The sequence below is a fragment of the Pseudoclavibacter terrae genome, from assembly GCF_008831075.1.
Lineage (GTDB): Bacteria > Actinomycetota > Actinomycetes > Actinomycetales > Microbacteriaceae > Pseudoclavibacter > Pseudoclavibacter terrae.
Map to the genome: position 1 here is coordinate 337,840 of NZ_WBJX01000003.1, position 55,689 is coordinate 393,528.

The 55,689-nt window shown below is 68.7% G+C and carries 55 protein-coding genes (2 of these 55 cut by a window edge); 33 read left to right on the forward strand and 22 right to left on the reverse strand.

Features of this window, described 5'->3' with window-relative positions:
- The 4 genes from F8O03_RS11045 to F8O03_RS11060 form a co-directional block, all read left to right on the forward strand.
- Nucleotides 1-131 carry the end of a hypothetical protein gene (locus F8O03_RS11045; protein ID WP_151423902.1) on the forward strand. 514 nt of this gene lie to the left of the window's left edge, so the window shows 131 of its 645 coding nt (coding positions 515-645); its start codon lies beyond the left edge, outside the window; its stop codon occupies nt 129-131.
- Between the two features lie 70 nt (nt 132-201).
- Nucleotides 202-1,140 carry an HpcH/HpaI aldolase/citrate lyase family protein gene (locus F8O03_RS11050; RefSeq protein ID WP_244296191.1) on the forward strand — a complete coding sequence of 313 codons (939 nt, stop codon included), beginning with the start codon at nt 202-204 and terminating at the stop codon, nt 1,138-1,140.
- Between the two features lie 148 nt (nt 1,141-1,288).
- Nucleotides 1,289-1,753 (forward strand): peroxiredoxin, encoded by a 465-nt coding sequence (locus F8O03_RS11055; RefSeq protein ID WP_208851849.1) that lies wholly within the window; start codon nt 1,289-1,291, stop codon nt 1,751-1,753.
- 101 nt (nt 1,754-1,854) lie between these two features.
- Nucleotides 1,855-2,553 (forward strand): GNAT family N-acetyltransferase, encoded by a 699-nt coding sequence (locus tag F8O03_RS11060; protein ID WP_151423903.1) that lies wholly within the window; start codon nt 1,855-1,857, stop codon nt 2,551-2,553.
- Nucleotides 2,554-2,582: 29 nt separating this feature from the next.
- Here F8O03_RS11060 and F8O03_RS11065 read toward each other — a convergent pair whose 3' ends face one another.
- The 4 genes from F8O03_RS11065 to nucS all read right to left on the reverse strand — a co-directional run bounded on the left by F8O03_RS11065 (nt 2,583) and on the right by nucS (nt 5,861).
- Nucleotides 2,583-3,779 (reverse strand): ATP-binding protein, encoded by a 1,197-nt coding sequence (locus F8O03_RS11065; protein ID WP_208851850.1) that lies wholly within the window; start codon nt 3,777-3,779, stop codon nt 2,583-2,585.
- A 17-nt stretch (nt 3,780-3,796) separates the two neighbouring features.
- Complete coding sequence (locus F8O03_RS11070; protein ID WP_151423904.1) at nt 3,797-4,279, reverse strand: DUF3224 domain-containing protein; 483 nt, start codon at nt 4,277-4,279, stop codon at nt 3,797-3,799.
- Nucleotides 4,280-4,328: 49 nt separating this feature from the next.
- The gene (locus tag F8O03_RS11075; protein WP_244296193.1) at nt 4,329-5,096 is read right to left on the reverse strand and encodes an HAD hydrolase-like protein; all 768 of its coding nucleotides are present in this window, start codon (nt 5,094-5,096) and stop codon (nt 4,329-4,331) included.
- A 69-nt stretch (nt 5,097-5,165) separates the two neighbouring features.
- Nucleotides 5,166-5,861, reverse strand: a complete 696-nt coding sequence (gene nucS, locus F8O03_RS11080; protein ID WP_104254462.1) for an endonuclease NucS — start codon at nt 5,859-5,861, stop codon at nt 5,166-5,168.
- Nucleotides 5,862-6,051: 190 nt separating this feature from the next.
- On the opposite strand from nucS, the gene F8O03_RS11085 reads away from it, so the two are divergent.
- A complete protein-coding gene (locus tag F8O03_RS11085) occupies nt 6,052-7,110 on the forward strand; it encodes an ECF transporter S component (protein WP_151423905.1) in 1,059 nt (352 codons plus the stop codon).
- Here F8O03_RS11085 and F8O03_RS11090 read toward each other — a convergent pair.
- From F8O03_RS11090 to F8O03_RS11100, 3 genes are all read right to left on the reverse strand, one after another.
- Complete coding sequence (locus F8O03_RS11090; protein ID WP_151423906.1) at nt 7,107-7,739, reverse strand: LysE family translocator; 633 nt, start codon at nt 7,737-7,739, stop codon at nt 7,107-7,109. The two genes, F8O03_RS11085 and F8O03_RS11090, sit on opposite strands and share 4 nt — an antisense overlap.
- Before the next feature lie 110 nt (nt 7,740-7,849).
- Nucleotides 7,850-8,968 carry a hypothetical protein gene (locus tag F8O03_RS11095; protein WP_151423907.1) on the reverse strand — a complete coding sequence of 373 codons (1,119 nt, stop codon included), beginning with the start codon at nt 8,966-8,968 and terminating at the stop codon, nt 7,850-7,852.
- Between the two features lie 172 nt (nt 8,969-9,140).
- A complete protein-coding gene (locus tag F8O03_RS11100; RefSeq protein WP_244296198.1) occupies nt 9,141-10,502 on the reverse strand; it encodes an MATE family efflux transporter in 1,362 nt (453 codons plus the stop codon).
- A 100-nt stretch (nt 10,503-10,602) separates the two neighbouring features.
- Between F8O03_RS11100 and F8O03_RS11105 the strand changes: the two genes are divergently transcribed.
- Nucleotides 10,603-12,615 (forward strand): M13 family metallopeptidase, encoded by a 2,013-nt coding sequence (locus tag F8O03_RS11105; protein ID WP_151423909.1) that lies wholly within the window; start codon nt 10,603-10,605, stop codon nt 12,613-12,615.
- Nucleotides 12,616-12,794: 179 nt separating this feature from the next.
- Here the strand turns inward: F8O03_RS11105 and F8O03_RS11110 are convergent, their stop codons facing one another.
- Nucleotides 12,795-13,295, reverse strand: a complete 501-nt coding sequence (locus F8O03_RS11110; RefSeq protein ID WP_151423910.1) for a hypothetical protein — start codon at nt 13,293-13,295, stop codon at nt 12,795-12,797.
- A gap of 326 nt (nt 13,296-13,621) precedes the next feature.
- Nucleotides 13,622-14,959, reverse strand: coding sequence for a glutamyl-tRNA reductase (locus F8O03_RS11115; protein WP_151423911.1), 1,338 nt, complete (start codon nt 14,957-14,959; stop codon nt 13,622-13,624).
- A 164-nt stretch (nt 14,960-15,123) separates the two neighbouring features.
- On the opposite strand from F8O03_RS11115, the gene hemE reads away from it, so the two are divergent.
- The 12 genes from hemE to F8O03_RS11175 all read left to right on the forward strand — a co-directional run bounded on the left by hemE (nt 15,124) and on the right by F8O03_RS11175 (nt 25,973).
- Nucleotides 15,124-16,233, forward strand: coding sequence for a uroporphyrinogen decarboxylase (gene hemE / locus F8O03_RS11120; protein ID WP_151424040.1), 1,110 nt, complete (start codon nt 15,124-15,126; stop codon nt 16,231-16,233).
- Entirely contained in the window at nt 16,230-17,660 is a 1,431-nt protein-coding gene (locus tag F8O03_RS11125) for a protoporphyrinogen/coproporphyrinogen oxidase (RefSeq protein WP_151423912.1), read from the forward strand. Before hemE ends, F8O03_RS11125 begins: the two co-directional genes overlap by 4 nt.
- Before the next feature lie 97 nt (nt 17,661-17,757).
- Nucleotides 17,758-18,081, forward strand: coding sequence for a hypothetical protein (locus F8O03_RS11130; protein WP_104254471.1), 324 nt, complete (start codon nt 17,758-17,760; stop codon nt 18,079-18,081).
- 30 nt (nt 18,082-18,111) lie between these two features.
- Complete coding sequence (locus F8O03_RS11135; RefSeq protein WP_104310828.1) at nt 18,112-18,573, forward strand: phage holin family protein; 462 nt, start codon at nt 18,112-18,114, stop codon at nt 18,571-18,573.
- Nucleotides 18,566-18,862, forward strand: a complete 297-nt coding sequence (locus F8O03_RS11140; RefSeq protein ID WP_104254473.1) for a DUF3618 domain-containing protein — start codon at nt 18,566-18,568, stop codon at nt 18,860-18,862. Before F8O03_RS11135 ends, F8O03_RS11140 begins: the two co-directional genes overlap by 8 nt.
- A 61-nt stretch (nt 18,863-18,923) precedes the next feature.
- Nucleotides 18,924-19,727 carry a hydrogen peroxide-dependent heme synthase gene (gene hemQ, locus F8O03_RS11145; protein WP_151423913.1) on the forward strand — a complete coding sequence of 268 codons (804 nt, stop codon included), beginning with the start codon at nt 18,924-18,926 and terminating at the stop codon, nt 19,725-19,727.
- A complete protein-coding gene (locus F8O03_RS11150) occupies nt 19,724-21,010 on the forward strand; it encodes a ferrochelatase (RefSeq protein ID WP_151423914.1) in 1,287 nt (428 codons plus the stop codon). Before hemQ ends, F8O03_RS11150 begins: the two co-directional genes overlap by 4 nt.
- Nucleotides 21,007-21,930, forward strand: a complete 924-nt coding sequence (gene hemC / locus F8O03_RS11155; RefSeq protein WP_244296202.1) for a hydroxymethylbilane synthase — start codon at nt 21,007-21,009, stop codon at nt 21,928-21,930. Before F8O03_RS11150 ends, hemC begins: the two co-directional genes overlap by 4 nt.
- A 14-nt stretch (nt 21,931-21,944) precedes the next feature.
- The gene (locus tag F8O03_RS11160) at nt 21,945-22,856 is read left to right on the forward strand and encodes a uroporphyrinogen-III synthase (protein WP_104254475.1); all 912 of its coding nucleotides are present in this window, start codon (nt 21,945-21,947) and stop codon (nt 22,854-22,856) included.
- A gap of 97 nt (nt 22,857-22,953) precedes the next feature.
- The gene (hemB, locus tag F8O03_RS11165) at nt 22,954-23,979 is read left to right on the forward strand and encodes a porphobilinogen synthase (protein WP_151423915.1); all 1,026 of its coding nucleotides are present in this window, start codon (nt 22,954-22,956) and stop codon (nt 23,977-23,979) included.
- Nucleotides 23,976-25,328, forward strand: coding sequence for a glutamate-1-semialdehyde 2,1-aminomutase (gene hemL, locus F8O03_RS11170; RefSeq protein WP_151423916.1), 1,353 nt, complete (start codon nt 23,976-23,978; stop codon nt 25,326-25,328). Before hemB ends, hemL begins: the two co-directional genes overlap by 4 nt.
- Nucleotides 25,329-25,334: 6 nt before the next feature.
- The gene (locus F8O03_RS11175; RefSeq protein WP_151423917.1) at nt 25,335-25,973 is read left to right on the forward strand and encodes a DedA family protein; all 639 of its coding nucleotides are present in this window, start codon (nt 25,335-25,337) and stop codon (nt 25,971-25,973) included.
- Nucleotides 25,974-26,161: 188 nt separating this feature from the next.
- Here F8O03_RS11175 and F8O03_RS11180 read toward each other — a convergent pair whose 3' ends face one another.
- Nucleotides 26,162-26,821, reverse strand: a complete 660-nt coding sequence (locus tag F8O03_RS11180; RefSeq protein ID WP_151423918.1) for an FMN-dependent NADH-azoreductase — start codon at nt 26,819-26,821, stop codon at nt 26,162-26,164.
- Nucleotides 26,822-26,899: 78 nt separating this feature from the next.
- On the opposite strand from F8O03_RS11180, the gene F8O03_RS11185 reads away from it, so the two are divergent.
- Entirely contained in the window at nt 26,900-27,247 is a 348-nt protein-coding gene (locus F8O03_RS11185) for a winged helix-turn-helix transcriptional regulator (RefSeq protein ID WP_151423919.1), read from the forward strand.
- A 43-nt stretch (nt 27,248-27,290) separates the two neighbouring features.
- Here F8O03_RS11185 and F8O03_RS11190 read toward each other — a convergent pair whose 3' ends face one another.
- Complete coding sequence (locus F8O03_RS11190; RefSeq protein WP_151423920.1) at nt 27,291-28,310, reverse strand: MDR family oxidoreductase; 1,020 nt, start codon at nt 28,308-28,310, stop codon at nt 27,291-27,293.
- 54 nt (nt 28,311-28,364) lie between these two features.
- On the opposite strand from F8O03_RS11190, the gene F8O03_RS11195 reads away from it, so the two are divergent.
- Both F8O03_RS11195 and F8O03_RS11200 read left to right on the forward strand, forming a co-directional pair.
- On the forward strand, nt 28,365-28,841 hold the full coding sequence (locus F8O03_RS11195) for a GNAT family N-acetyltransferase (RefSeq protein WP_104254482.1): 477 nt from the start codon (nt 28,365-28,367) through the stop codon (nt 28,839-28,841).
- Between the two features lie 110 nt (nt 28,842-28,951).
- Nucleotides 28,952-30,304: an ABC transporter substrate-binding protein gene (locus tag F8O03_RS11200; RefSeq protein WP_151423921.1), complete on the forward strand. Its 1,353-nt coding sequence runs from the start codon at nt 28,952-28,954 to the stop codon at nt 30,302-30,304.
- 512 nt (nt 30,305-30,816) lie between these two features.
- Here the strand turns inward: F8O03_RS11200 and F8O03_RS11205 are convergent.
- From F8O03_RS11205 to trhO, 5 genes are all read right to left on the reverse strand, one after another.
- Nucleotides 30,817-31,623, reverse strand: a complete 807-nt coding sequence (locus F8O03_RS11205) for an ABC transporter ATP-binding protein (RefSeq protein ID WP_104254484.1) — start codon at nt 31,621-31,623, stop codon at nt 30,817-30,819.
- A complete protein-coding gene (locus tag F8O03_RS11210) occupies nt 31,620-32,645 on the reverse strand; it encodes an ABC transporter ATP-binding protein (RefSeq protein ID WP_151423922.1) in 1,026 nt (341 codons plus the stop codon). The genes F8O03_RS11205 and F8O03_RS11210 overlap by 4 nt, the downstream gene beginning before the upstream one ends.
- Nucleotides 32,638-33,618 (reverse strand): branched-chain amino acid ABC transporter permease, encoded by a 981-nt coding sequence (locus F8O03_RS11215; RefSeq protein ID WP_104254485.1) that lies wholly within the window; start codon nt 33,616-33,618, stop codon nt 32,638-32,640. Before F8O03_RS11215 ends, F8O03_RS11210 begins: the two co-directional genes overlap by 8 nt.
- A 9-nt stretch (nt 33,619-33,627) precedes the next feature.
- Nucleotides 33,628-34,902, reverse strand: a complete 1,275-nt coding sequence (locus F8O03_RS11220; RefSeq protein ID WP_151423923.1) for a branched-chain amino acid ABC transporter permease — start codon at nt 34,900-34,902, stop codon at nt 33,628-33,630.
- A gap of 374 nt (nt 34,903-35,276) precedes the next feature.
- Complete coding sequence (gene trhO, locus F8O03_RS11225) at nt 35,277-36,209, reverse strand: oxygen-dependent tRNA uridine(34) hydroxylase TrhO (RefSeq protein ID WP_151423924.1); 933 nt, start codon at nt 36,207-36,209, stop codon at nt 35,277-35,279.
- Nucleotides 36,210-36,288: 79 nt separating this feature from the next.
- On the opposite strand from trhO, the gene F8O03_RS11230 reads away from it, so the two are divergent.
- Nucleotides 36,289-37,221 (forward strand): DNA-3-methyladenine glycosylase family protein, encoded by a 933-nt coding sequence (locus tag F8O03_RS11230; protein ID WP_151423925.1) that lies wholly within the window; start codon nt 36,289-36,291, stop codon nt 37,219-37,221.
- A 160-nt stretch (nt 37,222-37,381) separates the two neighbouring features.
- Nucleotides 37,382-37,795, forward strand: coding sequence for an Hsp20/alpha crystallin family protein (locus F8O03_RS11235; protein WP_104254489.1), 414 nt, complete (start codon nt 37,382-37,384; stop codon nt 37,793-37,795).
- A gap of 60 nt (nt 37,796-37,855) precedes the next feature.
- Here F8O03_RS11235 and F8O03_RS11240 read toward each other — a convergent pair whose 3' ends face one another.
- Both F8O03_RS11240 and xylA read right to left on the reverse strand, forming a co-directional pair.
- Nucleotides 37,856-39,295, reverse strand: a complete 1,440-nt coding sequence (locus F8O03_RS11240) for a xylulokinase (protein ID WP_151423926.1) — start codon at nt 39,293-39,295, stop codon at nt 37,856-37,858.
- A gap of 136 nt (nt 39,296-39,431) precedes the next feature.
- Nucleotides 39,432-40,625 carry a xylose isomerase gene (gene xylA, locus F8O03_RS11245; protein ID WP_151423927.1) on the reverse strand — a complete coding sequence of 398 codons (1,194 nt, stop codon included), beginning with the start codon at nt 40,623-40,625 and terminating at the stop codon, nt 39,432-39,434.
- Nucleotides 40,626-40,846: 221 nt separating this feature from the next.
- On the opposite strand from xylA, the gene chvE reads away from it, so the two are divergent.
- The 4 genes from chvE (at nt 40,847) to F8O03_RS11265 (ending at nt 46,134) form a co-directional block, all read left to right on the forward strand.
- Entirely contained in the window at nt 40,847-41,968 is a 1,122-nt protein-coding gene (gene chvE, locus F8O03_RS11250; protein ID WP_151423928.1) for a multiple monosaccharide ABC transporter substrate-binding protein, read from the forward strand.
- A 139-nt stretch (nt 41,969-42,107) separates the two neighbouring features.
- A complete protein-coding gene (gene mmsA, locus F8O03_RS11255; protein ID WP_104254499.1) occupies nt 42,108-43,649 on the forward strand; it encodes a multiple monosaccharide ABC transporter ATP-binding protein in 1,542 nt (513 codons plus the stop codon).
- Between the two features lie 50 nt (nt 43,650-43,699).
- A complete protein-coding gene (mmsB, locus tag F8O03_RS11260; protein ID WP_104254631.1) occupies nt 43,700-44,854 on the forward strand; it encodes a multiple monosaccharide ABC transporter permease in 1,155 nt (384 codons plus the stop codon).
- 128 nt (nt 44,855-44,982) lie between these two features.
- Complete coding sequence (locus F8O03_RS11265) at nt 44,983-46,134, forward strand: ROK family protein (RefSeq protein WP_104254500.1); 1,152 nt, start codon at nt 44,983-44,985, stop codon at nt 46,132-46,134.
- 442 nt (nt 46,135-46,576) lie between these two features.
- Here the strand turns inward: F8O03_RS11265 and F8O03_RS11270 are convergent, their stop codons facing one another.
- Nucleotides 46,577-47,530: a beta-ketoacyl-ACP synthase III gene (locus F8O03_RS11270; RefSeq protein WP_244296204.1), complete on the reverse strand. Its 954-nt coding sequence runs from the start codon at nt 47,528-47,530 to the stop codon at nt 46,577-46,579.
- Between the two features lie 145 nt (nt 47,531-47,675).
- Nucleotides 47,676-48,071, reverse strand: a complete 396-nt coding sequence (locus F8O03_RS11275; RefSeq protein WP_244296206.1) for an META domain-containing protein — start codon at nt 48,069-48,071, stop codon at nt 47,676-47,678.
- A gap of 149 nt (nt 48,072-48,220) precedes the next feature.
- Between F8O03_RS11275 and F8O03_RS11280 the strand changes: the two genes are divergently transcribed.
- Together F8O03_RS11280 and F8O03_RS18255 are read left to right on the forward strand one after the other, a co-directional pair.
- On the forward strand, nt 48,221-48,598 hold the full coding sequence (locus F8O03_RS11280) for an ankyrin repeat domain-containing protein (RefSeq protein WP_104254501.1): 378 nt from the start codon (nt 48,221-48,223) through the stop codon (nt 48,596-48,598).
- Nucleotides 48,599-48,687: 89 nt separating this feature from the next.
- Entirely contained in the window at nt 48,688-49,611 is a 924-nt protein-coding gene (locus F8O03_RS18255) for an AraC family transcriptional regulator (RefSeq protein ID WP_208851852.1), read from the forward strand.
- 114 nt (nt 49,612-49,725) lie between these two features.
- On the opposite strand, the gene F8O03_RS11290 is transcribed toward F8O03_RS18255, so the two are convergent.
- Complete coding sequence (locus tag F8O03_RS11290) at nt 49,726-50,940, reverse strand: MFS transporter (protein ID WP_151423930.1); 1,215 nt, start codon at nt 50,938-50,940, stop codon at nt 49,726-49,728.
- A gap of 105 nt (nt 50,941-51,045) precedes the next feature.
- Entirely contained in the window at nt 51,046-52,131 is a 1,086-nt protein-coding gene (locus tag F8O03_RS11295) for an AI-2E family transporter (RefSeq protein ID WP_151423931.1), read from the reverse strand.
- 173 nt (nt 52,132-52,304) lie between these two features.
- Here F8O03_RS11295 and F8O03_RS11300 point away from each other — a divergent pair, with 173 nt between their 5' ends.
- The 4 genes in view from F8O03_RS11300 to F8O03_RS11315 are tightly spaced (each overlapping or abutting the next) and all read left to right on the forward strand, a layout consistent with a single transcriptional unit that may run on beyond the window.
- Nucleotides 52,305-53,015, forward strand: a complete 711-nt coding sequence (locus tag F8O03_RS11300; protein ID WP_151423932.1) for a GntR family transcriptional regulator — start codon at nt 52,305-52,307, stop codon at nt 53,013-53,015.
- Nucleotides 53,012-54,547, forward strand: coding sequence for an MmgE/PrpD family protein (locus tag F8O03_RS11305; protein WP_151423933.1), 1,536 nt, complete (start codon nt 53,012-53,014; stop codon nt 54,545-54,547). Before F8O03_RS11300 ends, F8O03_RS11305 begins: the two co-directional genes overlap by 4 nt.
- Nucleotides 54,547-55,461, forward strand: coding sequence for a methylisocitrate lyase (gene prpB / locus F8O03_RS11310; RefSeq protein WP_151423934.1), 915 nt, complete (start codon nt 54,547-54,549; stop codon nt 55,459-55,461). The genes F8O03_RS11305 and prpB overlap by 1 nt, the downstream gene beginning before the upstream one ends.
- Nucleotides 55,458-55,689, forward strand: the 5' portion of a protein-coding gene (locus tag F8O03_RS11315) for a bifunctional 2-methylcitrate synthase/citrate synthase (protein ID WP_151423935.1). It continues 884 nt past the right edge of the window; 232 of the gene's 1,116 nt are visible here — the first part of the coding sequence; its start codon is at nt 55,458-55,460; its stop codon lies beyond the right edge, outside the window. The genes prpB and F8O03_RS11315 overlap by 4 nt, the downstream gene beginning before the upstream one ends.

Below are 55,689 nucleotides of genomic sequence, written 5' to 3' on the forward strand. Positions count from 1 at the left end.
TCGGAGTGCTCGCACTGCGCGCCAGCGGATGGCGCAACATGCCAGCCTCAGTGGGCTCCGTCCTGGGTGTCGTCATGATCGTCCCTGCGCTCTTCTACTTGCTCCTCGAACTCATCCCCTACTCCTACTGATCAGCATCCGGGCCGGTTCTTGTAGGGGTCCGCAGAAGGACAGGGCGTTTCGTCGTACTAAGCTCACACCTTGGCTGCGGAAAACGCGGCCGTGCGTGGTCGAGCCGGCCCGTGCATCCAGTCGATGAATGAGGCGAGAGTTCTGAACGTTCCAGCGAGCCCCCACCCCAAGTCAACAGCCGGTCACGTCGTGCCGCCGGCGGATGCCAGGTCCTGGCTGCTCGTCCCGGCGTCCAGGCCGGAAGCGTTCGACGCCGCAGCGGAGTCCCGCGCCGACGTCGTCATCCTCGACATCGAAGACGCCGTCGACCCGAAGCACAAGGCCGCCGCACGCGCCGACGTGATCTCCTGGCTCAAAGCCGGCAACTCCGCCTGGGTTCGCATCAACGACACCCTCTCCGACTTCTGGGCCGACGACGTCGACGAGCTCGCGGGCGTCCCCGGACTCCTCGGCGTCGTGCTCGCCAAGACCGAGCAGGCCGAGCAGGTCGTCAACACCTACCAGCGCCTGGGCGCGCGCATCCCCGTCGTGCCGCTCATCGAATCGGCGCTCGGACTCGAGGAAGCCACGAACATCGCCCGCGCCGACGGTGCGTTCCGTCTCGCCTTCGGCAGCGGTGACTTCCGTCGCGACACCGGCATGTGGGCGACCCGCGAGGCCATGGCCTACGCCCGCTCGCGCCTCACCGTCTCCTCCAAGGCGGCCGGCCTGCCCGGCCCCGTCGACGGACCGACCACCGACGAGAGCCTCCGCGTCCTGCGCAACGAATCCGAATGGACGCTCGAGCACGGCATGACCGGCAAGCTCTGCCTCCGCCTCGAGCAGACCGCCGTCGTCAACGAGGTCATCTGCCCGCAGACGAGCGACATCCTCTGGGCCCGCGAGTTCCTCGCAGACTTCGACGCTGCCGGCGGCGTCGTCCGCGACGGCAGCGACCTGCCCCGCCTCGGCCGTGCGCGCAAGATCCTGCGCCTCGCCGAGGCCTTCGGCATCACCGTCGAGGTCTAGCCGTACCCGACCGACAGCTCGACTGAAGGCCCGCGGGCCGCCCGCCCCTGGTTCACCGGTGGGGAGGCGGCCCGTTCGCTGTTCCCAGGAGAGCGTGGATCCGCGCTCGCTAGAGTCGGCACGTCAGATCCCCGAGCGAGGAGCAATCTTGGTCACCACTCTCAGCGTCGGCGACAGCGCCCCCGACTTTGCCCTCACCGACCAGCACGGCGAAATCATCCGGCTCAGTGACCTCACCGGGTCGCCCGTCGTCGTCTACTTCTACCCCAAGGCGGGCACGACCAAGTGCACGCAGCAGGCGTGCGACTTCCGCGACAACTTCGACGCCCTGAGCGGCGCGGGTGTCACCGTGCTCGGCATCTCGCTGGACCAGCCGCGAGAACTCGCGATCTTCGGCGAAGAGCAGCAGGTCCCGTACTCGCTGCTCAGCGACTCCGGCGCGACCGCCATGGAATGGGGTGCGTGGGGCGAGCGTCCCGTCGCCGGAATCGCGGGCACCGGCGTGATCCGCTCGAGCTTCATCGTCGACGCGGCGGGCAAGCTGTCGTACGTCGCGTACGACGTCGACCCCGACGGTCACGTGCAGGAGCTTCGCTCGCACCTCGGCGTGTGACGACGCAGCGAGGCAACAGGCCGTAACGGTCGGTCACGCCGCGCGGGAGTGGCGCCGACGTGCGTGACAATCGGAGACACATCCACCGTCTCGAGGACCACATGACCGACACCGCCATCGCCTCCACCTCTGTGCTCGACAACCCCGCCTGGCACTCGCTGACCGGTGCGCACGCGCACCTCGCGATCGGCGGCGACCTCGTCAAGCGATATCCGGCGGACGTGTCGCCGTTCCTCGGCGTGCGCTCCTGGGAGGAGCCGGGCGTGTGGGACGCGATCGCCGAGCTCCTGGGCTCGGGGGCCGAGCTCGCGATCTCGCACGCAGACCCCGAGGTTCCGGCCGGATGGGCGCAGACCTGGCGCGGTGAAGGCGTGCAGCTCGTGCAGACGCCGCGCCTGCAGACCAGGCCGGATGACGAGGTCGTGGAACTCGGCGCCGACGACGCCGACGACATGCTTGCGCTCGTCGAGCGGAATCAGCCAGGGCCGTTCCTGCCACGCACCTATGCGATGGGCCGCTACATCGGCATCCGCCGCGACGGGAAGCTCGTCGCCATGGCGGGGGAGCGGCTCCACCCCGTGGGGTGGACGGAGATCAGCGCCGTCGCGACCGACGCCGACTACCGGCGCCAGGGCCTCGCCTCCCGCCTCGTGCTCGACGTGGCCTTCCACATCCAGGAACGCGGCGACCAGGCCCTCATGCACGCCGCAGCCAGCAACACGGGCGCCATCGCCGCGTACGAGAAGCTCGGCTTCGAGCTGCGCCGCGCCACCCCGTTCACGGGCGTGCGCGTCCCCTGAGCCGCTCTGGGCTGAGCTCTCCGGCCTCGCTACTCGTCGTCGCCGGGCGGGGGAGGGAACGCGCGGCCGTGGGGGAGCGCGATCGCCTCGCTCACCACGTGCTCGCGCAAGTACTCGCGCAGGTAGGGCGTCGTGAACTGCACACGGCCGTACCCCGCCGGTTCGATGATGCCGGCGTTGATGAGCCGCTGCCGGTAGACGCCCACGTAGCCAGCCTTCGCGCGCATCCGCTGGCGGATCTCGCTCGAGAGCGAGGGCCCGTCGTCGCTGGCCATCGCGGCGAGGTAGGTGCGGTCGCCGACGGACAGCGCCGCGAGCGTCGGCTCGTAGATGTACTGGCCCATCGCCTGCCTCGCGAGGCGGACAGCACGCCGCGTGTGCTGAAGGTCGATGCGCTCGGCACCGCCGGCTTCCTGCCAGGACTTGGAGCCGATGAACTGCACGAGGAAGGGGTACCCCTGCGTGCCCCGAACGGCGTAGTCGAGCGCCTCGTCGTCGATGCTCCGACCGCCGCCGAAGATGGGTTCCGAGAGCGCTCGCGCTGAGGCCTCGTAGCTGAGCTGACCGAGTTCCTGAACGTGCGCGCGGCGGAGGAAGGTGAGCATCCGGTCGCTGCGCAGCTCGTTGATGTTCGGCTTGAGGCCAGCCCCGACGAACGCCACGTCGAGGCCCTCACGGAAGGCATGCTGCACCACCGTCGTGATTTCGCGAAGGTCGTCGATGGCGCCGCGGTGGATCTCGTCGACCGTGATGAGCACGCCGGTGCCGTTCGGCGCGAGGAGGCCCGTCAGCGCGGTCAGCTGTGATCGCAGGTTGGCGACTGGTCTGTGCCGGTCTTCGACGGTCGAGATGAACCCGCCGGAGCTCATCGGCAGCGTGACTCCCGTGATGCGCCGCTTGCTGGCCCGGGGGTCGTGCTCGGCGAGCAGTTTCGGGAGAGCCTCGGTGGTGATGCGCTCCGCGAGTCCCTTGGTGGCCGTCTCGGAGATGACGAGCCAGCCGCGCGACACCGCGATGTCTTCGAGCGCGTTGAGCATGACCGTCTTGCCGACCCCTCGCAGACCGGTGACGAGGGTCGCCCGCCCCACCTCTCCGGGAGTGCCGTCGATGGCCGCTTCGAAGGAGGCCAGCATCGCCGACCGTCCGACGAGCAGCGGTGGCGTGACCCCGAAGGACGGCGTGAACGGGTTGGGGGGCGCGGATGCTCCTCCTGCTTGCTTCGGCACCGGACCGCGCCTTCCGGTCAGGCCGAGGGCTCGGACGTGCCCGCCTCGACTTCGCCCGCGAACACCTCGCCGTCGATCTCGACCTCGTCGGTGTCGTCGAACTGGATCTCGAGCACGAGCGTGTGGTCGTCGCCGCGGGCGATGATCTCGCCCGTGCCGCTCACGCCCGCCAGCTCGCCGGTACCCGAGTCGGGCACGACGTGCAGCAGCCCGCCGCCGGCGGCCGGCCGGCCCCTCGCGACCGTGTTCGCGTGCCAGAACGCGAGCGTGCCCGACTTGCCGGCGATCGTGCCCTCGAAGGCGTCGATCGCGACGTAGGTGCCGGACCCGTGCTTCTCGTTGAAGGCACCCGCGAAGAGCACTTCGCTGCGCCCCTCGATGTCACCCCCCGAGATGGCACGGATGATGAACGCACCCCCGAGCGGGGCTGCGGTCTCGATGCCGACGGCACGGCCGTTCGCATCCCAGGCTTCGATCGTGAAAGAGCTCTCTACGCGCATGCCACGAGGATACGACGGTGCACCGACAAAGGGGCGGGAGCCGCGGGGATCAGTCGAGAGCGAGGAAGGCGCGGAGTCGCTCGGCGGAATCCGCGACCGCCACCGAGCCTGCTTCCTCACCCAGGCGTCCGTAGCCCCACGACACGTAGACGGCGGGCACGCCGTGCGCCGCTGAACCCTGGACGTCGTAGAAGCGGTCGCCGATCATGAGCACGTTGCTGAGGTCGACGCCGGCGACGTCGAGGCGCCTGAGCGCTTCTTCGATGACGTCGGCCTTCGCCGAGCGCACCTCGTCGTCGGAGGCTCCTGTGATCGTCAGGAACTGGTCGGCCACGCCGTAGCTCTCCAGGATGACCGCCGCGGAGCTCTCGGGCTTGCTCGTCGCCGTCGACTGCGGGATGCCGGCCGCGTGCACATCGCGGATGACCTGCAGGACACCCGGGTACGGGTCGCCGATGAACGAATCCGACTCGCGGTAGATGGTGCGGTAGCGCTCGGTGGCCTCGATCGGGTCGAGCCCGTAGGCGGCGAAGGTCTCGTGGATGGGAGGGCCGACGTGCTTCAGCAGCTCGGCGTCTCCGGGAATCGGGAGGCCGTAGCTGGAGAGCACGGCGCGGAGGCTGTTCAGGATGCCGGGCGCCGAGTCGCTGATGGTGCCGTCGAGGTCCCAGAGGATAGCCGTGTACGGGGCGATGCCGGTTCCGCGCTCGAGGTCGACTCGTCGCGTTGTCGGCGTCGCTGCCGGCTGGACGACCTCGATCGGCTGGGGTTCGCCGGGGACCGGACCGGTCATTTCAGTGGAGCTTGTGTGCGTCATGTCCGAGCCAGTGTAGTGAGGAGCAACCGAGCGGAGGGCGACAGGCAGCTGAACGGTCGGGGCGGGCCGTCAGAACAGGCGCATGTGGCGTGGGTCGACGCCCCGCATCTCGTCGTAGTCGAGGATGACGCAGCGGATGCCGCGGTCCTCAGCCAGCGTGCGGGCCTGCGGGGCGATCTCCTGCGCCGCGAAGACGCCGGAGACGGGGGCGAGCAGCGGGTCGCGATTCATGAGCTCGAGGTAGCGCGTGAGCTGCTCGACGCCGTCGATGCCGCCGCGTCGCTTGATCTCCACGGCGACGGATGCGCCGGTCGCGTCACGCGCGAGGATGTCGACGGGACCGATGGCCGTCATGTACTCGCGGCGCACGAGCGCGTGGCCCTCACCGAGCAGGTCGATCTGGTCGGCGAGCAGCTTCTGCAGGTGCGCCTCGACCCCGTCCTTCTCGAGGCCCGGGTCCTTGCCGAGGTCGTGCGAATGGTCGCTGAAGACCTCGCCGATCGTCACGAGCAGCTGGTCGCCGGTCTTCGTCTGCGTGACCCGCCAGAGCGCCGTGACGCCGGCGTCCGCCTGGGTCGCATCCGGTGCCTCTTCGACGATCGAACAGGGGGCGCTCATCCAGTTCAGCGGCTTGTAGCTGCCCCCGTCGGAGTGCACGAGGAGGCTGCCGTCGGCTTTGCGCATGAGCACGCGAGGGGCCATGGGCAGGTGGGCGGTGAGGCGGCCGATGTAATCGACGCTGCAGTTCGCAATGACAAGACGCACCTGTCGAGGGTAATCGGTCGAGACGCGACGGACCGTCGCGCGCGCCGGTGTCTGGCGTGGACCCGAGCGACCGGTTTCCAGTGCTGGCGGAGCGAGAAGTCGGTCGGCGCCTGGCCACGATATCCGGCTTTCCGGCGCTGATACGGTGATGATCGGCAGGCAGCCCTCAGCCTGGGCGGGGAGGTTCATCGTGGCGGATGCAGATCGGGAAACCTGCGATGTCGTCGTCGCGGACCTCCGCCGACTGCGAGCCGAGTCGGGCGGCATGCCCTTCGCGGAGATCGCCTCCCGCATCCAGGCCAACCGTCGCAGCGTCGGCTCCGATGCGACGGGTCCCGCCCGGACGACCGTGTTCGAGGCCTTCCGCCCCGGCCGATCCCGGCTCGACGCGCGACTCATCGGCGAGATCGTGGAGGTGCTGGGAGCCCCGCCGGCGACGGTCCCAGAGTGGGTCGCCAGAGCTGGCTACGCCATCCCGTCGGCACACGCCAAAGCGGCGACGAAGGGCACCAGAACGGACGGGGCGGATGCGACCCCGGCCGAGCCCGCGGAGTCGCAGCCGGCGAGCGAGCAGCTGAGCGGACCGACTCCGGTGGTGAGCACCGCGCCCGCCATGCAGGCCTCCGGCGACGCTCGCCCGCGCCGACAGCTCGGCCCGCGGCAGATCATCCTCATCATGACGGCGAGCATCCTCCTGAACCTCGCCGGGCACCTCGCCGTCAGCTACCTGCGCCTGCCCTTGTTCTTCGACATGATCGGGACAGCTGTCACGGCCATCGTCGTCGGCCCGTGGGCTGGTGTGCTCGTCGCGATCGTCACCAACACCGGCGGTGTGTGGCTCAGCGGACCGCACTCGATCTGGTTCTCGCTCGTCAACGTGGCAGGCGCCCTCGTCTGGGGGTACGGGGCGCGCCGCTTCGGCATGGCGTCGACGCTCCCTCGGTACTTCCTCCTCACGATCCTCGTCGCGTTGTCGTGCTCTGCGGTCGCGGTTCCGATCCTGCTCGGCCTCTTCCACGGCGGAGTGGGCCACGCAGGGGAGAGCATCGTCTGGACGCTGCAGATGCTGGGGCAACCCCAGGGCCTCGCCGTGCTGGGGTCGAACCTCGTCAACTCGCTCGCCGACAAGCTCATCACGGGGTTCGTCGCACTCGTCGCCGTCGCGTCGATCGCTGCACGGTGGGTCGTGCCCGGGATCGGTGACCGATTGCGTCGACCGCTCTCAGACGCCCCGGAGGGGTCGGCCTAGCTCTTCGCGCCCGACAGGGCGAGCACCCCGCCGAGCCCGATCATCATGGCCCCGCCTGTGGCGGACATGCCGGAGATCCGTTTCGGTGACTTCGCGAACCACTCGCGGGCCGTTCCGGCGGTGAGCGCCCACGTGCCGTCGAAGATGAGGGCGAGCAGCAGGAAGCAGAGGCCGAGCTCGAGGAGCTGCGACCAGGCTGGCCCGGCGCCCGGTGACACGAACTGCGGCAGCACGGCCACGAAGAACGCGATCGTCTTGGGGTTCGTGCTGCCGACGACGAAACCCTGCGCGAGGAGCCTGGCGGCGCTCGCGGGTCGTGGGGTCTCCGCGGCCAGGTGCGCGTTGCGGTTGCGGATCGCCTGCACGCCGAGCCACACGAGGTAGACGGCGCCGACGATCTTGAGGATCGTGAATGCGAGCACCGACGACGCGACGAGCGCTCCCACGCCGAGGGCGACCGCGAGGACCGCCGGGATCATGCCGATCGCGTTGCCGACCACGCTCAGCACTCCAGCACGCCGGCCGAGCGCGATCGACCTCCCGATGACGAAGAGCACGCTCGGTCCCGGGATGAGGATGAGCAGCACCGACGCGACGGCGAAGGCGAGCAGGCTTTCGAAGGGGACCATGACGCGAACCTAGCGCCCGTTGCGGCGGTGCGCGAGCACGTCTCGCGCTGTGGGCAGGTCCTTCTTCCAGCGGCAGGAGGTCGCGGGCCGCACCTGCGCGCGTGCCGCGGTTACGCCGGGACGACCCCGTACACGTACGCGAACTCGGTGGTGCGCTGGTCGGGGTCGTTGTTGTCGGCGGGGGAGAAGCCGGCGTGCCCGGCCGTCGACTCGACGTCGTAGCCGGCGACCGCAGGAGCGTCGTAGACCACGTCGAACTCGAGGACGTCGCCGGCATCCAGCGGAGCACCGAGCTCCGCTGTCAGCTCCTGCAGGGTCACCCACGGCTGGCGCTCTGGCGCGGTGACGCTCTGCAGGAAGGCATCCGTCTGGGCCCCGTTCAGGCGCACGTTCGCGATCGAGAAGGTCGTCGTCGAGCGGGAGTCGAACCTGACGATCGCGGATCCCGTCGCGGGGAGCGGCCTGGGGCCGATCGACGTGATCTTCACCGAGGTCGGACGGCTCGTCCTCGCGGGCCCCGTGCCGAGCGGTGCCGTCTCGAAGGTGGCCTCGGTCTGCGCCGCGTACGGCGATGCCGGTTCCAGGTCCGTCGTGCCCACACCCTGCAGCACGTTGTTGCCGGTCTTCGCCTCGGCCGCGACGGATGTCGCGCTCACGCGAGCGCCGACCAGCTTCTCGGGGTCGTAGGCGTCGTTCGGGTAGCGCAGGAGCACCGTCGACTCGACGACGAGCGCGACTGCCCCCGTCGGGAACAGCGGGTCCTCGGACTCGTTGACGGGGACCGAGACGGGCACGAGCCAGCGGTACTCGGTGCGCGTGCCGGTGACGATCGTCTCGACCTCGTCGACGTAGGTCGGCTCCGTCGAACCGGCGACGCGATATCCGACGCGGTCGAGCACGGCGAGCTCATTGTCGACCGTGTAGCTGGCACGGAACCCCGCTGCGGGGGATGGCTCGTCGCCGTAGTTCGCGACGGCGAAGTTGCTCAGTGGCGTGAACGAGGAGTAGCGCTGCGTGTAGTCGGGTGTGAAGAGCGGGAGGGTCTCGCCGAACTGGAGGCCGACGATCGCGAGATCGAATCCGGCGGTCGTGGTGCTCGCCGACGCCATCGGCGCCCCGACCGCAAGGGAGACGAGGGGGATGCTCCAAGCGCCGGCCGTGACGATGGAGCGGCGTGACGGCAGACGGCTCTCGTTCGAACCGGTGTCGGTGGGAAGGGATGCGCGCATGGTGGAACTCCAGGGGGGATCTGTTGGCGCCGGCGTCAGAGGTGCACAGCGACATCGAGCCTGAGACGGCCCGCATTTCCCCTACGATGACAGGAAAATCCCCGGGGAGCGATGGGGAGAACTCCCCTGTTTCCGGCCGGTGATCCCGGAGATCGCCCGTAGCGTGTGCGTGCTATCTGGCCGCTCCCGGCACCAGCCACTTCGTTCCGCGCTCGCGGGCACCCAGCACAAGGGCGCGTGCGCCCATCGTGCCGACGGCGTAGGAAGCCCAGAGCAGCCCGAGTCCCGCGGCGCCCTGCATCCCGAGCGGCAGGACGATCGCGACCCCCGCGACGAGCACCAGCAGGGGCGGGATGCCCGCGAGGGCGAGGTAGCGCACGTCGCCGGCCCCGATGAGGATGCCGTCGAGCACATAGACGAACCCGGCGATCGGCGTGCCGGCGGCGAGGATGAGGAGACCGACGGGCAGGAGCGCCAAGACGGCCGGGTCGCTCGTGAACACGTACCCGAGCACCCACGCGAGGGCCGCGAACACGACCGCGAGGATCAGGCCGAACCAGAAGCCCCACTGCTTGAGGCGGCGAGAGATGGCCGTCACCCTCTTGGTCTCGCCCGCGCCCAGCGCGTGGCCGACCATGGCCTGACCGGCGATCGCCAGCGCGTCGAGAGTGAACGCGATGAGGCTGTTGATCGAGAGCAGGATCTGCAGTGCCGCCAGCTCCGCCACCCCCTGCTGCCCCGCGGCCCACACCAGCACCACGAGGGAGGCGCGCAGCGTGAGCGTGCGCAGCACCATGAACGCATTCGCCGAGAACACGATGCGGGGGTCTCCGATACCCGGCCGCAGGGAGACTCCGAGTTCGCGGCCAGCGCGGATCGCGATGACGATGTAGACGACGGCCATGCCCCACTGCGCGATGACCGTGCCGATCGCCGAGCCTGCGATGCCCCAGCCGAACCCGTAGATGAAGACCGCGTTCAGCCCCGCGTTGACGGCGAAGCCCGCGATGGCGACGACAAGCGGCACCTTCGTGTTCTGCAGACCGCGCAGGAGGCCCATGGCGGCGATCACGAGCAGCATCGCCGGGAGGCCCCAGAGACTGAGCGACAGGTAGGTGTTCGCCGCCTCGATGGCCCCGGGGTCGCTCGTGAAGACGCCGACGAGCGGCGCGCTCAGCGGCAGGCCCACCAGCAGCAGCACGAGGCCGCAGAAGGCTGCAAGCCACATCCCCTCGATGCCCGCGCGGACCGCCCCCGGCCGGTCGCCCGAGCCGAGGAGGCGAGCCACGACGGGAGTCGTCGTATACGCGAGGAAGACCATGATGCCGACGACCGTGTGCAGGATCGTCGCGGCGACCCCGAGGCCGGCGAGCGCAGTGTCACCCAGGTGGCCGACGAGGGCCGTGTCGGTGAGGAGGAACAGCGGCTCCGCGACGAGCGCTCCGAACGCGGGCACCGCGAGCGTCAGGATGCTGCGGTCGAGGGTGCGGTCGTCGGTGCGGTCACGCGGGGAGGGGCCGTCGGATGCGCGCACCAGGTCATTGTCGCAGAGCGTCGGCAAGCCAACCGCGCTCCTTGTTCGCCCTGAGATGATCCCAGCGTCAGTGTCGGTGGTGTGTCCTAGCCTGAGAGGCATGTCACAGACGGACGACCTCGCCTCCACCGCTCCCGCAACCGAGCAGCTCCCCTCGGGCATCGACCTGGAGGCGCTCGACGCCTCGGTCCGCCCCGCCGACGACCTGTTCCGGCACACCAACGGCAAGTGGATCGCCGCCACGGAAGTGCCCGCGTACCTGCCGGCCTACGGCAGCTTCATCCAGCTGCGCGAAGACGCCGAGAAGGCGGTCCTCGACATCCTCGAGAGCGGCAAGGACGCCGAACCCGGCTCAGAGCTGCGCAAGGCTGCCGACGCCTACGCGGCGTTCATGGATGAGGAGAAGCTCGAGGCCCTCGGCTTCGACCCCGTCCGCCCCGACATCGACCGCGCCCTCGCCGCCTCTTCGATCAACGAGTTCCTCGCCGTGCTCGGCGACCTCGAGCGCACGGGCCTCGGCTCCTTCGTGTCGGCGTACGTCTACCCCGACCTGAAGTCGCCAGCCGAGTACGCCCTCTACTTCGAGCAGTCCGGCCTTGGCCTGCCAGATGAGAGCTACTACCGCGAGGAGCAGTACGCGGAGATCCGCGAGCAGTACCAGGCGCACATCGCCCGCATGCTCGGCCTCGCAGGCCTCCCCGATGCGGAGGAGCGCGCCGCGCGGGTCTTCGCCCTCGAGACCGAGATCGCGGGGCTCCACTGGGACGTCGTGAAGTCGCGCGAAGCGGAACTCGCCTACAACCCGCGCACCTACGACGAGCTCAGCGCCGCCTACTCCAACGTCGACTTCGCCGACTGGACGAGCCGCTGGGGCGCACCCGCCGGGGCCCTCGACCGCGTCATCGTGCGCCAGCCCGACTTCTTCGAGGGCGTTGCAGGCCTCCTCACCGAAGATCGCCTCGACGCCTGGCGCGACTGGCTCGTCTGGGGCATCGCATCCCAGTACTCGGGCATCCTCGCCCCCTCGACCTCCGCAGCCAACTTCGAGTTCTACGGCAAGACCCTCCAGGGCACACCCGAGCAGCGCGAGCGCTGGAAGCGCGGCACGGGCCACGCCGAGGGCAAGCTGCCTGAAGCCATCGGCAAGGCATACGTCGAGCGGCACTTCTCGCCGACCGCCAAGGCCAAGATGCTCGAACTCGTCGGCTACCTCACCGGCGCGTACCGCGCATCCATCACCGAACTCGAATGGATGAGCCCAGAGACCCGTGAGCGCGCCCTCGACAAGCTCGAGAAGTTCGTCACCAAGATCGGCTACCCCGACCGTTGGCGCGACTACTCCGACCTCGAGATCAGAGACGACGACGTCGTCGGCAACTCGCGCCGCGCATCCGTCTACGAGGCCGCCTACGAGTTCGCGAAGCTCGGCACCCCCGTGCGGCGCGACGAATGGATGATGCCACCGCAGACCGTCAACGCCTACTACTCGCCGGGCGAGAACGAGATCGTCTTCCCAGCCGCCATCCTGCAGCTGCCGTTCTTCGACGAGCACCGCGACCCCGCCGCGAACTTCGGCGCGATCGGTGCCGTCATCGGCCACGAGATCGGGCACGGCTTCGACGACCAGGGCTCCAAGTACGACGGCGACGGCCGCCTCGAGGACTGGTGGACCGCCGACGACCGCGTCGCGTTCGAGCAGCGCACGCGCGCCCTCATCGACCAGTACAACGAGCTCTCCCCGGAGGGCACCGACGGCCAGAAGGTCAACGGCGAGCTCACGATCGGCGAGAACATCGGCGACCTCGGCGGGCTCGGCATCGCCTGGAAGGCGTACCGCGCCTACCGCGCCCACGCCGGCTTCAGCCCAGACGACGAAGACACCATCGACGGCCTCACCGCCGCGCAGCGCTTCTTCCTCAGCTGGGCGCAGGCCTGGCAGCAGAAGGCTCGCCCCGAATACGCCAAACTGCTGCTCGCTGTCGACCCGCACTCGCCAGCCGAGTTCCGCTGCAACCAGATCGTGCGCAACGTGGACGCCTTCTACGACGCGTTCGACGTCACCGAGAACGACGCCCTCTGGCTTGCCCCAGAGGCGCGCGTCACCATCTGGTAGCAGGCCAGGCCGACCACGCCTCGACAAGAACACCCCTCGCGACGGAATCAACCATCGCGAGGGGTGTCCTCGTACCCACAGTGCGCACCTCGCCGACCGCGAATGGCTCCACGCACGAAAGCCTGACGCGATGCCGTCCGAAGCGTGGTCGTCCGCTCAGGACGTGGCCGCGCCGGCTACTACTCGACGCCGTTCGGCGTCCAGATGTCACCGACCTTCGACAGCATGACCAGCGCCCCGGAGCCGAGATAGGTGGAGGCGACGGCATCACCCGCGCACAGGTCCACGGAGTCCGCCGCGTACACCGCCGACGAGGAGATGCGGTCCTCCGCATCACCGAAGAGCAGCGCGAACGATCCGTCGGCGACGGGAAGCGTGCCATCGGCCAGCTCGAAATTGCCGGCGTCGATGCCTGTGCTCTCGGCGAGCGTGTCGACCGTGTCAGCAGGGCAGGCGATGACGGCGCCAGTCGCACCGCTCGGCAGGAGCGCCCCGAAGTCGAGCGTGCCACCCATCTCGTTCTCGGTCAGCGCGTCCGCGATCGGCGTCCCCGGCGCCTGCATGCCCTCATCTGGCGAAGCATCGTCGGACTGACCGTCGCCCGCGCATCCGCTCAATGCGAGGAGTGCGCTCCCGGCGGCGAGGCCGGCAAGCAGCTTGAGGCGGTGTTCGCGGAGCATTCGCAGAGTTTCCCATCGACGGATCGTGCACCCCGGCGGTCACTCGGGATGCCCGCCGACGTTCAAGCGAGACGCTGTCCTCGAGATTGCCGGCGCGCATCGATTGTGCCCCGTCGACGTCTGGATACGCGTGAGCCGTACCGCGCTGCGCTGCATTCGCCGTCGATCCACCGTCTCCGCCCCACACCGTCTCCGGCCCACGTCTCGGGCTGGCGAAGTCGCTTCGTTCGGGGAAGATTCCCGCAAGAGAGGGAAGTTCCCATCCCGAGACGGGCGGGGTCGCGGAACGGGTCACCCGAGCCAGGGCGCGGGCAGAGGCTTCGGCGCTAGGACGTGTGGACGGGGCACTCGAGGGCCCCATCGTCTTCCGCTTCGGCGACGCGGGGCAGCGGCGTCGGGAGAGCGGATGCTGCAGGCGTCTTCGGGGCTGCGCGCTCGACGGTGATGCCGAACAGCAGCTCGATGGCGTCGAGGTACTCGTCGCCGCGGCCTGCGCGGGCGAGCTCCTTGGCTCGCACGGACGGGCTGTGCAGGAGCGTGTTCGCGAGGCGACGGAGCGCGGCTTCGGCGACCCCAGAGTCGTCCTTGTTGGCGACCCGCTCGGTCTCTGCGCGTGCGATGTCGGTGATGTGCGAGCGGAGCGCGGCGATACCCTCGGCGACGCTCGTCTCGGCCTGCTGCTCGACGAACTCGCTGGCGGCGCGCGAGACGATGCAGCGGGCTTCGTCTGCCGCTCCGAGCTCCTCGAGGGGAGCGTGGATGCGGATGGTCTCGAGGTCGAGCACCGAGACGCCGTCGAGGCGACCGACGGCCGGGTCGACGTTGCGGGGCATGCCGAGGTCGATGATGAGCGTCGACTCCGCGCAGCCGGGCGCGAGGCGGGCTCCGAGCATGAGGTCGTAGTCGATGACCACCGTGTCGGCGGTTGAGCAGGTGACGACGAGGTCGGCGTTCGACAGGTACTCGGGGAGGTTCTCGCGTTCGATGACGAAGACCCCGTCGCGCTCCGCGAACTTGTGGGCGCGGTTCGAGGGGGAGTAGACGCCGACGCGAGTGACGCCGCGGTCCTGGAGCGCTTTCAAGGAGGCGGCGGCGTACGAGCCGGTGCCGACGAGCACAACCTGCGCGGTGCTCCAGTCAGCGATCTGGGACGCAGCGAGCTCGAGGGAGAGGCGAACCAGCGAGCGGCCGGCGCTCTGCAGCTTCGTGCCCGACTTGATGCCGCGTGACGTCGTGGACGCCGACTGGAAGAGGCGCTCGAGCTGGGAGGTCGACATTCCGGCGGCGCGCGACTCCTCGAGAGCTCGGCGAACCTGGCCGGAGATCTCGCCTTCGCCGACGACGACCGATTCGAGGCCGCTCGAGACGGCGAAGAGGTACTCGGGCACCTGGGTGTCGTGGATGACGGCCATGTTGGCGCGGAGCGTCTCGACCGAGACGTCGAGGGCCGAGGCGATGGTCGGCATGAGCTCCGGGGCGACAGGCTGGGCCGTGTCGATATCGAGGTAGATCTCGAAGCGGTTGCAGGTGGCCAGCACAATGGCTCCGTCGACGCCTGGGGCGCCGCGGAGCGCAGACTCTAGTTCGCCGTCCTCGCGGGCCGCGAGCTTTTCAAGGACTGGGAAGCTCGCGGTGCGGTGATTGGCACTCAGACACAGCAACACGATTACTTATTGTAGAAGTTCTTGGCGCATCCGCTTCTGAGCCATACCTTCCCTTAATCTCCTTGCGTCCGGGAATGAGTCGAGGTGCGCGCGGTGGCGGGCTGTGCGCCCCGCACGAGTGCCGGGTAGAGAATGGTGTGGTGACCGAGACAGCTCCCGCACCCCTGCCACTCAGCGATTCGCACCCCCTCTCTTCCGGCCTCACGGCCGATGCTCCGCTCATCCGGGCTGCACGCGGTGAGCGCCCCGAGACGCTGCCGGTTTGGTTCATGCGGCAGGCGGGGCGTTCGCTGCCGGAGTACCGCGAGCTGCGCAAGGGGATCGAGATGCTCGATTCCTGCCTCCGCCCGGAGCTCGCCGCGGAGATCACACTGCAGCCCGTGCGCCGGCACGGTGTCGACGCGGCCGTGTTCTTCAGCGACATCGTGGTGCCGCTCAAGCTCATCGGCGAGGCCGTCGACATCGTGCCGGGCACGGGCCCGGTCTTCGAGAATCCGGTGCGGACCTCGCAGGAGGCGCACGACTTCGCGGCCCGCGTTCGGGAGCGCATCAGTCCCGAGCTGTTCGCACCCATCTCGGAGGCGGTGTCGCTGACGGTCGCGGAACTCGGGGCGACCCCGCTCATCGGCTTCGCGGGCGCTCCCTTCACGGTCGCCGCGTACGTCGTCGAGGGTGGCCCGTCGAAGGACCATCTCCGCACGCGCACCCTCATGCAGGCTGACCCCGAGGCGTGGGCTGACCTCTCCGGCGCAATCGCCGAGCTCTCCGCGGCCTTCCTGGAGGCGCAGGTACGGGCCGGCGCGAGCATCGTGCAGCTGTTCGACTCGTGGGCGGGGTCGCTGAGCCGCGACCGGTACCAGAAGTCGATCGCCGCCTCGAGCGGGCTGGCGCTCGAGCGAGTGAGAGCCCTGCGCACCCCCGCCGGTGAGCGGGTCCGCACCATCCACTTCGGCGTCGGCACGGCCGAGCTCCTGCCGGACATGCACGCGATCGGCGCCGATGTCATGGGTGTCGACGACCGCATCACTCTGGATGAGGCCTCGCGTCGCCTCGGCGGCAACGTGCCGCTGCAGGGAAATGTCGACCCAGCCGTGCTCGGCGCCGGTGACGCGGTGCTCCAGGCGCACGTGCGGGATGTGGTCCGACGGGGCAACTCCGCGCCAGCCCACATCCTCAACCTCGGCCACGGGGTGCCACCTTCCGCAGACCCCGCCGTCCTGACCGGGCTCGTGGAGTTCGCGCACTCGCTGCCGAATGGCGGTCGGGTCGAGTGAACCAGCCACACCCGGAGCAGCCCGAGCTCCTCGTCATCGGCGGGGGCATCGCGGGGATGCTCGCTGCGAGGCGTGCCGCGAGCCGTGGCGTCCGGGTGCTTCTGGTCGAGGCCGGAGACCAGCTCGGCGGCATGATCCGCCGTGCCCAGCTCGGCGACCTGCCGATCGACATCGGTGCTGAGGCGTTTGCGACGAAGGGCGGTGCCTTCGCAGCGCTCCTCCAGGAGCTCGGGATGCTCGACGACGTCGCCGAGCCGCGTGCGCTCGGATCCTGGGTGGTGACGGACGGAACGGCCGCGCCCATGCCGGCGGGGGGACTTCTGGGGATCCCAGGTGACGCGTCACTGCTCGACGCCGAGGCTCGATCGGCCGTGCACGCGGCGGTCGGCGACGCAGGCATCGCCGAGCTCGAGCGCGATCGGCTGCTCCCCCCGGAGATCGGTGCCGACGCGCGCGACCTCGAGGCGCTGGTCCTCGCCCGCATGGGGCCGATCGTGCTCGGAAGGCTCGTCGCGCCGGTCACCCGCGGCGTCTACTCGCTCGACCCTTCTGACCTCGACCACCGAGTGCTGGTCCCCGGCCTGGCCGATCGACTCCTCGAGCACGGCTCGCTCGCGGGCGCCGTCGCCGCGCTGCGCAAGAGCGCACCCCCAGGTGCTGCCGTCCGCACCGTCGCAGGCGGGATGCACCGGGTCGTGGCGCTGCTCGAGCGTGAGCTCGCCGAACTCGGCGTCGAAGTGCGTCTCGGCACGCGCGTCGTCGCCGTGCGCGAGTCCGCGGGGCCGTCTTCCGGTGACGAGTCCTGGAGCGTGGAGCTCGACGACGGCGCGAGCATGCTGGCGCAGCGCATCCTGTCGACGGTCGCCGTCCCGACATCGGAGCCGGCCTCAGAGGGCGAACGCGCAGTGCCGGCCGAGGTCGTCGCCCTGCTCGTCCGCGCCCCGCAGCTCGATGCCCGACCCCGCGGAACCGGAGTGCTCGTCGGCGACCCGAGCGCGAGCATCCGCGCCAAGGCGCTCACCCACGTCACCGCGAAGTGGGCCTGGCAGGAAACGGCGGCAGGCGCAGGGATGCACGTGCTCCGCCTCTCGTACGGCCCCGAGGTGAGCGGGGGAGCCGAGCCGCTCACCGACGGACTCGATGACGACGAGCTTCTCGACCTCGCCTGCGCCGACGCCGCTCGCCTGCTCGGAACCGCGATCGCCGCCGACGATGTCGTGGCCATGGCGAGGCAGGTCTGGCGTCTTCCAGCGCCCGCGGCACGGCTCGGCCGCGCTGAGACGCTGCGCGGCGCACGCTCGGCGGCGGAGGCGTCGGTCGGTCTCGCGCTCGCGGGCACCTGGATCGACGGGACGGGGCTTGCGAGCGTCGTGCCTGGTGTGCTCCGTGCGGTCGACGGACTGTTCCCCGCGGACGCACAGGCTTAGCGCGAGTTGAGATGCCGAGCGGGGCTAGGCTTGATTCGTGGCTTCACAGCGCCCGATCGACCGGTCGCGGGCGCACCGGCGAACGATAGGAGTTTTCATGAAGAAGTTCGTGTTTGTGCTTGGCCTCGGTGCCGGGTACGTCCTCGGGGCTCGCGCGGGACGCAAGCGCTATGAGCAGATCTCCTCGGTCGCGCACACGGTCTGGGACACCAAGCTCGTCCGCGCCAAGCGCGCCGAGGTCGACGAGATCTCCCGCAAGCTCGCCCCGAAGGTCGCAGACGCGGCCGTCAGCGGCGCGAAGCTCGTGACCGCGCAGGTCACGAAGGCGGTCAAGGACAACGGCAAGAAGGGCTCCTCCTCGAAGTCGACCCCGCCGGCCCCCACCGGCACGGTCGGCAACCCGAGCAGCGACGCATCCTAACCAGCACTCCCAGGAGAGAGCGACACACTCATGTCTGAGTCGTCAGAAAAGACGCCGATCCGCGGGCCCTTCCCCGGCATCGGCCGCACGAGGGCCAACCCGAAGTCGAGGGCGAGCCTCGGCACGCTCGTGACCGATGTCCCGAAGCTCCTCACGAAGCTCGTGCGCGACGAGGTCGAGCAGGGCAAGCGGGAGCTCATCTCGACGGGCACGAAGTACGGCATCGCGGTCGGCCTGTTCGCCGCCGCAGCGTTCTTCGCGCTCACGCTGTGGGCCGTGCTCGTGACCGCTGCCGTCCTCGGGCTCAACACGGTCTTCGCACCGTGGCTCTCCGCGCTCATCGTGGCAGGCGCGTTCCTGCTGCTCGTCATCGTGCTCGGCCTCGCCGGCTACGTCGCGCTCAAGCGCGCGGGCAAGCTCGCGCCGGAGCGGACGATCGCCAGCGTCAAGCAGGATGTCAACGCAGTGAAGGGGCTCGGACAGTATGAGTGAGCAGAACGGCGAGGCGACCCTCGCGAAGAAGGAAGACAAGCGCAATGACGGCCAGCTGAAGGCCGACATCGAGAAGACCCGGCGAGAGCTGGCGGCGACGCTCGACGCGATCGAGGTGAAGGTCGACCCGCGCATCCGCGGTCGCGAGCTCCTCAACTCCACGCGACACAGCATCCAGCGCCTGAAGGAAGACAATCCGCTGCTGCTCGCGGGTCTCGCGACCGGCGCAGCGGTTGTTGTGGCCGGAGGCATCACGGCCGCCGTCACGCTGTACCGCCGCTCGCGCTGAGCTCTCCGGCGCTCGTCTCTCGCACCCCAAATCATTCCTCGACATTTCGTAGAATAGGACCATGACCCACTCGAACGAGGTCCCGGCTTACGCGGCCGAGCCCAACGCAACGTCAGCAGTCCCCGCACAGCAAACAGAGCAGGCCGCTCCGGAAGCCCATGCGGGCAACGAAGAGCAGGGTGGGGGCACGACGCTCACGGAGTACACGATGATCTCCGTGTTCCGTCGCGAGACCCTCAACGAGCTCGTGCTCTCAGGGCGAGACGCCATCAAGGCCGTCGACGAGCTCGACGGCATCGTGGCCGAGCTCGCCGAGAACGGCGTCAAGGTTCGTGGCTTCTACGATGTCTCCGGGTTCCGCCACGATGGCGAGCTCATGGTGTGGCTCCACGGTGAAGTGCCGGAGAGCCTGCAGTGGGGCCTGCGACAGATCCGCCGCAGCGAGCTCATCGCACCGCTCACCCCGTCGTGGCAGATCGTGGGCGTGCACCGCGCGGCTGAGTTCAGCGCGCGCCACATGCCCGCGTACATGCTCGGCAAGGAGCCACGCCAGTGGGTCACCGTGTACCCCTTCGTGCGCTCCTACGAGTGGTACCTGCTTCCAGAGGATGAGCGTCGCCAGATGCTCGCCGAGCACGGACGCGCGGGCTCGTCCTACACGTCGACGCTCACCAACACGGTCGCCTCGTTCGGCATCAGCGACTACGAGTGGCTGCTCGCGCTCGAAGACGACAACCTGCTCAACCTCGTCGACATGATGCGCGATCTGCGCCAGACGGATGCCCGGCGCCACGTGCGCGAGGAGGTGCCGTTCTACACGGGTCGCTTCGTGCAGACCTCCGAGATCGTCGAGGTGCTGCAGTGACCGACGTCGCCCCGCGGCAGACCGGCGAGCGCACTCCCGGACGCAAGCCCAACCCGGCGACGTTCACGCGCGTCGAGGTCAACGCGGCCGTCAGCGCAGCATCCGACGCCGCCAGGTTCGGGCCGGAGCACACGACCGAGCCCGTCGCGTACGACGGCATCCTGCTCGCCTCGTTCGGCGGGCCGGAGGGGCAGGACGAGGTCATCCCGTTCCTGCGCAACGTCACGGCAGGCCGCGGCATCCCAGACGAGCGGCTCGAGGAGGTGGCCCACCACTACCGGCACTACGGCGGCGTGAGCCCCATCAACGAGCAGAACCGCCAGCTGAAGGCATCCATCGAGCGAGAGCTCGAGCGACGTGGCATCGACCTGCCCGTCTTCTGGGGCAACCGCAACTCCGAGCCGTACTTCAACGACGTGCTGCTCGACGCTCGAGAGGCGGGCTGCTCGACGCTCATCGCGATCGCCACGAGCGCCTACTCCTCGTTCTCGAGCTGCCGCCAGTACCGCGAGGACTTCGCGGATGCACTCGAGGACTCCGGCCTCGGCGGTCAGCTGACCATCGACAAGGTGCGCGCCTTCTTCGACCACCCCGGCTTCGTAGCGCCGTTCATCGAGGGTGTGCGCGACGCGGTGCTCAGCCTCGCGCAGGAGGACGCCGAGCTCGACCTCGCCACCGAGGTCGAGGTGCTCTTCACGACGCACTCGGTGCCGATGGCGGACGCCGAGAACTCAGGCCCTCCTGGTGCCGGTTTCGGCGAGAGCGGCGCCTACGCTGCTCAGCACCTCGCAGTTGCCGAGGTCGTCGCTCTCGCGGCGCAGCAGGAGCTCATCGAGGACACGACCCTCGCCGGCCGAGTGCCGGAGCAGCTCTCCTGGCAGCTCGTCTACCAGTCGCGCTCGGGACCGCCCTCGCAGCCCTGGCTCGAACCCGACATCAACGACGTCATCGAGGAGCTCCCCTCGAAGGGCGTCAAGGCGGTCGTTGTCGTGCCGATCGGCTTCGTCTCCGACCACATGGAGGTGCTCTGGGACCTCGACAACGAGGCGAAGGACTCCGCGGCCGATGCGGGCCTCGCGTTTCGCCGGACCCCCACGCCCGGCATCCACGCCAAGTACGTCGAGGGCCTCGTCGACCTCGTCCTCGAGCGCCGCGACGCGATCCCCGTCGGGGAGCGTCCGGCGATGACCACCATCGGCCCTTGGTTCGACGTGTGCCGGCCCGGCTGCTGCGCGAACAAGCGCCTCGGCTTCAAGCCGGCGGTGTCCGGACTCCTGCCGTGACACTCCGGATCGGCACGAGGGGCAGCGCCCTGGCGGTCGCGCAGACGTCGACCATGGCGCGGGAGCTCGAGCGCATCACGGGCGAGTCGACCGAGCTCGTGCGCGTGACGACACACGGCGACGTGACCCGCGCGGCGCTCTCGTCACTCGGCGGCACGGGCGTGTTCGCGAGTGAACTCCGCGACGCACTCCTCGCAGGCGAATGCGACCTCGTCGTCCACTCCCTGAAGGACCTCCCGACGGCCAAGGCCCCGGGCCTCACCGTCGCCGCCTACCCGGTGCGCGAGGATCAGCGCGACGCGCTCTGCTCGCTCGGCGGCGCATCCGGTCTGACCCTCGAGCAGCTGCCGCACGGCGCGAAGGTCGGCACCGGCTCGCCGCGCCGCGTGGCGCAGCTGCTCACGCTGCGACCCGACCTCGAGATCCGCGACATCAGAGGCAACGTCGAGCGACGACTCCGCTTCGTGACCGACGGTGAGCTCGACGCCGTGGTGCTCGCCGCGGCAGGCCTGGAGCGCCTCGGGTTCGCCGAGGCGATCACCGAGCGCTTCGACCTCGAGAGGTTCCCCAACGCCCCCGGCCAGGGATGCCTCGCCATCGAGGTTCGCGACGGCGACACCCCTGCTGGCGTCTCCCGACTCGACGACCCGGCGGCGCGCGCTGCGGTGCTCGTCGAACGTGGCATTCTCGCGACCCTCGAGGCCGGGTGCGCCGCACCAGTCGGCGCCTCCGCACGATACGCCGACGGAAAACTCGAGGCGTGGGCTACCGTGTATGCAGTAGACGGATCTTCGCGGGTCTCCAGCAGGCGTGCCGTGGAGGTCTCCGACCCCCGCGCACTCGATGCCGCCCAGGCAGAACTGGTCACGCTCATCTCGACGGACCTCTTCGATCAGGGTGCGCTCGCGCTGATGGCCTGAACGGAGGAGCCACGATGGATGCACCGCTGAAGGGGTGGAAGATCCTCGTGCCCCGTGGAGGCGTCTGGGGTGGCGACGTGGCCGAAGCTGTTCGGGCTCGTTCCGCCTTCCCGATCACCGCCCCTCTCATCAACTTCGCGAGCCCCAACGAGAGCGATTCGAGGGTGCTGGCCGAGAAGATCCGACTGCTCGAGAGCGGTCACTACAACTGGGTGGCCGTCACGAGCGCCACCGCGGCGGACGTCATGCACTCCCTCGGCGTGAAGGTGCCGGACCACACGCTCATCGCGGCGGTGGGGGAGACGACGGCCGCTTCGCTCACGACGGCTGGCTACCGAGTCGACTTCGTCCCCACGCACGACAACTCTGCGAAGGGCCTGCTTCTCGAGTGGGCCGAGGCGGCGCGCAACCAGCCCCCCATCTCCGTGCTCTGGCTGCGTTCCGAGGTCGCACGTCCCACGCTGGCCGACGGGCTCGCGAGGCGCGGGCACCTCGTCGACTCGGTCGTCGCGTACCGCACGGTGGGCGTGCCAGCCGCGGAGAGCATCCAGTACGACATCCGGAACAGTCGGATCCGAGCGATCCTCGTGACGAGCGGTTCCGTGGCCGAGCAGGTCGACAAGCAGTTCTCGCCCATCCCCGATGAGATCTACCTCGCCGCCATCGGCCCGCGCACCGCGAAGGACGCCAGGCAGCTCGGCCTCCGCGTCGACGTCGTGGCGAAGCAGCGGTCGGTCGCGTCGCTGCTCGACGGACTCGAATGGCTTGCCAGCGGCAGCGACATGCCCGTGACCGAGGCGATCGATCTCAAAGCGGTCCGGGCACTGGAGGCGGAATTGCACGCCGAGCACGACAATCAGCCGGTGCCCAAGGAAGACATCCCCGCGCTCGACGAGGGCCGCGGTCAGACTCCAGGTGACCGCTGAGCTGCAGGATCGCAGCACGGCGCCGGAATCGGAATGAAGGCAGGGTCGGATCGCGGTCGCGAAGCCGACGCTGAACGTTGAGGAAGGACACGATCGCATGATCTCCCCGAGCCGCAGGCCCCGCCGTCTGCGCCAGAGCGACGCCGTGCGCCGCCAGGTCCGCGAGGTGCGAGTGCACCCGAACGACCTCATCCTGCCCCTGTTCGTGCGCGAGGGGGTCAGCGAGCCCATCGACATCTCGTCGATGCCCGGCGTGCAGCAGCATTCGCTCGACTCGCTCCGTCGCGCCGTCGACGAGGCGGCGGGGCTCGGCGTGGGCGGGGTCATGCTCTTCGGTGTTCCGGAGACGCGTGACGCGGTGGGCTCTGGGGCCACCGACCCGAACGGCATCCTCAATGTCGCGGCTGGAGTGCTCGCGGACGAGTTCGGGGATGCCATCGTCGTGCAGACGGACCTCTGCCTCGACGAGTTCACCGACCACGGGCACTGCGGGGTGCTGGATGCAGCCGGCCGCGTCGACAACGACGCGACCCTCGAGCGCTACGACGCGATGGCGATCGCGCAGGCAGACGCGGGCGCCGCGATGCTCGGCATGTCCGGGATGATGGACGGCCAGGTCGCCAGCGCGCGTGCCGCGCTGGACGCCGCCGGACACACCGATGTTGCGATCGTCGCCTACTCGGCGAAGTACGCATCGGCCTTCTACGGTCCATTCCGCGAGGCCGTCGACTCGCAGCTGCAGGGCGATCGCCGCACCTACCAGCTCGACCCGGCGAACCGTCGTGAGGGCATGCGCGAGGCCCTCATCGACATCGACGAGGGCGCCGATGTCGTCATGGTGAAGCCTGCGGGCTCGTACCTCGACGTGCTCGCCGACGTCGCCGCCGAGTCGATCGTTCCCGTCTGGGCCTACCAGGTCAGCGGTGAGTACGCGATGATCGAGGCGGCCGCCGCGAACGGCTGGATCGACCGCGACCGCGCGATCGCCGAATCCATCACCTCCATCCGCCGCGCTGGGGCCGATGCCGTGCTCACCTACTACGCGAGCGAGCTCGCGCGCACCCTGAACCTGCAGGCGGGCACTGGAGTGTCGGCGGCCCATGGCAGAGTGGACGCACGATGAACCACGAAGCCTCAGCAGCCCTGTTCGCTCGCTCCCTCGACGTCACTCCGGGCGGCGTGAACTCCCCGGTCCGTGCATACGGCTCGGTCGGTGGCACACCTCCCTTCGCAGCTTCGGCCAAGGGCCCGTACCTCACCGACGTCGACGGCAACGAGTACGTCGACCTCGTCAGCGGATGGGGGCCCATGCTGCTCGGGCACGCCCACCCGGCCGTCGTTGCCGCAGTTCAGGACGCCGCGGCCCGCGGGCTTTCGTTCGGCGCGCCGACCCCGGCTGAGACGCAGCTCGCAGAGCTGGTCGTCGAGCGCATCGCCCCCATCGAGCAGGTCCGTCTGGTCTCGACGGGCACCGAAGCGACCATGACGGCGCTCCGACTCGCGCGCGGGTACACGGGCCGCGACCTCATCGTGAAGTTCGCCGGCTGCTACCACGGCCATTCCGACGGCCTCCTCGCGGCCGCCGGCTCGGGACTCGCGACGCTCGCGCTCCCCGGTTCTGCCGGCGTCCCAGAGGCCATCACCTCGCAGACCATCGTCGTGCCCTTCAACGACCTCGAGGCCGTGCGTGCCGCGTTCGTCGAGCATCCCGGCGAGATCGCCGCCGTCATCACCGAGGCCTCGCCCGCCAACATGGGCGTCGTGCCTCCGGAACCCGGTTTCAACCGTGCGCTCGCCGAGCTCTGCTCGGCGGAGGGTGCGCTGCTCGTCTGCGACGAGGTGCTCACGGGCTTCCGAACGGGACCAGCGGGCTGGTGGGGCGAGGAGCAGAAGAGCGAGACCTCGGGCGGCTGGCAGGCCGATCTCTACACGTACGGCAAGGTCATCGGCGGCGGCATGCCCGTCGCGGCGCTCGGCGGGTCTCGCGAGATCATGAGCCACCTCGCGCCTCAGGGCCCCGTGTACCAGGCGGGAACCCTCTCGGGGAACCCGGTTGCCGTTGCGGCGGGTATCGCGACGCTTGCTCTTGCCGACGCCGACGTCTACGCACGGGTCGACGCGGCCGCCGAGCGCATCCGCACGGCCACATCGGAGGCGCTCACGGCAGCCGGAGTCGCCCACTCGGTGCAGAACGTCGGCAACCTCTTCAGCTTCACCTTCGGTGACGGCGCGGCGCTCGGCTGGACCGGCACCGGGGGAGGGCCGCGCGACGAGGACGAGGTCAAGCGACAGGAAGCCTGGCGCTACCCGCCGTTCTTCGCCGCCATGCTCGACGCGGGTGTCAACCTGCCGCCGAGCGTCTTCGAGGCGTGGTTCGTGTCGGCCGCCCACGACGACGCGGCCATCGAGCGAGTCCTGGCGGCGTTGCCCGCCGCAACGAGGGCCGCGGCCGACGCCGTGGCACCCGAGTAGGGGCACGTGGAAGAGCTCTCGGAGTGGGTGCTCGGCTTCAGGGGTTCCGGTTGGAGCTTCGCGGTGGCCGCGCTCGTGCTGCTCATCGGCGGCATCGTCACCTTCCTGCCGAGTCAGTCGCTCGTCGTGGCGCTCTCCGCGCTCACGGCCGGTGACCAGGGGTGGACGGCGCTCATCAACCTGTTCGGCCTCTTCGCCTTCTGTGTCGTCGGCATGGTGCTCGGCGACATCGGCACCTACTGGCTCGCACGCGGCGTCGGCTTCGGGAAGTGGAGCTGGATGAACGGGCGACGGCTCACGGCCGTCCGCAAGCGGGTCAATGATCAGCTCGAGACGAGACCCAAGTGGGTCATGGTGACCGTCAGGCTCCTACCCATGGGGCGTATCGCGACAGTGCTCGCCGCATCCGACGCCCGCATGCCGATGCCTCGGTTCCTGCCGCTGTCGGCACTCGCGAGCGCGGTCTGGGTCGGCTACGCGGTGCTCATCGGTGCGGCGTTCGGCTCGTGGAGCGAGAGCAACTCGCTGCTCATGATGGCACTCGCGGTCGTGACCGCCATAGCGCTCGGCGTGCTCGCGCAGCTTGTCAACGGATGGTTCGAGAAGCTGACGGAGCGCCGGAAAGCGCATCAGGTCGCCGGCTGAGCCCTGAGCCCTGAGCCCCCCCCTCCCGTTGACAACCGCGCGCCGCTGACACGCGTTTCGGGATGGGTTGCTCGCTTGGGGATGGCTTGCAAGCCATCCCCAAGCGAGCAACCCACCCCGAAAGAGGCAACTCGGTGAGCGAGGCGCGGTCTGCCTGGCCGGGCGGCCCGGCAGGGCGGGTGCGCTGCCTACGCGGCGTCTGCCTTGCCGCGGAGCTCGGCCAGCTCACGGCCTGACTGCGTCGCCTTGGTCTCGGCATCGGACTTGAGGTCAGCGGCGAGGTCAGCGAACTGATCGAGTGCCGGGTTCACGCCGACGAGCGTGAAGGGGCGCTGGACGACGCGGAGGTCGAGACCCCAGACGTCCTGGAGCAGACGCGTGAGGTACGGCGTGGAGTGGTCCCAGCCGGCCTTCGGGGTGCCTTCGTCGTAGTTGCCGCCGAGGACGGTCGCGAGCGTCGCCGGCTTGCCGTTGAGGGTCGTGCTGCCCGGGTTCGTGCGCGGGTCTGTGTAGGCGAGGTCGAACCAGAGCTTGAAGTGCTGCGAGACGCCGTAGTTGTAGAGCGGGACGGTGAAGAGGAGGGCGTCGGCTTCGATGAGCTCGTCGGCCAGCTGCGTGGCGAGGGCCACGGCGGCGCGCTGCTCTTCCGTGCGGTCCTCTTCCGGGGTGAAGCCGGCGTAGACGGCGTTCTGCCAGGCGTCGGCGGGAATGGGGGAGTCGACGAGGTTGCGGCGAGTCACGACGGAGTCGGGGTGGGCTGCAACCCATTCGGCCTCGACGAGGTCGCCGAGGGCGCGGCTCGCGGAGGTGGCGGGCATGAGGCTCGCGTCGATACGCAGCAGGGACATGATGCTCCAATCTGATTCGCAGAGTCGCTCTGAAAACCAGAGTGACTCTGTGCAGATTAGCACGGGTACACTGGCGGCATGGCAGAGAACGTGCAGGAGCACAGCGCGGTGACGTGCGACGGCGCCATCTCGCTCGCCTTCACCCTGCTCGGCAAGCGCTGGAACGGCATGATCATCGACGTGCTCGGCTCACAGCCGCTGACCTTCGTCGCCCTGCGCCGCGCCGTGACCGGCATCAGCGACGCCGTTCTCTCCGACCGTCTCAGCGAGCTCGCGGCCGCTGGCCTCGTGGAGCGGACCGTCAGCAACGGCCCACCCGTCTCGGTCAGCTATGAGCTCACGACCGCCGGCCAGCGACTCATCCCGGTGCTCAAGCAGCTCGGCACGTGGGCGTCAGAGAACCTCGCGCACGGTCCCCGCAGCTGATCCGACGCTCCGCGGCACGTGCCCGCACCCGCGACCGCTCGAGTCAGAGATCACCGCGCACGCGAACCACGGTCCTGCCACGCACCTTGCCGTCCAGGATGGGGTGCGCATAGTCGAGCGCCTCCTCCAAGCCGATGACCTCGGTCATCGACTCGAGCAGCTCGCTGTCGAGTTCCAGGAGCCGGTTCCAGGCCTCAGCCCGCACCTCGACGCTCTGCACCACCGAGTTGATGCCCCGCAACGTCACGCCCCTGAGGATGAACGGCATGACCGTCGTCGGCAGGTCCGTGCCCTGCGCCAGGCCGCACGACGTCACGATCCCCTCGCGCCTCGTCTGAGCGAGCACGTTGGCGAGGGTGGTGGAGCCGACAGCATCGACGGCGCCCGCCCAACGCTCGGTCTGCAACGGCTTGCCCACCGCATCCGACAGCTCGTGCCGGTCGATGATCTCGGCCGCACCGAGCCTCCGCAGGTAGTCGCCCTCCTGATCGCCACGGCCCGTGGAGGCCACCACCCGGTAGCCGAGGCCCGCCAGCAGCGCGACCGCGACACTGCCCACCCCGCCGGCCGCCCCGGTCACGAGCACGTCGCCATCACCGGGCTCGACCCGCTTCTCCAACGCGAGCACCGAGAGCATCGCCGTGTAACCTGCCGTGCCGATCGCAGCACCGTCGACCAGCGACATCGCCTCCGGCAGGTGGATGAGGGACTCGTCGTCCACGAGGCACAGCTCGGCCAGGCCGCCGTGCCGGGTCTCGCCGAGTCCCGCGCCGTTCAGCACCACGCGGTCACCGGGCACGAAGTTCTGGGTGCGGGACTCGCGCACGACTCCGACGACGTCGATGCCTGGCACGAGCACATCCGCCCGGCTCACACCGGGCCTTCCCGCAAGCAACAGGGCGTCCTTGTAGTTGAGGCTCGTATAGGCCACGTCGACCAGCACCTGGTCTCGCCGCAGGTGGCCGCCCCCGAAGAGCTCATCGTCGAGCTCATCGAACGCGACATCGATGCGGGGCTTCCCCGCGTCGTCGGTGGACTTCGTCGTCAGGTATCCGCGAACCATGGCGCCATCGTAAGTGGCCAGTCTCCGAACTCCACCTCTGCGACACTTGCTGACATGATCACGGTTCGCACCTTCCCCGAGCTCAGCGCGGCCGAGCTGTGGGGCATCCTGCACCTGCGCTCGAGCATCTTCGTCGTCGAACAGGACTGCGTCTACCTCGACCCGGACACCGCCGACTTCGCCGAGGGCACCCAGCACGCGTTCATCGGCGACGACCCCCTCTACCCCCACAGCTACGCCAGACTCCTGCCGCTCGGCTGGCCCGACGAGCACCTCCCGACGCATCTCTCGCGCGCGATCGGCCGGGTCGTCACCGCCGAGAACTCGAGAGGCCTCGGCTACTCGGCCAGGATCATCCGCCATCTCATCGAGATCGCAGACAGCGAGGGGGTGGCGACGGCCCTCAACGGGCAGGCGCACCTCGAATCCTGGTACGCCCGATTCGGGTTCGAACGATGCGGTGAGAACTTCATCGAAGACGACATTCCCCATGTCCCGATGGTGAAATACACATCGAGCCCCCACTCATGATTTACTCGCTCGTAACAAGCATGAATCAGTTCGTCGCAGTGCCGCGGCTAACTTGAGATCCGGGCGCCGCTGCGCGGCGCTCGCTCTCTGCTTACGTATAAAGGAGCACCATGAGTAACCTTGCCAAGTCGTCTCCCTCCAGGAAGTTGCGCATCACCACAGGAATCGCCGCCATGAGCGTCGGCGTGTTCATGCTGGCCGCGTGCTCTTCGACGACAGATGGTGGCGAACCAGCCGCGGACGGCGACGCCGCTGCCGCGGTCTGTGGCCCGGACACGGCTGAGACCGTCACCGAGGTCTCGCCCGTCGAAGCCCCGACCGCTCAGGAGCGCTCCGAAGCGCTCAAGATCGGCTCCCTGCTTCCGCAGACCGGAACCCTCGCATTCCTCGGCCCGCCCGAGATCGCTGGTGTCGACCTCGCCGTCGCCGAGATCAACGCCTCACCGTCCGGCGTGCTCGGCGGCAACATCAGCGTCGTGCACCGCGACTCCGGCGACACGTCGACCGACATCGCCACGCAGTCGGTCACCGACCTGCTCAGCCAGAACGTGTCCGCCATCGTCGGCGCCGCGTCGTCCGGTGTCTCGATGACGGTCATCGACCAGATCACCGGTGCGGGCGTCGTTCAGGTCTCCCCGGCCAACACGTCCGCCGAGTTCTCCACGTACGCAGACAACGGCTTCTACTTCCGCACCGCCCCCTCGGACATCCTCCAGGGCCGCGTCAACGGAAACACGATCGTCAACGACGGCAACGCATCCGTCGGCATCATCTACCTGAACGACGCCTACGGCTCGGGTCTGTCCGAGAGCATCACAACGGCCGTCGAAGCCGCTGGCGGCGAGGTCGTCGCCTCTGAAGCCTTCAACGAGGGTGACAGCCAGTTCTCGGCACAGATCGACGCCGTCACGGCAGCCGACCCCGACGCGATCGCGCTCGTCGCGTTCGACCAGACGGCGACCATCGTCCCGCAGCTCATCGGCACCAAGGGCTTCCCCTCCGACAAGCTGTACATGGTCGACGGCAACATGGCCGACTACTCCGCTGATTTCGAAGAGGGCACGCTGAACTGCGCCAAGGGCACCATCCCCGGCGTCGTCGCCTCCGACGACTTCCGCGCGAAGCTGCTCGGCATCGACCCCGACCTGAAGGACTACACGTACGGCGCCGAGTCGTACGACGCGGTCATGCTCGCTGCCCTCGCAGCGCAGGCCGGTGGGGCAGCTGACCCGACCACCATCAAGGACAACATGCAGAAGGTCTCCGTCGATGGTGAGAAGTGCACCACCTACGCCGACTGCGTCACGCTCCTCGAAGCTGGCACCGACATCGACTACGACGGCGTCTCCGGCCCGATCTCGTTCGACGAGAACGGCGACCCGTCAGAGGCCACGATCGGCATCTACCAGTACGGCAGCGGCAACACCTACTCCAACATCGGAGAAGAGGCCGGCCAGCTCTAAGCTGACTCGCTGAACGAAGGCCCGGGATGCACGCATCCCGGGCCTTTTCGCGTGCCCCGACGCTGCCTGCTGCTTGGTGCCATCGCTGCCCGACCTCTGGCCGGTCGGAACCACTCGCGAGGGGCCAGGCACCGGGCAGCGCTTGCGGGCGGAGGTCACTGCTTTCCACCACCCGCGTCTCTCCGACCGCCGCCAGTCAAGTGGCCGTTCCCGGGCGCTGTGAAGGGCGCATCCGCTGGCAGCGTTCGGGGTGGAAGCACTCGGAAGGGCACATCGGCTGGCAGCGTTGGCGTGTGGATGCGCAGCCAGGGCGCGCCGCGGGGAAGGCGACATGCGCAGCCGCAGACGAGCGGGGAGCGGAGATGAGCAGGGAGCGCAGACGAGCGGGGAGCGCAGACGAGCGGGGAGCGCAGACGAGCAGGGAGCAGAGACGGTGCAGGGCACAGAGACGGGCGGGAAGGTCCCAGCGTCTGCTGGAGGCCTCCCCGCCCGTCTGCGGTGGATGCTGGCGGCTAGTGGGCTGTGTCGCCGTCCTTCGCCTGCTCGTCGGCTGCGAGCGTGCCGAGGTAGAGGGCGATGACCTTGGGGTCGTTGAGCAGCTCGCGGCCGGTGCCCGTGTACGCGTCCTTGCCCTGGTCGAGGACGTAGGCGCGGTCGCAGATCTGCAGGCAGCGGCGTGCGTTCTGCTCGACCATGATGACGGAGACGCCGGCGCGGTTGATCTGGCGCACGCGCAGGAACGTCTCGTCCTGGCGGACGGGCGAGAGGCCTGCGGAGGGCTCGTCGAGCAGCAGCACCGACGGGTCCATCATGAGGGCGCGGGCCATGGCGACCATCTGCCGCTCACCGCCGGACAGCGAGCTGGCACGCTGCTTGCGACGCTTCCCCAGCTCAGGGAAGAGGTCGGCGACGAACTCGAAGCGCTCGTTGAAGACCTTCGGTCGCAGGAAGAGCCCCATCTCGAGGTTCTCCTCGATCGTGAGGGACGGGAAGACGTTGTTGTTCTGCGGGACGAGGCCGACGCCCTTGGCGACGAGCTTGTCGGCGCGCAGGCCCGTGATGTCCTCGCCCTTCAGCATGACGCTGCCGCCGCGGATCTTGATCTGCCCGAAGATTGCCTTGAGCACCGTCGACTTGCCGGCACCGTTGGGACCGATGATGCCGATGAGCTCACCAGGGTAGGCGTCGATCGAGCAGCCGTTGAGGATGTTCACGCCGGGCAGGTAGCCGCCGACGAGGTCGATCGTGGACAGCACTGCGTCGCCTCGCGGCGCGGTCGCCGTCGGTGCAGCGGATGCGGTGGGTTGCGTCTCGCTCATTTGCTGTCACTCTCCTTCGTCTCTGGCGCTGTCTCGGCCTTGGTCTCGGCGATCTCCTCGGCGATCGAGGTCGTCCCGAGCACCTCGGCCTCGTACTCGGCCGCCGCCTCGACGCCCTCTTCCTCGGCGATGCGCTCGACTTCCAGCTCCTGGATGTCGAGGTCGCCGAGGTCCTGGTCGTGGTGCGCGCCGAGGTACGCGTCGATGACGGCCTGGTCCTTCATGACCGTCTCGGGTGGGCCCTCTGCGACGATCTGGCCCTCGGCCATGACGACGACCCAGTCGGAGATGTTGGTGACCATGTGCATGTCGTGCTCGACGAACAGCACCGTGGTGCCGTCGTTCTTGAGCTCCTTGACGTGGCCGAGCAGCGACTGCACGAGCGCCGGGTTGACGCCGGCCATGGGCTCGTCGAGCATGATGAGCTTGGGGCTGCTCATGAGCGCGCGGGCCATCTCGAGCAGCTTGCGCTGTCCGCCCGAGAGGGACGCCGCGTAGTCCTCGCGCTTCGCGTCGAGCTTGAAGCGAGCGAGGAGCTCGTCTGCCTTCGCCGTGATCTCGGTCTCGCGTTCGCGCCACAGCGGCTTGAAGAGCGCGCGCAGCATGCCCTCGCCGCCCTGCTGGTCGGCGCCGAGCAGCATGTTGTCGAGCACCGTCATGCGGCCGAGTGACTTCGTGAGCTGGAAGGTGCGGACCATGCCGGAGCGCGCCACCTTGAAGGCTGGCACGTTCGCGAGCGAGGTGCCGTCGAACGACCACGTTCCCGTGTTGGGCTTGTCGAAGCCCGTCAGCAGGTTGAACATGGTCGTCTTGCCTGCACCGTTCGGACCGATGAGCGCCGTGATCTTGCCGCGCGGGATCTCGAGGTGCTGCACATCCACTGCCGTGTTGCCGCCGAACTGGCGGGTGACGCCGTCGGCGATGACGATCGGGTCGACCTTCTTGCAGCCGGGACCGACCTTGCCGTCGACGAACTCGTGGGTGGGGAGGATGCCCGTTGGTGGGCTCGTCTGCTCAGGCACTGAAGCTCAGCTCCTTCTTGTTTCCGAAGATGCCCTGGGGTCTGAAGACCACCAGCAGCATGAGCGCGATTCCGACGATGATGAAACGGAGCTGGGCGCCCTGTGTCATGGAGAGGAAAGTGATCGCCCCGGATTCGATGAGTCCGTTGATCACGCCCTGCGTGAGGGAGAGGACCACCCAGAAGATCATGGCGCCCACGATGGGGCCGAAGATCGTCGCGGCTCCACCGAGGAGCATGATCGTCCAGATGAAGAACGTGAGGCCCGTCGTGTAGTTGGCGGGCTGCACGGCTCTCGGCAGGATGAAGATGATGCCGGCCAGCGAGCCGAGGAGACCTCCCGTGATGAGGGCCTGCATCTTGTAGGCGAAGACGTTCTTGCCGAGGCTGCGCACCGCATCCTCGTCCTCACGGATGCCGCGGACCACGCGACCCCACGGGCTGCGCATGAGGGCCCACACGAGGAGCGTCGCGAGGAGGACGATGCCCCAGCCGACGATGCGAGTCCACCAGTCGTACGCGTTGTACGTGAATGGACCGAAGCCGTAGGTGCCGTCCGGGATCGGGTTGATCGCCGCGAAGGTTCCCTTGAAGCCGTTGAGCCCGTTAGCGGCACCCGTGACCGAGGTGAGGCCCGTCGTCGTCACGATGTACCGGAGGATCTCGGCGGAGGCGATCGTCACGATGGCCAGGTAGTCAGCTCGCAGCCGCAGTGTCGGGACACCCAGGATGAACGAGAAGATCACCGAGACCACGATGACGCACAGCACGGCGGCCCAGAGCGGCCAGCCGAGGCTGATCGTCGGGATCGCGAACGCGTACGCGCCGATCAGCATGTACGCGGCCTGACCGAAGTTGAGGAGGCCGGTGTAGCCGAAGTGGATTCCGAGGCCGATCGCGGCGAGCGCGTAGGCAGCGGTGGTGGGGCTGAGGAGCTCGCCGACGGCGTTGCTCAGAATGTTTGACCAGTCCATGTTCGTCTCCTAGCCGACTCGCTCGCGGCGGCCGAGAATGCCCTGGGGCCTGACGAGCAGGACCAGGATGAGGATGAGGAGCGCCGCCGCGTACTTGAGGTCGGCGGGGATGAAGAGGGTCGAGAGCTCGACGAAGATGCCGACGACGAGCGATCCGACGAGCGCGCCGTACGCGGAGCCGAGGCCACCGAGAGTGACGGCGGCGAACATCAGCAGCAGCACCTGGAAGCCCATGTCCCACGACGACTGGCGGTACAGGGCGAGCATGACGCCGGCGAGGGCGGCGAGGCCACCTGCCGTGGTCCAGACGATGCGGATGATGCGGTCGACGTTGATACCGGATGCGCTCGCGAGCGACGGGTTGTCGGAGACCGCGCGGGTGGCCTTGCCCACTCGGGTGCGGGTCAGGAAGAGCCCGACGAGCACGAGGGTGACGATCGAGATGCCCATGCTCAGCAGCGAGCCGGTCGTGATGCGCACGGGGCCGAACTCGACGGCACCGCTGAGTCCCACAGAGCTCATCGGGAGGATCGCACCCCCGAAGAACAGCTGGTAGATGTAGCGGAGCGCGAGACCGAGGCCGATGCTCACGATCATGGCGGGCACGAGGCGCACCCCGCGCTTGCGCAGCGGCTTCCAGAGCGCCGCATCCTGGACCCATCCGAAGGCGGCGCCGAGGATGACGACGATGATGAGAGCCACGAAGATGTTGAGGCCCATCACGACGGCGAAGAGCCAGGCCATGAGGCCACCGAACGTGACCAGCTCGCCGTGCGAGAAGTTGTTCAGCCCGGTCGTGCCGAAGATCAGCGTGATGCCGATCGCGCCGAGCGCGATGAGCAGGCCGAAGTTGAGCCCCGCGACGAGGCGCTCGATGAGCTGCGAGCCGAAGTTGCTGCTCTGCCTCGTGTCCTCACCGAGCGCGAAGAGGCGTCCGACGTTGGTCGTCGACCACTCGTCTTCCGTGACCTCCGCGGTCGCGCCGTCTTCGTTGCGGAGGTCCACGCCGTCGGGCAGGGTCTCCGTGTCGAGCGTCACCGTGTAGTTGCCGGGTCCGGGGACGGGGACGCGCCAGCGTCCGTCCTCACCCGACTCCACCGTCTCGGTGTACCCGTCGCCTTCGACGGTGAGTGAGACGCCCTCGACGGGTTCGCTCTCGAAGTTGAGGATGCCGCTGATCGAGTACGCCGACTCTTCCGGGGGCTCGGACTCCGCGTTCGCGGGGCCGGCCATCGTGAAGACGCCGAGGAACGCGAAGAGCGACATCGCGAGGGCCGCGAGCATTCGGTGCGTTTGGGTGAGCCGGGAGCGCCTGGCGGTCGCTGAGCGCGATCCGGCTGGCGGGAGCGGACTGAGGAGAAGGGGCACGGAGTACCTCCAGTGCGAGTCGGGCTGGGCACGACGACTGAACGAGATTCTGGAACTGCTATTGCTGCAAGCGAGGATTCGCCACTCTGCGAATCTACGGATGGTTTGTATCGGCAATGTTTCTTTGCCGCTACACACGATAGCCGTGTGGGAGTGCGGCCGTGCGTCGTATGCGGCCCGAATGCGCAATTTTGTTCTACGTCACCACAAATGTGGCGGCTCAGTGGTTCAGAGGCTGCGGATGGTGCCAAGATCCTCGGTTCGGGAAGAACGTGGTCGCCTTGGGCGTGTCACCGACCGGATGGTGCCCCGCTGCCGGTGGTCGCGTGCTCGAGAGCATGCCGAGCGCAGAAGATCGGCAGCTCGCCGCAGCGCTCACAGGTGACGAAGCGCTCCCGACAGGAGGCGTCGCTGCAGTTCTGCGTGCGGTGCGTGGGCGCCGCGCACTCTCGGCAGCGCCCGAGCTTCTCGGTGTTCGGCCCGAACTCGAGGTGCTCGCGGGCGTCGAAGACGGCGAGCGATCCCTTCCAGAGGCCTTCGTCGCCGAACTGCTCGGCGTAGCGGACGATGCCGCCGTCGAGCTGGTACACCTCGCTGAAGCCACGCTTCACCATGAGCGCGGAGAGGACCTCGCAGCGCACGCCTCCCGTGCAGTAGGTGACGACGGGCTTCGACTTCAGCTCGTCGTACTTGCCGGACTCGAGCTCGGCGATGAAGTCGCGGGTCGTGCCCGTCTCGGGCACGACGGCGCCCTCGAAGCGGCCGATCTGGGCTTCGATGGCGTTGCGGCCGTCGAAGAAGACGACGTCGTCGCGCGACTCGACCAGGGCGTGGACCTCGTCCGGGGCAAGGTGGGTGCCGCCGCCGACCACGCCGTGCTCGTCGACCTCCAGTTCCCCGGGCGCCCCGAAGCTCACGATCTCGTCCCGCACCTTGACGCTGAGGCGCGGGAAGTCGAGGCTCTGTCCGTTCTCATCGAGGCCGGTGCCCTCCGACCACTTGTAGTCGGCGTCCTTGAACGCCGCGTACTCGCGGGTGGTGCGCACGTACCGCTTGAGCGCGTTGAGCTCGCCGCCGAGGGTGCCGTTGATGCCGTCCTTCGAGATCAGGATGCGCCCGCGCAGCCCCAGCGACGCCGCGAGGTCTCGCTGCCAGAGGCGGATCGCCTCGGGATCGGCGAGGGGCGCGAAGGCGTAGTAGAGCACGATCTTGGGGACAGCCATGCGTTCGATTTTAGGTGAGCGGCGGTGCTCCGAGCGTCGGGGGTGCGCGGATGTCGGTGGGTCTGCGTACCCTTGCCGCATGCCAGATCGGGTCATGACGCTCTATCGGCCGGCGCTGCCGGTCGATGTGGTGCAGACCCTGTCGCCGCTCATGCGGGGCAGGCGTGACCCGACCTGCTGGATGCACCCGGTCTCGCGGGACGTGTGGCGCACGTCGCACGCGCTCGCGGGTGGGGCGACGACCGTCTTCCGGCAGGCGCGGGACGGAGTCCGCATCGTGTCGTGGGGCGAGGCCGCCGAGATCGCGGTCGACGAAGCCCCAGTCCTTCTTGGCCGCGATGACGACTGGAGCGAGCTGCGCCTCGAGGCGCTCCCCGAGCTGGCGGATGTGCGGCGTCGCAACGAGGGGCTCCGGCTCCCGAAGTCGGGGGCGGTCTTCGAGGCGCTCAGTGCCGCCATCATCGAGCAGAAGATCACGGGCCTCGAAGCGCATCGAGCGTGGGACATCCTGCACCGCGACTACGCCGACCCTGCCCCCGGCCCAGCCGGGTTGGTGCCGCGCCACCTGCGGCTCCCGCTCACCCCGGAGCAGTGGCGGCGCATCCCGAGCTGGGACTGGCATCGAGCGGGCGTCGACCACTCCCGGACGGGTACGGTCATCCGCTCCGCCACGGTCGCATCGGCGCTGGAGCGCACGGCGAGCCTGCCAACCGGGTCGGAAGAGCCCCTGCGCCGCCTCCGCTCGATCGTCGGCGTCGGCGTGTGGACGGCCAACGAGACCGTGCAACGCTCGCATGGCGACCCGGATGCGCCGAGCTTCAGCGACTACCACATCCCCAACATGGTGGGGTGGGCGCTCGCGGGTTGCGACGTCGACGACGACGGCATGCGGGAGCTGCTCGAGCCGTGGCGGGGGCACCGCGAGCGGGTCGTGCGCCTCATCAAACTGGCTGGCAACCCGCGCCCGAAGCATGGCGCGCGCATGACCGTGCAGGACCACCGCTTCCACTGAGGGGGTCGTTCGCCCACGGCTGACGCGGTTTTCAGCAAATTTTCTGGCACTCGACCTGGGTGAGTGCTAATTTTCTGACCAAGGAAGTTGACACCAGTCGACTCAAGTTCACCGCAGTCGCTCACGATCGTGAGTGTGCGTACAAGGAAGGGAAAACGACATGGCACGCGTCTTCGATCCGTTCCAGGAGATGGAACGACTTTTCCAGGGAGCACCGAACAGCCCGCGTTCGATGCCCATCGACCTCTACCGTGAGGCCGACCACTACATCCTCACCGCCGACCTGCCGGGCATCGACCCCAGCTCGATCGACGTCGACCTCGACGGCCAGCAGCTCACGATCCGCGCCGAGCGCAGCACCGTGAACGCTGAGGGTGCCAAGTGGCTCGTGCGTGAGCGCAACGGTGGCAGCTATCTCCGCCAGTTCACGCTCGGCCAGGGCCTCGACACCGAGCGCATCGCCGCGAGCTACGAGCATGGCGTGCTCACGGTGACGGTTCCCGTCAGCGAGCGCGCGAAGCCGCGCAAGATCGAGATCGAGACCGGTACGAAGGTCGAGACCATCCAGGCGTAGCCGACAGGCGACGCAGCAGAAGGGGGCAGTGCGAGATCGCACTGCCCCCTTCGTGATGTCTCAGACGGAACGCAGGCTCTTGCCTGACTCCTCGGCCTCCCGCGCGAGCTCCGCGGCCGCCGCGAACCGGGCTCGAAGTGCCGCATCAGGAGCCGGCTCGAGGCGCGCGATGGTCTCCACGGGCCAATCGGGGCGGCTGCCGGTCGCGACCCAGGCGGCCTGGCGGGCCGCGCCGTCGGCGACGTACTCGCCGGGCGCCGGGATTTCGACGGGTACCTCGAAGAGGGTCGGGGCGACGGCGCGCACACCCTCGCTCAGGGCGGCGCCGCCGATGAGCATGACGCGCTTCGCGTCGACGCCGAGCGCGCGGTGCGCGTCGAGCGCCTGAGCGAGGCTGCCGAGCATGCCCTCGACTGCGGCGCGGGCGAGGTTCTCGCGTGTGAAGGATCCACGCGTCATGCCGAGCAGAGATGCCGTCGCGTCCGGCAGGTCAGGAGTGCGCTCGCCGTCGAGGTACGGCACGAACGCGAGCCCGCCGGAGCCCACGGGGGCGGACGCGGCCAGCCGACCGAACTCCGCGTGGTCCACGCCGAGCACTGTCGCGGTCGTGTCGATGACGCGTGCCGCGTTGAGCGTGGCGGACAGGGGGAGGTACTCGCCCGTCGCGTCGGCGAAGCCCGCAAGACCGCCGTTCGGGTCGACAACCGGCCGCTCGGCGACCGAGAACACGGTGCCGGAGGTGCCGATCGAGACGACGACGTCACCGGCGCGAGCATTGAGGCCGAGCGCGGCACCTGCGTTGTCACCGGCTCCCGCGGCGACGAGCGCGCCAGCCGGAGTCCTGCCGGCGACCTCGGACGGCCCGAGCACGCGCGGCAGGATCACGTCATGCCCGAGTGCCGCGACGAGCAGCTCGCGGTCGTACTCGCCCGTGAACGGCGACCAGTAGCCGGTTCCGGACGCGTCGGAGCGGTCGGTCGTGAGCTTCGTCAGGTCGGGGCCGAGGGGGCTCTCGTCGGCGGGGCCGTAGCCGAGGAGCCGCCACGTGAGCCAGTCGTGGGGGAGTGCGACGGCGGCGACGCGTGCCGCGTTCTCGGGCTCCGCATCCCGGAGCCAGCGCAGCTTCGTGATGGTGAAGGAGGCGACGGGGACGAGGCCTGTGCGCTCGACGAGCGCCTCCTGCCCGAACTCCGCGATGAGGTCTCTGGCGGCACCCGCGCTACGCGTGTCGTTCCAGAGGAGCGCGTCGCGCACGACGTTGCCGTCGGCGTCGAGCGCCACCATGCCGTGCTGCTGGCCTGCGACGGAGATCGCCGCGACGTCATGGAGCCCACCCGCCGCCGCGGTCGCATCCTGAACGGCGGTCCACCAGTTCGCTGGGTCCACCTCAGTGCCAGGAGCGTGCGACGCGCGACCCTGGCGGATGAGCTCTCCCGTCACGGCGTCCCGGATGACGAGCTTGCAGCTCTGCGTACTCGAGTCGAAGCCGGCGACGAGCATGGTGGTCTGCTTTCTGTAGTGCTGGGGTGTGGTGCGCGACAGAGCTGGGGCGGATGCAGGCGCGTCGTTGGACGTGCGAGCATCCGCCACAGCTCTGTCAGGGGGACGGGGGAGTCCGTCGGGCGAGTGGCGGGGACTAGCCGCGGGCGCCCATGAGGTGCTCGAGCGCGAGCTGCTGCAGGCGCACGAAGCCGAAGCCCTTGCCGTTGAAGTACGCGTTCGCGTCGAAGTCCTCGTACGCCGAGCGGTCGGCGAGGAAGTCGTCGTACGTCTCGCCCTCGCCGAGCGTGTTCGTGGAGAGCTCGTCGACGCGGGAAGCGGCGAGCGCCTCCTGCACCTCGGGGTCGGCGCGGAATGCCGCGGCGCGCTCCTTGAGGAGCAGGTACGTGCGCATGTTCGCCGCTGCCGACTCCCACACGCCCGTCTCGTCCTCGGTGCGCGAGGGCTTGTAGTCGAAGTGGCGCGGACCCGTGTAGGTCTGGCCGCCGTTGGGGCCGCCGTTCTCGAGCAGGTCGACGAGCGCGAACGCGTTCTGCAGGTCGCCGTGACCGAAGACGAGGTCCTGGTCGTACTTGATGCCGCGCTGGCCGTTGAGGTCGATGTGGAACAGCTTGCCCTGGTAGAGGGCCTGTGCGATGCCGGCGGCGAAGTTGAGGCCGGCCATCTGCTCGTGGCCGACCTCGGGGTTCACGCCGACGAGCTCTGGACGCTCGAGCGTCTCGATGAAGGCGAGGGCGTGGCCGACCGTGGGGAGGAGGATGTCGCCGCGGGGCTCGTTCGGCTTCGGCTCGATCGCGAAGCGGATGTTGTAGCCCTTGTCGGTGACGTAGTCGCCGAGCAGGTTGACGGCCTCGCGGTAGCGCTCGAGTGCCTGGCGGATGTCCTTCGCGGAGTCGTACTCGGCGCCTTCGCGGCCGCCCCACATGACGAACGTCTCGGCGCCGAGCGAGGCGGCGAGGTCGAGGTTGCGGAGCACCTTGCGCAGCGCGAAGCGGCGCACGTCGCGGTCGTTGGAGGTGAAGCCGCCGTCCTTGAAGACCGGGGCGGAGAAGAGGTTCGTGGTGACCATGGGAACGACGAGGCCCGTCGCGTCGAGTGCTCCGCGGAGGCGGGAGATCTGGGAGTCGCGCACCTCGTCGGTCGAGCCGAACGGGAAGAGGTCGTCGTCGTGGAACGTGAGTCCGTAGGCGCCGGCCTCGGCGAGCTTCTCGACGACGTGCACGACATCGAGGTCGGCGCGCGTCGGGCCGCCGAACGGGTCGGTGCCGTTGTAGCCGACGGTCCACAGACCGAACGAGAACTTGTCTGCGGGGGTGGGGGTCAGAGGCATGAGGGTCCGTTCCAGATATCGTCGTTGATAAGTTCTAGAGAGCAACATATAGCATTCTGCGGTCGCAGATCCACCATCAGTTGTCGTTGAGATGCATCTCAGCCGCCTGCGACCGCCAGTTTTGTCACGAATCCGAAACGGGGTTGCACAACTGCACCCAAGTGGGTATATGTTTGGCGCGACAACTTAGGGCAAGACATTTCAGAGAGGAAATGACCTTCATGTCAGCAACGAAGAAGTTGCTCGGTCTCGCAGTCGTTGGAGGCCTCGCACTCGGCCTCACCGCCTGCGACGCGCCAGCAGACCCAGCAGCAACCGGCGAAGCAGGAGCAGCAGTCGAGGTCGAGAGCGTCGGCATCTCCATGCCGACCCGCGAGCTCGAGCGTTGGATCAACGACGGCGCGCAGCTCCAGAGCAAGCTCGACGAGGCCGGCTTCACCACCGACCTCCAGTACGCCGAGAACGACCCGGACACGCAGATCTCGCAGATCCAGAACCAGATCGCCTCCGGAGTCGACGTGCTCGTCGTCGCCGCCATCGACGGCTCGGTGCTCGCACCGGTCCTCCAGGACGCGGCTGACGAAGGCATCACGATCATCGCCTACGACCGCCTCATCAACGACACCGAGAACGTCGACTACTACGCGACGTTCGACAACTACGCGGTCGGCAAGCTGCAGGGCGAGTACATCGTCGACACGCTCGACCTCGAGAACCAGCCGGGCCCGTTCTACCTCGAGCCGTTCGCCGGCAGCCCCGACGACAACAACGCGAAGTTCTTCTTCTCTGGCGCATGGGATGTCCTCAAGCCGTACATCGACGAGGGCAAGCTCGAGGTCGCCTCGGGCAAGGCGCCCGCGTCGAACGACGACTGGGCCTCAGTCGGCATCCAGGGCTGGGAGAGCGCTGGCGCTCAGGACGAGATGGAGAACCGTCTCGCCTCGAACTACAGCGACAAGAAGGTCGACGTCGTCCTCTCCCCGAACGACAGCCTCGCCCAGGGCATCTCGGAGGCGCTCGTCTCCTCCGGCTACACGCCCGGCTCCGAGTGGCCCATCCTCACGGGTCAGGACGCTGACAAGGCCTCCGTCGTGAACATCCTCGCCGACAAGCAGTCCATGACGGTCTGGAAGGACACCCGCCTCCTCGGCGACCAGGTCTTCGCCATGATCGAGTCCCTCAAGGCCGGCACCGAGGTCGACGTCAACGACACCGAGAGCTACGACAACGGCGTCAAGGTCGTCCCCTCGTACCTCCTCGACCCCGAGGTCGTCACCAAGGACAGCGTGCAGGAGAAGCTCATCGACAGCGGCTTCCTCAAGGCATCGGACGTCGGACTCTAACGAGTCACCGACACCACACACGGAACGCGCTCGGGCTGGCTGTGCCCCCCACACCAGCCCGAGCGCGCTTCCGTGACAGCTCGCGCCTGAACGCGCAGAGCAACACCGAGCGTTGCAGCTCGGAAAGCGAGACGGAGCAATGGTGCAAGACGACAAGATCCTGAAGATGTCGAACATCGTGAAGGAATTCAGCGGTGTTCGGGCCCTCTCGGGCGTCAACATCGAAGTCCAACGCGGCGAGGTGCACGGCATCTGCGGCGAGAACGGCGCTGGCAAGTCGACGCTCATGAAGGTCCTGAGCGGCGTCTACCCCCACGGCACCTTCGAGGGGACCATCGAGTTCGATGGCCGCGAGGTGCGGTACAAGAACATCAACGACAGCGAGCACGACGGCATCGTCATCATCCACCAGGAGCTCGCCCTCAGCCCCTACCTGTCGATCGCCGAGAACATCTTCCTCGGCAACGAGGTGCAGCGCTTCGGCATCATCGACTGGGACGAGACCAACCGCCGCGCGGCAGAGCTGCTGAAGCGGGTCGGCCTCAACGAGAACCCCGCCACCGTGATCCGCGAGATCGGCGTCGGCAAGCAGCAGCTCGTCGAGATCGCGAAGGCGCTCTCCAAAGACGTGAAGCTCCTCATCCTCGACGAGCCCACCGCCGCCCTCAACGACGAAGACTCAGCCCACCTGCTCGGCCTCATCGAACAGCTGCGCGAGCAGGGCATCACCTCGATCATCATCTCCCACAAGCTCAAGGAGATCCGGCGCATCGCAGACCGCGTCACGATCATCCGCGACGGGGCGACGATCGACTCCATCGACATGAGCGAAGAGGATGCGACCGAAGGTCGGATCATCCGCGCCATGGTCGGCCGAGAGCTCAGCTCCATGTTCCCGCCGCGCGACGCGGTCATCGGGGAAGAGAAGCTGCGCGTCGAGAACTGGACCGTGCACCACCCAGCGGACCCGAGCCGCAAGGTCGTCGACGACGTGTCGTTCCACGTGCGCGCCGGCGAGATCATCGGCTTCGCAGGCCTCATGGGTGCGGGCCGCACGGAACTCGCGATGAGCATCTTCGGCCGCAGCTACGGCACCAACATCTCCGGCGAGGTGTACAAGTCGGGGCAGCTGATCTCCACGAAGACCATCGACGAGTCCATCAAGAACGGCCTCGCCTACACGACGGAAGACCGCAAGCACCTCGGCCTCAACCTCATCGGCGACATCCAGGCGAACATCTCCGCCGCCGCCGCCAGGAAGGTCGCCCGCTGGGGCGTCGTCGACGGCATCAAGGAGAACGGCGTCGCCGAGGGCTACCGCAAGTCCATGAACATCAAGACGGCAAGCGTCGCGACCCTCACCGGCAAGCTCTCCGGAGGCAACCAGCAGAAGGTCGTGCTCAGCAAATGGCTGCAGACCGACCCAGACGTGCTGTTCCTCGACGAACCCACGCGCGGCATCGACGTCGGCGCCAAGTACGAGATCTACGGACTCATCAACAAGCTCGTCGAACAGGGCAGGGCCGTCGTCGTCATCTCCTCCGAACTCCCCGAGCTGCTCGGTCTCGCCGACCGCATCTACACGATCTCCGAAGGCCGCCTCACCGGCGAAGTCACCAAGGAGAACGCAACCCAGGAACTCCTCATGCAGTACATGACCGCTGGAAAGGACGAGTCGTGACCACCACGAACACCGAGGCCGCGAGCGAAGCAGGCACCCGCAAAGTCAGGATGTCCGTCGACGTCCGCCAGTACGGGATCCTCGGCGCCCTCGCCGTCATCATCATCCTGTTCCAGATCCTCACCGGCGGAAAGCTACTGCTCCCCGCCAACATCAACAACCTCATCCAGCAGAACGCGTACGTGCTGATCCTCGCGGTCGGCATGATCATCGTGATCATCGCCGGCCACATCGACCTGTCGGTCGGATCGGTGGTCGCCGTCGTCGGCGCCATCACGGCCATCGCCATCACCCAATGGGGCCTGCCGTGGTTCGCGGCCGTGCTCATCGGCCTCGCGGCCGGGGCGGTGATCGGCGTCTGGCAGGGATTCTGGATCGCCTACGTGGGCATACCCGCGTTCATCGTGACGCTCGCCGGCATGCTCCTCTTCCGAGGCCTCACCCTCGTCCTCCTCACGGGCGGCACGATCAACGCGCTCCCCGACGAGTTCGTCGCCATCGGCAAGGGCTCGCTGCCACAGTCGATGGGCACCATGCTGGGCGGACACGACGTCGTCACCATGCTCATCGCGCTCGTCGTCGTCGCCGCGGTCATCGGAAGCCAGCTCCGCACCCGCGCCCGCCGCAAGAAGCTCGACCTCCCGGTCGAACCGGGCGGAGCGCTCATCGCGAAGCTCGCCATCGTCGCGGTCGCCGTCCTCGCCTTCGCCTGGCTGCTCTCCGCGCACAAGGGCCTCCCGATCATCCTGATCATCCTGGCCGTGCTCATCATGCTCTACACGTTCATCCTGCAGCGCACCGTCTTCGGCCGGAACGTCTACGCCATGGGCGGCAACCTCTTCGCGGCCAAGATGAGCGGCGTGCGCACCGAGCGCGTCAACTTCCTCATTTTCGTCAACATGGGTGTGCTCGCCGCCCTCGCCGGCATCGTCACGACCGCCCGCGCAGGTGGCGCCGTCGCGTCCGCCGGAAACACGTACGAGCTCGACGCCATCGCGGCTGCCTTCATCGGCGGCGCGGCCGTGACCGGCGGAGTTGGTACCGTTATCGGCGCAGTCATCGGCGCGATGATCATGGGTGTCCTCAACATGGGACTCTCGATCCTCTCGGTCGACTCGGCGTGGCAGTCGGTCATCAAGGGACTCGTGCTGCTGCTCGCAGTCGCCATCGACGTGCTCGGCAAGCGCCGAGGTGGACGCAGCTGATCAGTGCTCCGCCGCCCGCGCCCACCCGGCGCTGGCGGCGGAGCGGCTCGGCCGAGCGCCGACGTGCACGAACCAGGACAGCAGAAGACCACCACCACCACGATGATGAGCGAGAGAAGAGGACGCGCATGCCCACCGATCGCGTCGCGTCGTCGAACCTCTCCCTCATCCTCGAGCGCCTCCACCGCGGCGGCCAGGCATCCCGAGCCGAGCTGACCCGCGAGACGGGCCTCAACCGCTCCACCATCGCCGCCCTCGTCGCAGAGCTCGCAGATCGACGTATCGTCGAGGAGCAGGAGCCCGTCGCCACGAACCTCGTCGGACGGCCGAGCCCCATCGTCAACGTGTGCGACAAGATCGTCGCCGTCGCCGTCGTCCCCGAAGTGGACGCGCTCAACGTCGGCGTCGTGAGCTTTCGCGGCGAACTGCTGAAGCGCATCCGCTTCGAGACCGAGAAGCCACCGACCGCCAAAGAGGCCGTCGCCATCGTGAAAGCGCTCGTCGAAGGGCTCAGCGAGAGCCTGGACACCCTTTACGAATGCGTGGGAATCGGCGTCGCCGTGCCCGGCCTCGTCCGCGCCTCCGACGGCTTCGTGCGCTGGGTGCCCCACTTCGAGTGGCGCGACGTGCCACTCGCCGAGCAGCTGCAGCAGGCGACGGGCCTCCCCGTCCTCGCCGCGAACGACGCCAACCTCGGCGCAGTCGCCGAGCACATCTTCGGCGCGGGCCGCGGCATCAGCAACATGCTCTACATGAACGGCGGCGCGAGCGGCATCGGCGGCGGCATCATCGCCGACGACCGCCTCCTGCACGGTGTCGCCGGATACGCGGGGGAGTTCGGCCACAACCTCGTCGCGACCCCCGCCGCGCTCGGCACCTCCGGCGACGACGAACTCGAGCGCGTCGTCAGCAGGCGCCGCCTCCTCGCCGCGCTCGGCACCAAGAGCGCGAGCGACGACGAGCTGGAGCGCATGCTGCAGCAGAGCATCGACCCGGCCGTGAAGCTCGAGACGCACCGGCAGCTCGGCGTGCTGAGTGTCGGCGTGCGCAACATGATCAACATCCTCAACCCGGAGCGCGTCGTCCTCGGCGGGTTCCTCGGCGTGCTCCTCGACCTCGAACGCGACTACTTCCTCGAGATCCTCGCCGAGCACACCCTCGCCCCGAACTACGGCGAAGTCGAAGTCGTGCGCGCCGGACTCGGCAGCGACCTGCTCTTCATCGGCGCCGCCGAGCTGCAGTTCCAAGCCCTCATCGAGCGCGCCCACCTGCACCGCTGACGCCGCGCGCGGCTCCGCGCGCTTGGCCGCGACGCCTCGCCCGCGTTTGCGCCGCGCGACCGGCTCGCGTCGCGTGGCGTCGCCCGAGTTTCGGGATGGGTTTCTCGCTTTATCGCGGGAAACTTCCCGCAAGGAAGCGAGGTTCCCATCCCGAGATTGCGTGTTCGGGCTTGCGGGGCAGATTCCGCTGTCGGCCCCGACTCGGGATGGCTTTCACGCACGCGGATGGCTTGCAACCCATCCGGAAGCGCGAAACCCATCCGGAGGCGAGAAACCGGTCCGCGGACGTGGTTGATGGCGGCGTCCGTGGAGTGTCGTCGAGATGTGCGTCTCGGGATGGGTTTCTTGCTCTATCGCGGGAAACTTCCCGCAAGGAAGCGAGGTTCCCATCCCGAAAGCGGGCCGCCGGGCGGGATCCCGGGGACTCGGCCGGCGCTCGCGCTTACGCGGGGTTGCGGACCTCGGGGAACGCGATGACCTGCCCGGAGTAGCAGAAGCCGCCGCCGAAGCCGAGCAGCAGGGCGGGCCCACCTGGCTCGGCGACACCGGCCTCGACCTGCTTCGCGAGGGCGATCGGGATGGATGCGGCCGAGGTGTTGCCCGAGTAGACGACGTCGCGCGCGACGACCTCGTCGGCGAGGCCGAGCTGCTTGCCGAGGGCGTCGATGATGCGCAGGTTCGCCTGATGCGGCACGAACGCGACGAGCTCGTCCGCCCGCACGCCACCCTTCGCGAGGGCGTCGATCGCGACGTGCTGCGCCTGCGTGATGGCCCAGCGGAAGACGCTGCGCCCTTCCTGCTCGAAGCGGCCGGAAGGCTGCTGGATGCGCACCAGGTTGCCGAGCTCGGGCTGCGAGCCCCAGGCGACGGGCGCGATGCCGGGTGTCTCGCTGCGTTCGAGGACCACGGCGCCCGCTCCGTCGGCCATGAGGATGGCTGTGGTGCGGTCGGTCCAGTCCATGAAGTCGCTCATGCGCTCGGCACCGATGATGAGGGCACGGCTCGCGGAACCGGCCTGGATCGCCTGGTCGGCGACGGCGAGGGCCTGGGAGAAGCCGGCGCACGCGGCGTTGAGGTCGAAGGCGACAGGGTGGGTCGCGCCGATGCGCGTCGCCACCTGGGCGGCGGTTGATGGCGAGCGGTCCATTGCCGTCATCGTGGCGACGATGACCATGTCGATGTCCGAGCCCTGCACGTCGGCGGAGAGCAGCGCCTTGACGCCTGCTGCCGCCGCGAGGTCGGTGACGCTCTGCCCCTCTGCGGCCAGGCGGCGCTCGCGGATGCCGACACGCGAGGTGATCCACTCGTCGCTGGTGTCGAGAGTCTGCGACAGCTCGTCGTTGGTGACGACGCGCTCCGGCGACTCGTAGCCGACTCCGACGATGCGCGAGTGCACTGGCTGAGGTTGGGAGAAGGAAAGCATGATCAACGCAGAATCCTACCCTCCGGTCAGTGTCTGTCTCTGTGGGTGGTATTCGGAACGTGCGGGCTCGCCGGATTGCCCTAGGCGCGGAGGTGGCGGGCGAGGATGCGGCGGCCCGTCAGCCGCGGGGCAGCGTTCCGATCTGGTCGCCCGCTTCGTTGTAGATCACGAGCGAGTCGCCGTCGATCTCGGCGGAGCTCGCGCCGAGCAGCCACGTGTCGACGCCCTCGCAGAACATCATCGTCGAGGCGAGCGCCCCGAATTCGACCGTGCCGTCGGTCTCCGTCCACTCGCCCATGAGGCGGTTGCAGCCGTCGTTGCCCGTGACCTTGCCGTCGTCGGCGAGGTTGAGGCCTGGTTCCCCCTGCCCGCTCGAGTTCGGGGTACCCCAGGTGCCGGCTGCGGATGCGGCGGGAGCCGCGCATCCGGTGAGGAGCAGGAGAGCGGCTGCCGCGACTGCGATGCTGACGCCGATGGTCTTCACGGGTGCTCCGATGCTCAGGGGGATGGCCACATCGTAGCGACTAGGCGCAGTCGATCGGAGGCCCCCTCGCGGGGACCGTGCGGCGGAGCGGACGCACTCCTCGGGCGCGCAGGCCGTGCGGCTCACCGCGGAGGAACCGTCCTCCCAGTGGCACACGAGCGAGCGGATACCCTGTCGGCATGCCCGAACTGACTCCAGAACAAGTGGTGGCCCTCAAGGAGCTCGCGATGGGCTGTGCTCGTCGCGGGGACAGCCAGACGCTGCTGGATCTCATCGATCAGGGCATGCCCGTCGATCTGCAGGATGCGGCCGGCAACACCGCGCTGATGCTCGCCGCGTACAGCGGTCACGCGGGCACCGTCGAAGCGCTCATCGGTCGCGGCGCGGACGTCGACCTGCGCAATGCGCGAGACCAGTCGCCCATCGCCGGCGCTCTCTTCAAGGGGGAGGACGAGATCGTTCGGCTGCTCCGGGCGGCGGGCGCCGACCTTGACGCGGGGACGCCATCCGCGCGAGCGACCGCGGACATGTTCGGGCAGGCGCACCTGCTGAGCTGATCGCCCGACGGCGAACCCGTCGACCGGGATGCCCCGTCGCATCCGGTGAGCCGTGGAACAAGCGCTTGCCCCGGGGCGTTCGAGTGAACGTGACCACTTTGACGCCGCACGCACCCACGAGCGATGCCCTCGATCGGGCCCTCGCGTCGCTCGAATGGACGCTCGTCGGCTCGCACCGGCACCAGCTCACGTCTGGCGAGCCGTTTGCGCGACGCCACGATGGGCCGGGATTCGTCTACGTCTTCAGCGGTGTCGCGCGACTTGCGGTGCGGGGAGCGCCGAGCGAGGATCTCTCGGCTGGTGAGCTCGTGTTCTTCCCGCGCGCCCACTCGATATCGGTGCTGGCGACGGGCGACGTCGAGTTCATCGACGTGGGTTTCGAGGCGGCCCCGTTCGCGCATGCCGCGGCCGAGACGCTGCCCGCCGCGCTGGTCGTGCGCGACTTCGCGCGGCAGGAACCCTCGATGGTGGCCCTCATCGATGGCATGGCGTGCGCCTGGGGCCGTGACAGCGAGTCCGGTCGGCGCGGGGGCTCGAGCGCGCACCCTCGCGCCGGTGACGCCGTCATCTGCAGCCGCATCGCGACGACCATCGTGTCGACGGCGCTTCGGGCCTGGAACGAGGCGGGATGCGCGCCGGCGGGTTGGCTGCGGGACGTTGCGGAGCCACGGATCGCGGCCGCGCTCGAGGCACTCCACCAGGAGCCGGGCCACCCGTGGACGCTCGACGATCTCGCGAGGGCCGCGAGGATGTCGCGTTCGGCGTTCGCCCTCCGGTTCCAGGAGGCGGTCGGGGAGACGCCGATCGGGTACCTCACGCGTGTGCGCATGGAGACGGCGAAGGGGCTGCTGCTGCGGAGCGAGCTGACGATCGGCGCGGTCGCGAGCGGGCTCGGCTACGAGTCGCAGGCTGGCTTCAGCCGCGCGTTCCAGCGCCACACCGGGTCGACTCCGGGTCGCTGGAGGGTCGAGGCGCGGTCGGGAGCAGTCCAGGAGCCTCGCGCGAGCTCGTAGCGGGCATCCGCTCCCGTGCGGGGCCTGGACGACACGCGAGCGGATGCTGGCGCCCGCGAAGCCTCACGCAGCCGACGCCAGCATCCGAAGCGACCTCAGTCGGTCGAAGCGACCTCAGTCGGTGCGGCCCGGGAACCGTGCGCTGCCGAAGATGAGGCCGCCGACGATCGCGGACGCCGAGGCGACGACGAGCGCGGGTGTGACCCCGATCAGGTCGATGAGGAGCCCGCCGACGCCGGCGCCCAGCGTGATGGCGAGCTGGAACCCCGCGACCGAGAGCCCGCCGCCCGACTCCATGCGGTCGGGCACGAGTCGACCCATCCACGTGCCGAGGGTCGTGAGCCAGCCGCCGAAGCCGATGCCCCAGGTGGTGACGGCCACGGCGACGAGCCACACCTCACCTGGCGCGAGCGCGACGATGCCGATGGAGACGCCGATGAGCAGTGGGACGGCGAAGCGGAGCACCGCGAGGTGTCGGTCGACGAGGAGTCCGACGAGGAAGTTGCCGGCGACGCCTCCGATGCCGAACGCGACGAGCAGCGCGGCCACGCCGACGCTGTCGAGTCCGGGCACTCGGTCGATGGCGAGGCGGATGTACGTGAACGCGACGAAGTGTCCGAGGACGGTGAGGATGTGCCCCGTGAGCCCGACGCGGATGCCCGGTACGCGCAGCGTGTCCACCAGGGAGCGCAGGCCGCCGCTCGACGCGGTCGGTGGCACGTGGGGAAGGGCGACTCGGAGGGCGATTGCGACGGCCACGGTCACGACGGCGACGCTCGCGAAGATGAGGCGCCAGTCCATGATCGTGCCGAGGTAGCTGCCGAGCGGCACGCCGGCGACGGTCGCGACCGTCGTCCCTGTGTTGACGAGCATGATGGCGCGGCCCAGGTGCTTGGGCTGCGAGAGGCTCGCCGCGATGGCGATCGACATTGCCCAGAAGGCGCCGAGCGCGGCGCCGAGCAGGAGGCGCGCGACGAGCAGCAGCACGAAGCCTGGCGCGACGGCCACGATCGCGCTCGAGAGTGCGGCGGCCCCGGCGAGGATCACGAGCAGCGTGCGGCGGTCGAGGCGGGGGACGAGGATGCCGATGGTCGGGGCGGTGAGGAATCCGACGAACGCGGTCACCGTGACCGTCTGGCCCGCCTGCCCCTCGGTGATGCCGAGCGAGGCGGCCATCGAGGGCAGCAGGCTCGGCGGCAGGAACTCGGCGAGGACGAGCACGAAGCTCGTCGCCATCATGGCCGCGATGGCGGCCCACGCCGTCTTCGCGGGTATCTGCGTCCGTGGTGACTGCGTCGCGGGGACAGTGGGGATGGTTCCGGTGGTCATGCTCTCACCTTTGCCGAAGACGGCGTCTCGTGGTTGATCGTGCGTCCGCGGGAGGTGACCGAACGTCCCGTCTCGCGGGCCGCACGGGCTTCGAGGCCGAGGCGATCAGTTGCGTGCCTTGCGGGGGATGACGACCTCGCGGATGAGCAGGATGATGCCGGCGGAGATCGGGATCGCGACGAGTGCGCCGAGGAGGCCGAGCAGCGTGCCACCCGCGAGGGCCGCGATGAGCACCACGGAGCCGGGGATCTGCACGGCCTTCGACATGACTCGCGGGGTGAGGATGTACGCCTCGACCTGCATGTAGACGAGCATCGAGATGAGCACGATCAGTGCCGAGATCGGCGACGCGAAGAGCGCGATGATCGTCATGACGATGGTCGTGACGATCGTTCCGATGAGTGGGATGAGCGTGATGAAGAACACCACGACGGCCACGATGAACGGGTACGGGGCGCCGACGGCCCACAGCAGCAGGCCGCTGAAGACGGAGTTGATGAAGGCGAGCACGACCATGCCGCTCAGGTAGGACCCGACGGACGCCATGATGCGCTCGGCGTAGTCCTCGAAGCGCGGTCGCACCGACGCGTCGATGAGCGAGTAGCCGGCCTGCTTCATCTTGCCGAGCGTCGCGACGAAGTTGATGACGAGGATGAAGATGAAGATGCCGCTCGAGACCCCGTTGACGATGGTCGTGCCTACCTGCAGGGCCCCGCCGCCGACCGTCGCCCACGTGTTCGGGTCGACGAGCGTGTCCTGCGCCCAGTCGAGGGCGTTCTGGGCGGCGCCGTTCGTCGCCCTGTTGACGTCGTCGAACCAGCCCTCGGCGATGAGGCGGTCGACCTCCTGCGGCACGGTCGTCGCGAGCTGCGTGATCTGCGAGACGAGGATGGGGACGACGACCCAGACGAGGCCGACGACGATCGCGATGAAGGCCAGGATGACGACGACGATCGCCATCCCGCGCTTGAGGCCCTTCCGCTGCAGCCAGCGCACGAGCGGGTCGAGTCCGAGGGTGATGAAGAACGCCACGAAGATCGACACGAGCACGGAGGACAGCTGCATGACGGTGGTCGCGAGGAGCGCCGCGAGCAGCAGTCCGATCGCGACCCAGAACCCCCACATGACGGGGTTCCTGCGGAACAGGTCGGCCGTCGTCTTGGACAGTGCCGCTCGGGTTGGGTCGGCCATCGGTGCCTCCTCGGCAACAGGGGGTGCGCTCGCCAGGGAGGGCGTCTGCTCGCCAAGGTTATGGCACGTTCGACTCGCGTGGTTATGTATGCACAGGCTGGCAATGTCCGGAATGTGCTTGCCTGAAAGTCGGCTAATGCATACATTGAGGGATGTTCGAACGAGGGGGTTCCATGCGTGCCAGTGATCGGGTCTACGCGGTGCTCCGCGAGGAGATCCTCGCGGGCGCGCTTCCACCCGGCACCGTCCTCACCGAGGTGGAGCAGGGAAGCCGCCTCGATGTCTCCCGCACGCCGGTCCGCGGCGCCTTCACTCGGCTTCTCGCCGATGGCTTGGTCCGCAGCCAGTCGCCTCGGGTCCTCGTCGTCTCCGAGATCAGCACCGAGCGGGTCGTGCAGCTCTACGAGCTCCGAGAGGCGCTCGAGACGCAGGCCGCGGCGCTCGCGGCGATGCGCCGTGAAGCGACGCAGTTCGAGGCCATCCGCATCCGACTGCTCGAGGCCCCTCAGCTGCTCGAGCTCGGTGACGCGGGTGTCATCGAGTACTTCGAGCTGGTGGATGCCCTCGATCGTGCCATCGATGAGGCGGCCGCCAGCGAGTACCTGAGCGTGGCGCTCGAGTCGTGCCGCCTTCACTCGTCACGGGTGCGCAGGCTGTCGAGCCACAATCCGGAACGACTCCGGGAAGCGGCGAGCGAGCACCTCGGTGTCGTCGACGCGATCCTCGCGAGGGACCCGCGCCTCGCATCGCACGCGACCCACTTCCACCTGCATCGGAGCCTCACGACCGCGCTCGCCTCACTGCAGGCGCATGAGCCGCAGCCGAGCGCGCCGCGCCCGACCCTGTCCCAGCCATCTCCTCCCGAAGGGATCCTCTCCACGTGAATCTCCACGACGTCCGAGTCCACCGAAGCGACGAGAACCTCGAGCGCCACGACCAGTTGGCGTGGAAGATCGCCGAGGTCGCGGCCGACCCCGTCCCCGTCCAGGCGGACGTGACCGACATGGTCATCAACCGGGTCATCGACAACGCCGCCGTCGCAGCGGCCTCCCTCACGCGGGCCCCGATCGTCGCGGCCCGTGACCAGGCGCTCGCGCACGGCGTCTCGCGGCACGGCGTCGGCGCGACGCTCTTCGGGCTCGAGGATGCGCAGCGCACGTCGCCGGAGTGGGCGGCCTGGGCGAACGGCGTCGCGGTGCGCGAGCTCGACTACCACGACACGTTCCTCGCCGCCGAGTACTCGCATCCGGGCGACAACATCCCGCCGATCCTCGCCGTCGCCCAGCACCTCGCCGGCCAGCGGGCGATCTCCGGTGAGCAGCTCGTGCGCGGCATCGCGACGGGCTACGAGATCCAGATCGACCTCGCCAAGGGCATCTGCCTCCACAAGCACAAGATCGACCACGTCGCGCACCTCGGCCCATCGGCCGCCGCGGGCATCGGCACGCTCCTCGGCCTCGACGCGGAGACGATCTTCCAGGCCGTCGGCCAGGCACTGCACACGACCACGGCGACGAGGCAGTCGCGCAAGGGCGAGATCTCGACGTGGAAGGCGCACGCGCCGGCCTTCGCGGGGAAGATGGCGGTCGAAGCCGTCGACCGCGCCATGCGCGGCCAGACCAGCCCGACCCCCATCTACGAGGGTGAAGACGGGGTCATCGCCTGGCTCCTCGGCGGCGTGGATGCGCGCTACCAGGTGCCGCTCCCGGATTCGGGGGAGTCGAAGACCGCGATCCTCGACAGCTACACGAAAGAGCACTCGGCCGAGTACCAGGCGCAGGCCTGGATCGACCTCGCCCGCAAGCTCCACAACGAGCACCCGCAGCTTGCCACGGCCCCCGACCGGATCGAGCGCATCCTCATCCGCTCCTCCCACCACACGCACTTCGTGATCGGCTCCGGAGCGAACGACCCGCAGAAGTACGACCCGTCGGCGAGCCGGGAGACGCTCGACCACTCGATCCCGTACATCTTCACGGTCGCCCTGCAGGACGGCGCCTGGCACCACGTCGGCTCGTACGCGCCGGAGCGCGCGGCGAGGCCGGACACGGTCGAGCTGTGGAAGCGTGTCGTGACCGAGGAGGACCCGGAGTGGACCCGCCGCTACCACTCGTTGGACATCGCCGAGAAGGCGTTCGGCGGCAGCGTCGAGATCACGCTCACCGACGGCACGGTCATCCGGGACGAGATCGCCGTCGCCGACGCGCACCCGCTCGGCGCGCGGCCGTTCGCGCGCGCAGAGTACGTGAACAAGTTCCGCACGCTCGCGGCGGGCGTCGTCGACGACGGTGAGATCGAGCGCTTCCTCGACACGGCACAGCGCCTCCCCGAGCTCGCGCCTGGGGAGCTCGGCCAGCTCGGCTTCGTCGCGCTGCCCGGCACGATCGAGTACACCGAAGGTGGGGGGATCTTCTGATGCTGTACGCCAAGACCAGCCCAGCCGACAAGCGCGCCGCGTTCCGCGCGAGCCTCGCGAGCGGCGAGCTGCTGCGCTTCCCTGGCGCCTTCAACCCGCTCTCGGCCCGCCTCATCGAGCAGAAGGGCTTCGAAGGCGTCTACATCTCCGGAGCCGTGCTCTCGGCCGATCTCGGGCTGCCGGATATCGGCCTCACGACGCTCACCGAGGTCGCCGGCCGTGGCAAGCAGATCGCCCGCATGACGGAGCTGCCCGCCATCATCGACGCGGACACCGGTTTCGGGGAGCCCATGAACGTCGCCCGCACCGTGCAGGAGCTCGAGGACGCGGGCCTCACCGGCATGCACATCGAGGACCAGGTCAACCCGAAGCGCTGCGGACACCTCGACGGCAAGCAGGTCGTCGACGAGGAGACCGCGCTGAAGCGCATCAGGGCGGCGGTGGATGCGCGGCGAGATGACAACTTCCTCGTCATGGCCCGCACCGATATCCGGGCGGTCGAGGGGCTCGACGCCTCCATCGACCGCGCGAAGAAGCTCGTGGATGCGGGTGCCGACGCCATCTTCCCCGAGGCCATGGCCTCGCTCGAGGAATTCGAGGCCATGCGCGCCGCGGTCGACGTACCACTGCTCGCCAACATGACCGAGTTCGGCAAGAGCGAGCTCTTCACGGTGCAGCAGCTCGCCGACGTCGGCATGAACCTCGTCATCTGGCCCGTCTCGACGCTCCGCATCTCCATGGGGGCGACCGCCGGTGCGCTCGACGAGCTCATCAGCTACGGGACCCTCACCGGCAAGCTCGACGAGATGCAGCACCGCTCGGAGCTGTACGACCTTGTCGACTACGAGGGGTATAACCACTTCGACAGCGGAGTGTTCAATTTCACCGTTCAGGAAAGGCCGGGTCAACGATGACTGAGCAGGAGATCTACAAGGGCCTCGCAGGGGTGCCCGTCGACTACAGCGCCATCTCGAAGGTCAATCCGGAGACGAACTCGCTGCTGTACCGCGGCTACCCGGTGCAGGAGCTCGCAGCGCAGAAGAGCTTCGAGGAGGTCGCCCTGCTGCTGTGGGGCGGCGAGCTGCCGAGCGAGTCCGAGCTCGCCGACTTGGTGGCGCAGGAGCGTGCGGGTCGTGCGCTCG

Excerpts from the sequence above, each read along its gene's own strand:
- F8O03_RS11060 (WP_151423903.1), top strand. The coding sequence starts at position 1,855 with ATGACCGACACCGCCATCGCCTCCACCTCTGTGCTCGACAACCCCGCC.
- F8O03_RS11070 (WP_151423904.1), bottom strand. The coding sequence starts at position 4,279 with ATGCGCGTAGAGAGCTCTTTCACGATCGAAGCCTGGGATGCGAACGGC.
- F8O03_RS11075 (WP_244296193.1), bottom strand. The coding sequence starts at position 5,096 with ATGACGCACACAAGCTCCACTGAAATGACCGGTCCGGTCCCCGGCGAA.
- F8O03_RS11090 (WP_151423906.1), bottom strand. The coding sequence starts at position 7,739 with ATGGTCCCCTTCGAAAGCCTGCTCGCCTTCGCCGTCGCGTCGGTGCTG.
- F8O03_RS11095 (WP_151423907.1), bottom strand. The coding sequence starts at position 8,968 with ATGCGCGCATCCCTTCCCACCGACACCGGTTCGAACGAGAGCCGTCTG.
- F8O03_RS11105 (WP_151423909.1), top strand. The coding sequence starts at position 10,603 with ATGTCACAGACGGACGACCTCGCCTCCACCGCTCCCGCAACCGAGCAG.
- F8O03_RS11110 (WP_151423910.1), bottom strand. The coding sequence starts at position 13,295 with ATGCTCCGCGAACACCGCCTCAAGCTGCTTGCCGGCCTCGCCGCCGGG.
- F8O03_RS11130 (WP_104254471.1), top strand. The coding sequence starts at position 17,758 with ATGAAGAAGTTCGTGTTTGTGCTTGGCCTCGGTGCCGGGTACGTCCTC.
- F8O03_RS11135 (WP_104310828.1), top strand. The coding sequence starts at position 18,112 with ATGTCTGAGTCGTCAGAAAAGACGCCGATCCGCGGGCCCTTCCCCGGC.
- F8O03_RS11140 (WP_104254473.1), top strand. The coding sequence starts at position 18,566 with ATGAGTGAGCAGAACGGCGAGGCGACCCTCGCGAAGAAGGAAGACAAG.
- hemQ (WP_151423913.1), top strand. The coding sequence starts at position 18,924 with ATGACCCACTCGAACGAGGTCCCGGCTTACGCGGCCGAGCCCAACGCA.
- F8O03_RS11160 (WP_104254475.1), top strand. The coding sequence starts at position 21,945 with ATGGATGCACCGCTGAAGGGGTGGAAGATCCTCGTGCCCCGTGGAGGC.
- hemB (WP_151423915.1), top strand. The coding sequence starts at position 22,954 with ATGATCTCCCCGAGCCGCAGGCCCCGCCGTCTGCGCCAGAGCGACGCC.
- hemL (WP_151423916.1), top strand. The coding sequence starts at position 23,976 with ATGAACCACGAAGCCTCAGCAGCCCTGTTCGCTCGCTCCCTCGACGTC.
- F8O03_RS11180 (WP_151423918.1), bottom strand. The coding sequence starts at position 26,821 with ATGTCCCTGCTGCGTATCGACGCGAGCCTCATGCCCGCCACCTCCGCG.
- F8O03_RS11185 (WP_151423919.1), top strand. The coding sequence starts at position 26,900 with ATGGCAGAGAACGTGCAGGAGCACAGCGCGGTGACGTGCGACGGCGCC.
- F8O03_RS11190 (WP_151423920.1), bottom strand. The coding sequence starts at position 28,310 with ATGGTTCGCGGATACCTGACGACGAAGTCCACCGACGACGCGGGGAAG.
- F8O03_RS11195 (WP_104254482.1), top strand. The coding sequence starts at position 28,365 with ATGATCACGGTTCGCACCTTCCCCGAGCTCAGCGCGGCCGAGCTGTGG.
- F8O03_RS11200 (WP_151423921.1), top strand. The coding sequence starts at position 28,952 with ATGAGTAACCTTGCCAAGTCGTCTCCCTCCAGGAAGTTGCGCATCACC.
- F8O03_RS11205 (WP_104254484.1), bottom strand. The coding sequence starts at position 31,623 with ATGAGCGAGACGCAACCCACCGCATCCGCTGCACCGACGGCGACCGCG.
- F8O03_RS11215 (WP_104254485.1), bottom strand. The coding sequence starts at position 33,618 with ATGGACTGGTCAAACATTCTGAGCAACGCCGTCGGCGAGCTCCTCAGC.
- F8O03_RS11220 (WP_151423923.1), bottom strand. The coding sequence starts at position 34,902 with ATGCTCGCGGCCCTCGCGATGTCGCTCTTCGCGTTCCTCGGCGTCTTC.
- trhO (WP_151423924.1), bottom strand. The coding sequence starts at position 36,209 with ATGGCTGTCCCCAAGATCGTGCTCTACTACGCCTTCGCGCCCCTCGCC.
- F8O03_RS11230 (WP_151423925.1), top strand. The coding sequence starts at position 36,289 with ATGCCAGATCGGGTCATGACGCTCTATCGGCCGGCGCTGCCGGTCGAT.
- F8O03_RS11235 (WP_104254489.1), top strand. The coding sequence starts at position 37,382 with ATGGCACGCGTCTTCGATCCGTTCCAGGAGATGGAACGACTTTTCCAG.
- F8O03_RS11240 (WP_151423926.1), bottom strand. The coding sequence starts at position 39,295 with ATGCTCGTCGCCGGCTTCGACTCGAGTACGCAGAGCTGCAAGCTCGTC.
- xylA (WP_151423927.1), bottom strand. The coding sequence starts at position 40,625 with ATGCCTCTGACCCCCACCCCCGCAGACAAGTTCTCGTTCGGTCTGTGG.
- chvE (WP_151423928.1), top strand. The coding sequence starts at position 40,847 with ATGTCAGCAACGAAGAAGTTGCTCGGTCTCGCAGTCGTTGGAGGCCTC.
- mmsA (WP_104254499.1), top strand. The coding sequence starts at position 42,108 with ATGGTGCAAGACGACAAGATCCTGAAGATGTCGAACATCGTGAAGGAA.
- mmsB (WP_104254631.1), top strand. The coding sequence starts at position 43,700 with ATGTCCGTCGACGTCCGCCAGTACGGGATCCTCGGCGCCCTCGCCGTC.
- F8O03_RS11265 (WP_104254500.1), top strand. The coding sequence starts at position 44,983 with ATGCCCACCGATCGCGTCGCGTCGTCGAACCTCTCCCTCATCCTCGAG.
- F8O03_RS11280 (WP_104254501.1), top strand. The coding sequence starts at position 48,221 with ATGCCCGAACTGACTCCAGAACAAGTGGTGGCCCTCAAGGAGCTCGCG.
- F8O03_RS11290 (WP_151423930.1), bottom strand. The coding sequence starts at position 50,940 with ATGACCACCGGAACCATCCCCACTGTCCCCGCGACGCAGTCACCACGG.
- F8O03_RS11295 (WP_151423931.1), bottom strand. The coding sequence starts at position 52,131 with ATGGCCGACCCAACCCGAGCGGCACTGTCCAAGACGACGGCCGACCTG.
- F8O03_RS11300 (WP_151423932.1), top strand. The coding sequence starts at position 52,305 with ATGCGTGCCAGTGATCGGGTCTACGCGGTGCTCCGCGAGGAGATCCTC.
- prpB (WP_151423934.1), top strand. The coding sequence starts at position 54,547 with ATGCTGTACGCCAAGACCAGCCCAGCCGACAAGCGCGCCGCGTTCCGC.